47 protein-coding genes (2 of these 47 running past the window's edge) are annotated in these 57,036 nt (G+C 73.3%); 31 read left to right on the forward strand and 16 right to left on the reverse strand.

Annotation, left to right across the window (positions count from 1 at the left end):
• The 4 genes in view from AC6EH9_RS03305 to AC6EH9_RS03320 are tightly spaced (each overlapping or abutting the next) and all read right to left on the reverse strand, a layout consistent with a single transcriptional unit that may run on beyond the window.
• Window positions 1–1,413, reverse strand: partial view of a dihydroorotase gene (locus AC6EH9_RS03305; protein WP_498420513.1) — the 5' portion only. It extends 63 nt beyond the left edge of the window; the window shows 1,413 of its 1,476 coding nt (coding positions 1–1,413); the start codon lies at window positions 1,411–1,413; the stop codon falls past the left edge of the window.
• Window positions 1,410–2,840, reverse strand: coding sequence for an MmgE/PrpD family protein (locus tag AC6EH9_RS03310; RefSeq protein WP_498420515.1), 1,431 nt, complete (start codon window positions 2,838–2,840; stop codon window positions 1,410–1,412). The genes AC6EH9_RS03305 and AC6EH9_RS03310 overlap by 4 nt, the downstream gene beginning before the upstream one ends.
• Entirely contained in the window at window positions 2,837–3,658 is an 822-nt protein-coding gene (locus tag AC6EH9_RS03315) for a cyclase family protein (RefSeq protein WP_498420518.1), read from the reverse strand. The genes AC6EH9_RS03310 and AC6EH9_RS03315 overlap by 4 nt, the downstream gene beginning before the upstream one ends.
• Window positions 3,655–4,890: a CaiB/BaiF CoA transferase family protein gene (locus AC6EH9_RS03320; RefSeq protein ID WP_498420520.1), complete on the reverse strand. Its 1,236-nt coding sequence runs from the start codon at window positions 4,888–4,890 to the stop codon at window positions 3,655–3,657. Before AC6EH9_RS03320 ends, AC6EH9_RS03315 begins: the two co-directional genes overlap by 4 nt.
• A 25-nt stretch (window positions 4,891–4,915) precedes the next feature.
• Here AC6EH9_RS03320 and AC6EH9_RS03325 point away from each other — a divergent pair, with 25 nt between their 5' ends.
• Entirely contained in the window at window positions 4,916–6,412 is a 1,497-nt protein-coding gene (locus AC6EH9_RS03325; RefSeq protein ID WP_498420522.1) for an FAD-dependent oxidoreductase, read from the forward strand.
• On the opposite strand, the gene AC6EH9_RS03330 is transcribed toward AC6EH9_RS03325, so the two are convergent.
• Genes AC6EH9_RS03330 through AC6EH9_RS03340 form a run of 3 tightly spaced genes read right to left on the reverse strand, consistent with a single transcriptional unit; the run spans window position 6,340 to window position 9,933 of the window.
• Window positions 6,340–7,056 carry a hypothetical protein gene (locus AC6EH9_RS03330; protein ID WP_498420524.1) on the reverse strand — a complete coding sequence of 239 codons (717 nt, stop codon included), beginning with the start codon at window positions 7,054–7,056 and terminating at the stop codon, window positions 6,340–6,342. The genes AC6EH9_RS03325 and AC6EH9_RS03330 overlap by 73 nt on opposite strands.
• Complete coding sequence (locus AC6EH9_RS03335; protein WP_498420527.1) at window positions 7,056–8,342, reverse strand: DUF4437 domain-containing protein; 1,287 nt, start codon at window positions 8,340–8,342, stop codon at window positions 7,056–7,058. The genes AC6EH9_RS03330 and AC6EH9_RS03335 overlap by 1 nt, the downstream gene beginning before the upstream one ends.
• Before the next feature lie 43 nt (window positions 8,343–8,385).
• Entirely contained in the window at window positions 8,386–9,933 is a 1,548-nt protein-coding gene (locus AC6EH9_RS03340; protein WP_498420530.1) for a class I adenylate-forming enzyme family protein, read from the reverse strand.
• A gap of 306 nt (window positions 9,934–10,239) precedes the next feature.
• Here AC6EH9_RS03340 and AC6EH9_RS03345 point away from each other — a divergent pair, with 306 nt between their 5' ends.
• From AC6EH9_RS03345 to AC6EH9_RS03365, 5 genes are all read left to right on the forward strand, one after another.
• Window positions 10,240–13,917 carry a nitrate reductase subunit alpha gene (locus AC6EH9_RS03345; RefSeq protein ID WP_498420533.1) on the forward strand — a complete coding sequence of 1,226 codons (3,678 nt, stop codon included), beginning with the start codon at window positions 10,240–10,242 and terminating at the stop codon, window positions 13,915–13,917.
• Window positions 13,917–15,557, forward strand: coding sequence for a nitrate reductase subunit beta (gene narH, locus AC6EH9_RS03350; RefSeq protein WP_498420535.1), 1,641 nt, complete (start codon window positions 13,917–13,919; stop codon window positions 15,555–15,557). Before AC6EH9_RS03345 ends, narH begins: the two co-directional genes overlap by 1 nt.
• Window positions 15,554–16,267: a nitrate reductase molybdenum cofactor assembly chaperone gene (narJ, locus tag AC6EH9_RS03355; protein ID WP_498420536.1), complete on the forward strand. Its 714-nt coding sequence runs from the start codon at window positions 15,554–15,556 to the stop codon at window positions 16,265–16,267. Before narH ends, narJ begins: the two co-directional genes overlap by 4 nt.
• Entirely contained in the window at window positions 16,264–17,037 is a 774-nt protein-coding gene (narI, locus tag AC6EH9_RS03360; RefSeq protein WP_498420539.1) for a respiratory nitrate reductase subunit gamma, read from the forward strand. The genes narJ and narI overlap by 4 nt, the downstream gene beginning before the upstream one ends.
• A 117-nt stretch (window positions 17,038–17,154) precedes the next feature.
• A complete protein-coding gene (locus AC6EH9_RS03365; protein WP_498420541.1) occupies window positions 17,155–18,312 on the forward strand; it encodes a baeRF3 domain-containing protein in 1,158 nt (385 codons plus the stop codon).
• 393 nt (window positions 18,313–18,705) lie between these two features.
• Here the strand turns inward: AC6EH9_RS03365 and AC6EH9_RS03370 are convergent, their stop codons facing one another.
• Together AC6EH9_RS03370 and AC6EH9_RS03375 are read right to left on the reverse strand one after the other, a co-directional pair.
• Window positions 18,706–19,818: a TIGR04053 family radical SAM/SPASM domain-containing protein gene (locus AC6EH9_RS03370; protein ID WP_498420543.1), complete on the reverse strand. Its 1,113-nt coding sequence runs from the start codon at window positions 19,816–19,818 to the stop codon at window positions 18,706–18,708.
• Window positions 19,815–20,138 (reverse strand): DUF2249 domain-containing protein, encoded by a 324-nt coding sequence (locus AC6EH9_RS03375; protein WP_498420545.1) that lies wholly within the window; start codon window positions 20,136–20,138, stop codon window positions 19,815–19,817. Before AC6EH9_RS03375 ends, AC6EH9_RS03370 begins: the two co-directional genes overlap by 4 nt.
• A gap of 83 nt (window positions 20,139–20,221) precedes the next feature.
• Between AC6EH9_RS03375 and AC6EH9_RS03380 the strand changes: the two genes are divergently transcribed.
• From AC6EH9_RS03380 to AC6EH9_RS03415, 8 genes are all read left to right on the forward strand, one after another.
• Window positions 20,222–21,364: a DUF8744 domain-containing protein gene (locus AC6EH9_RS03380; protein ID WP_498420546.1), complete on the forward strand. Its 1,143-nt coding sequence runs from the start codon at window positions 20,222–20,224 to the stop codon at window positions 21,362–21,364.
• Complete coding sequence (locus AC6EH9_RS03385) at window positions 21,361–23,985, forward strand: multicopper oxidase domain-containing protein (protein WP_498420547.1); 2,625 nt, start codon at window positions 21,361–21,363, stop codon at window positions 23,983–23,985. The genes AC6EH9_RS03380 and AC6EH9_RS03385 overlap by 4 nt, the downstream gene beginning before the upstream one ends.
• Window positions 23,986–24,017: 32 nt before the next feature.
• Complete coding sequence (locus tag AC6EH9_RS03390) at window positions 24,018–25,088, forward strand: FUSC family protein (protein ID WP_498420549.1); 1,071 nt, start codon at window positions 24,018–24,020, stop codon at window positions 25,086–25,088.
• A 94-nt stretch (window positions 25,089–25,182) separates the two neighbouring features.
• Window positions 25,183–25,659 carry a VOC family protein gene (locus AC6EH9_RS03395; protein WP_498420550.1) on the forward strand — a complete coding sequence of 159 codons (477 nt, stop codon included), beginning with the start codon at window positions 25,183–25,185 and terminating at the stop codon, window positions 25,657–25,659.
• Window positions 25,660–25,761: 102 nt separating this feature from the next.
• Window positions 25,762–26,310, forward strand: a complete 549-nt coding sequence (locus tag AC6EH9_RS03400; RefSeq protein WP_498420551.1) for a Dps family protein — start codon at window positions 25,762–25,764, stop codon at window positions 26,308–26,310.
• 199 nt (window positions 26,311–26,509) lie between these two features.
• Complete coding sequence (locus tag AC6EH9_RS03405) at window positions 26,510–27,466, forward strand: sigma-70 family RNA polymerase sigma factor (protein WP_498420552.1); 957 nt, start codon at window positions 26,510–26,512, stop codon at window positions 27,464–27,466.
• 126 nt (window positions 27,467–27,592) lie between these two features.
• Entirely contained in the window at window positions 27,593–28,618 is a 1,026-nt protein-coding gene (locus AC6EH9_RS03410; RefSeq protein ID WP_498420553.1) for an iron-containing redox enzyme family protein, read from the forward strand.
• On the forward strand, window positions 28,615–28,815 hold the full coding sequence (locus AC6EH9_RS03415) for a CDGSH iron-sulfur domain-containing protein (RefSeq protein ID WP_498420554.1): 201 nt from the start codon (window positions 28,615–28,617) through the stop codon (window positions 28,813–28,815). The genes AC6EH9_RS03410 and AC6EH9_RS03415 overlap by 4 nt, the downstream gene beginning before the upstream one ends.
• Before the next feature lie 35 nt (window positions 28,816–28,850).
• Here AC6EH9_RS03415 and AC6EH9_RS03420 read toward each other — a convergent pair whose 3' ends face one another.
• Window positions 28,851–30,725, reverse strand: coding sequence for a SpoIIE family protein phosphatase (locus AC6EH9_RS03420; RefSeq protein ID WP_498420556.1), 1,875 nt, complete (start codon window positions 30,723–30,725; stop codon window positions 28,851–28,853).
• A gap of 247 nt (window positions 30,726–30,972) precedes the next feature.
• Here AC6EH9_RS03420 and AC6EH9_RS03425 point away from each other — a divergent pair, with 247 nt between their 5' ends.
• The 12 genes from AC6EH9_RS03425 (at window position 30,973) to AC6EH9_RS03480 (ending at window position 47,303) form a co-directional block, all read left to right on the forward strand.
• The gene (locus tag AC6EH9_RS03425) at window positions 30,973–31,425 is read left to right on the forward strand and encodes an SRPBCC family protein (protein WP_498420558.1); all 453 of its coding nucleotides are present in this window, start codon (window positions 30,973–30,975) and stop codon (window positions 31,423–31,425) included.
• A complete protein-coding gene (locus AC6EH9_RS03430; protein WP_498420559.1) occupies window positions 31,425–33,029 on the forward strand; it encodes a phytoene desaturase family protein in 1,605 nt (534 codons plus the stop codon). Before AC6EH9_RS03425 ends, AC6EH9_RS03430 begins: the two co-directional genes overlap by 1 nt.
• A gap of 125 nt (window positions 33,030–33,154) precedes the next feature.
• On the forward strand, window positions 33,155–34,342 hold the full coding sequence (locus tag AC6EH9_RS03435) for a zinc-dependent alcohol dehydrogenase (RefSeq protein ID WP_498420560.1): 1,188 nt from the start codon (window positions 33,155–33,157) through the stop codon (window positions 34,340–34,342).
• A gap of 174 nt (window positions 34,343–34,516) precedes the next feature.
• On the forward strand, window positions 34,517–35,062 hold the full coding sequence (locus AC6EH9_RS03440; protein WP_498420562.1) for a hypothetical protein: 546 nt from the start codon (window positions 34,517–34,519) through the stop codon (window positions 35,060–35,062).
• Between the two features lie 54 nt (window positions 35,063–35,116).
• Complete coding sequence (gene recC / locus AC6EH9_RS03445; protein ID WP_498420565.1) at window positions 35,117–38,512, forward strand: exodeoxyribonuclease V subunit gamma; 3,396 nt, start codon at window positions 35,117–35,119, stop codon at window positions 38,510–38,512.
• A gap of 24 nt (window positions 38,513–38,536) precedes the next feature.
• Window positions 38,537–38,866: a hypothetical protein gene (locus tag AC6EH9_RS03450; protein WP_498420567.1), complete on the forward strand. Its 330-nt coding sequence runs from the start codon at window positions 38,537–38,539 to the stop codon at window positions 38,864–38,866.
• Window positions 38,847–42,344: a UvrD-helicase domain-containing protein gene (locus AC6EH9_RS03455; RefSeq protein ID WP_498420569.1), complete on the forward strand. Its 3,498-nt coding sequence runs from the start codon at window positions 38,847–38,849 to the stop codon at window positions 42,342–42,344. The genes AC6EH9_RS03450 and AC6EH9_RS03455 overlap by 20 nt, the downstream gene beginning before the upstream one ends.
• Window positions 42,341–44,149, forward strand: a complete 1,809-nt coding sequence (gene recD / locus AC6EH9_RS03460; protein ID WP_498420570.1) for an exodeoxyribonuclease V subunit alpha — start codon at window positions 42,341–42,343, stop codon at window positions 44,147–44,149. The genes AC6EH9_RS03455 and recD overlap by 4 nt, the downstream gene beginning before the upstream one ends.
• 151 nt (window positions 44,150–44,300) lie before the next feature.
• Window positions 44,301–44,951, forward strand: coding sequence for an ACT domain-containing protein (locus AC6EH9_RS03465; protein WP_498420571.1), 651 nt, complete (start codon window positions 44,301–44,303; stop codon window positions 44,949–44,951).
• Between the two features lie 16 nt (window positions 44,952–44,967).
• Window positions 44,968–45,615, forward strand: a complete 648-nt coding sequence (locus AC6EH9_RS03470) for a response regulator (RefSeq protein WP_498420572.1) — start codon at window positions 44,968–44,970, stop codon at window positions 45,613–45,615.
• A 76-nt stretch (window positions 45,616–45,691) separates the two neighbouring features.
• Window positions 45,692–46,369, forward strand: coding sequence for a hypothetical protein (locus AC6EH9_RS03475; RefSeq protein ID WP_498420574.1), 678 nt, complete (start codon window positions 45,692–45,694; stop codon window positions 46,367–46,369).
• A gap of 7 nt (window positions 46,370–46,376) precedes the next feature.
• Window positions 46,377–47,303: a universal stress protein gene (locus tag AC6EH9_RS03480; RefSeq protein WP_498420576.1), complete on the forward strand. Its 927-nt coding sequence runs from the start codon at window positions 46,377–46,379 to the stop codon at window positions 47,301–47,303.
• Here AC6EH9_RS03480 and AC6EH9_RS03485 read toward each other — a convergent pair.
• From AC6EH9_RS03485 to AC6EH9_RS03495, 3 genes are all read right to left on the reverse strand, one after another.
• Window positions 47,300–48,895 carry a GAF domain-containing sensor histidine kinase gene (locus AC6EH9_RS03485; protein WP_498420577.1) on the reverse strand — a complete coding sequence of 532 codons (1,596 nt, stop codon included), beginning with the start codon at window positions 48,893–48,895 and terminating at the stop codon, window positions 47,300–47,302. The two genes, AC6EH9_RS03480 and AC6EH9_RS03485, sit on opposite strands and share 4 nt — an antisense overlap.
• A gap of 41 nt (window positions 48,896–48,936) precedes the next feature.
• The gene (locus tag AC6EH9_RS03490; RefSeq protein WP_498420579.1) at window positions 48,937–49,377 is read right to left on the reverse strand and encodes a pyridoxamine 5'-phosphate oxidase family protein; all 441 of its coding nucleotides are present in this window, start codon (window positions 49,375–49,377) and stop codon (window positions 48,937–48,939) included.
• An 86-nt stretch (window positions 49,378–49,463) separates the two neighbouring features.
• Window positions 49,464–49,898, reverse strand: coding sequence for a nitroreductase family deazaflavin-dependent oxidoreductase (locus AC6EH9_RS03495; RefSeq protein ID WP_498420580.1), 435 nt, complete (start codon window positions 49,896–49,898; stop codon window positions 49,464–49,466).
• Window positions 49,899–49,952: 54 nt separating this feature from the next.
• Here AC6EH9_RS03495 and AC6EH9_RS03500 point away from each other — a divergent pair, with 54 nt between their 5' ends.
• The 3 genes from AC6EH9_RS03500 to AC6EH9_RS03510 are packed head-to-tail and all read left to right on the forward strand — an operon-like array spanning window position 49,953 to window position 51,939.
• Window positions 49,953–50,888 carry a 1,4-dihydroxy-2-naphthoyl-CoA synthase gene (locus AC6EH9_RS03500; protein WP_498420582.1) on the forward strand — a complete coding sequence of 312 codons (936 nt, stop codon included), beginning with the start codon at window positions 49,953–49,955 and terminating at the stop codon, window positions 50,886–50,888.
• A 12-nt stretch (window positions 50,889–50,900) separates the two neighbouring features.
• Window positions 50,901–51,203, forward strand: a complete 303-nt coding sequence (locus AC6EH9_RS03505; protein WP_498420584.1) for a DUF4333 domain-containing protein — start codon at window positions 50,901–50,903, stop codon at window positions 51,201–51,203.
• Window positions 51,204–51,249: 46 nt separating this feature from the next.
• The gene (locus AC6EH9_RS03510) at window positions 51,250–51,939 is read left to right on the forward strand and encodes an NAD-dependent deacylase (RefSeq protein ID WP_498420585.1); all 690 of its coding nucleotides are present in this window, start codon (window positions 51,250–51,252) and stop codon (window positions 51,937–51,939) included.
• A gap of 49 nt (window positions 51,940–51,988) precedes the next feature.
• Here the strand turns inward: AC6EH9_RS03510 and AC6EH9_RS03515 are convergent, their stop codons facing one another.
• Window positions 51,989–53,503 (reverse strand): ATPase, encoded by a 1,515-nt coding sequence (locus AC6EH9_RS03515; protein WP_498420587.1) that lies wholly within the window; start codon window positions 53,501–53,503, stop codon window positions 51,989–51,991.
• A gap of 89 nt (window positions 53,504–53,592) precedes the next feature.
• Between AC6EH9_RS03515 and AC6EH9_RS03520 the strand changes: the two genes are divergently transcribed.
• Complete coding sequence (locus AC6EH9_RS03520) at window positions 53,593–54,213, forward strand: CPBP family glutamic-type intramembrane protease (protein WP_498420589.1); 621 nt, start codon at window positions 53,593–53,595, stop codon at window positions 54,211–54,213.
• Here the strand turns inward: AC6EH9_RS03520 and AC6EH9_RS03525 are convergent.
• Window positions 54,186–55,163 carry an NAD(P)H-binding protein gene (locus tag AC6EH9_RS03525; protein WP_498420591.1) on the reverse strand — a complete coding sequence of 326 codons (978 nt, stop codon included), beginning with the start codon at window positions 55,161–55,163 and terminating at the stop codon, window positions 54,186–54,188. The genes AC6EH9_RS03520 and AC6EH9_RS03525 overlap by 28 nt on opposite strands.
• Window positions 55,164–55,290: 127 nt before the next feature.
• On the opposite strand from AC6EH9_RS03525, the gene AC6EH9_RS03530 reads away from it, so the two are divergent.
• Window positions 55,291–56,061, forward strand: coding sequence for a hypothetical protein (locus AC6EH9_RS03530; RefSeq protein WP_498420593.1), 771 nt, complete (start codon window positions 55,291–55,293; stop codon window positions 56,059–56,061).
• A gap of 76 nt (window positions 56,062–56,137) precedes the next feature.
• On the opposite strand, the gene AC6EH9_RS03535 is transcribed toward AC6EH9_RS03530, so the two are convergent.
• A protein-coding gene (locus tag AC6EH9_RS03535) for a zinc-dependent alcohol dehydrogenase (protein ID WP_498420594.1) crosses the window boundary here: on the reverse strand, window positions 56,138–57,036 show its 3' portion. The gene runs 274 nt beyond the window's last position; the window shows 899 of its 1,173 coding nt (coding positions 275–1,173); the start codon falls outside the window, past its right edge; it ends in the stop codon at window positions 56,138–56,140.

A 57,036-nucleotide genomic window follows, 5' to 3' on the forward strand; every position in this document is an offset into this window, starting at 1 on the left:
CACCTGGTGGCCGCGCACGAAGGTGTCGGTGACCTTGGCGGTGAGCTCGGCGCCCTCGAACGGGGTGTACTCCTGGGTCGACTCCGACTCCTCGGCGCGCACGGTCCAGGTGACGGTGGTGTCGACCAGCGCGATGTCGGCGTCCTTGCCGACGGCGAGGGCGCCCTTGGTGGCGCCGAGCCCGTAGCGGGTCGCGGGGTTGGTCGCGGTGAGCTCGGCGATCCTGCCCAGCGGCACGCCGCGCCTGGAGCCCTCCGAGACCATCCCGGCGAGCAGGTACTCCGCGCCGCCGAACCCGGACTTGGCCAGGAAGACGTCGTCGCGGGGCTCGCCGAACTTCAGCTCCTCGCGGCAGCAGGCGTGGTCGGAGACCACCCAGTCGATCTTGCCGTCGATCAGGTAGGCCCACAGCGCCTCGACGTCCTCGCGGGGGCGCAGCGGCGGGTTCACCTTGCCGCCCACCCCGTGCGCGGTGTCGCAGTCGGCGAGCAGGTGCCCCACGGTGACCTCGCGGCGGAAGTCGATGTGCGGGAACGCGTCGGCCATCAGCAGCGCGGCCTCGACGGCCTTGCGCGAGGTCAGGTGCAGCAGGTTGATCGTGGGCAGCTGGGTCTCGTGGGCCAGGTACGACGCGATCGTGACCGCCAGGCCCTCCGAGTGCGGCGGGCGGGAGGCGCTGTAGGCGGGCAGGCCGCTCAGCGTGCCGTCCTCCTCCACGAGCCGGGTGTAGGCCGTCATGATCTCGGCCGTCTCGCAGTGCAGGGACAGCGAGATCTGGTCGGCGATCTCGGGGAACTTCTCCCGCGCGGCCTGGATGCCGCGCATCACGAACTCGAAGTGCGCGTAGTCGTAGCGCTCGCCCTCGGGTGTCATCAGGAAGGAGCTCTGGTCGGTGCTGCGCCCGTGCAGCCCGTGCCCGCCGTAGAACATGAAGATCTTGAACGACGTCACGCCGTGCTCGCCGACCAGGTCGGGGATCTCCTCGATGTGCTCGCGGCTCATCGGCGCCAGGTGGTAGGCGTAGTCGACCATCGCCCGGCCCTCGGTCAGCGCGAGGACCTCGGGGAAGAAGTCGGCGTAGGCGCCGCCCTTGTTCAGGTAGTACTGCCCGGTGCGCATGTAGGTCAGCGCGGTGGTCACGCCTCCCTGGGCGCAGGCGCGGCTCTCGCTGGCCGCGTCCTCGGCGAGCGGGTTGTAGATGCCCCAGTGCTGGTGGGCGTCGACCACCCCGGGGAAGGCCACCTTGCCGCCGCCGTCCAGCACGCGGGCGGCCCGGTCCCCGGACGCCGCGGCGAGGCCGGCCTCGAGCCGGACGATCGTGCCGTCCTTGACGCCGATGTCGAGCGGCTGCGGGTCGGCCTGGCCGGGGACGACCACCGAGACGTTGGTGATGATCAGGTCGAGCTCGCTCATAGGTGCTCCTCGGGAGTGGAGAGGGTGGACAGCGGGGTCAGCAGGGCGGACAGGTCGCGCGCGGTGCGCAGGGCGAGGACGCCGCGGCGAACCGCGTCGGCCGCTTCCGGGGCGAGCCGCCCGGCGACGTTGTCGGTGAACTTGCGGGACAGCTCGTCGTCGCTCAGCGGGCGGGCCGGGCCGCCGCGGTTGGCGAACACCTCCTCGACGAGCACTTCGCCCGAGACGGTGCGCAGCGTGACCACGGCCGGGAACTGGTGCGGGTAGATCGCCGCGCACCGCTCGTCGGGGACCACGCTGACGCGCGCCATCACGGCCCGGCGGGCCGGATCCTGGGCGAGCGCGTCGGTGAAGTCGTCGAGGCCGAGGCCGAGGCCGCCGCCCCCGAACAGCCCCGCCGTCACCGCGTACGGCGCGCTGAACTGCGCCTGGTACCCGGTCTGGGGTGCGCGCTTGACCTCGATCGGCTCCCCGACGGTGCGGATCACCGCGGGGGCCACCCCGACGACGATCGACCCGACGTCCTGCGGCGCGACGCCCCGGGCCCGCAGCGCCAGACCGGCGTCGATCACCGCGTGCGTGAAGTGGTTGGCCGGGTAGGGCTTGAAGAAGATGCCCGGCACCGACCAGTCGCTGCCCAGGCCGTCGGTGACCGCGCCGGCGCGGTACTGCCCGTGCAGCCACGCCTCGAAGAAGCCGAAGCGGCCCTCGAGCACGGTCGGCGGCCCGGTGAACCCGCGGCGCACCAGCTGGGCCGCGGTGACCCCGGACTGCGCGGCCAGGCCGCAGTGCAGCCGCTTCACGGTGCCGCCGGTGCGGTTGGCCTCAATGATCCCCGAGGCCATCGACGCGGTCAGCCCGAGCGCGTCGAGCACGCCGGCGCGGTCGGCCCCGTAGACCAGCGAGGCAGCGACCGCGGCGCCCATCGCGCCGGTGATCGAGGTGGCGTGCTGGCCGTGCTCGAAGTAGACCGAGTTGCCGAGCTCCTCGTCGTACCCGGCCATCCCGAGACGGACGGCGACCTCGAGCCCGGCCGCGATCGCCCGGACGACCTGCTCGCCGGAGGCGCCGCAGTGCTCGGCCGCCGCCAGCGCGGCGGGGACGACCCCGGCGCTCGGGTGCAGCACCGAGGGGAGATGGGTGTCGTCGTAGTCCAGGGAGTGCGCGAGCACGCCGTTGGCGAGCGCCGCCTGGGCGGCCGTGACCCGCCCGCTCAGCCCGACGGCGGTCGCCTGGGGGTGCCCGCCCTGGTCGGTGACGTGGCCGAGGATCGCGGCGCTGGTCGGCAGCCGGTGCGCGGCGACGCAGAGGCCGAGGACGTCCAGGACGCGCTGCTGCACGCTGGCCGACACGGCGTCGGGGACTCCCTGGGTGGCCGCGGTCACCGCGAAGTCGGCAACCCGCTCGCCCAGCGTCTGCGCGCTCACCGGGACACCACCGCGAGCGGCCGGGCCGGCGAGCCGGTCGCGCCGACGAGCGGCAGCGGGGAGAGCACGAAGAGGAACTCGTGGACGCCCTCGCGGGCGAGCTCCTCGAGATCCATCGTCTCGATGATGTAGATGCCGTGCTCGACCAGCAGCACGCGGTGCGCGGGCAGCAGGCCGTGCCCGGCGCCCGGCGCGAGCCGCTCGAAGGCGATGGTGTCCGCGCCGGCGGCGTGCACGCCCTGGCCGGCCAGCCAGGTCGCCCCGGCCTCGCCGACACCGGGGACGCCCGAGCGCTGCCCCATGAAGAGCTCGTGGTCCCCGGTGTCGAAGTGCTGGCCCCAGCCGCTGCGCACCAGGACCACGTCCCCGGCGCCGATCCGGCTGGCCTGCGCGGCGACGGTGGCCTCGAGGTCGGCCACGGTGATCTCCCGCCCCGCCTCGAGCCGGCCGACGCCCAGGGCGCCGGGCACGTCGAGCAGCACGCCGCGGCGCACCATCGGCTCGATCGTCTGGGCGCCGAGCCCGACGTAGCGCCCGCCCTGCAGGGCATCCCGGGCGTCCAGCCCGCCGTGCAGCCGGCCGTCCTGGGAGACGTGCACCAGCGCGTCGACGTGAGTGCCGACGTGGGTGCCCATCGAGATCATGTCGTTGGCCGCCGAGCCGCCGTCGGCGCGCACCATGTCGCCGTGCCGGCGCGGGTGCGCGTGCCAGTACGCCGGGTGGTTGGGCGACTGCGGCATCCCGACGGTGAGCGGGCGGCCGAGGTCGATCAGCCGCAGCCCGGCCGCGGCCAGGTCGAGGAGCTGGGAGGTGGTCATCGGATCGTCTCCTGGTCGCGTAGGCGGGTGAGCTCCTCGGCGCTGAGGCCCAGCTCGGTGAGGACGGCGTCGGTGTCCTCGCCGAGCGCGCGTCCGGGGAAGCGGATCTGGCCGGGGGTGCGCGACATCCGCCACATCACGTTGTGCTGCAGCACCGGGCCCAGCGCCGGGTCGTCGACCTCGGTGAGCATCCGGGTGGCGCGCACGTGCTCGTCCTCGACGACGTCGCGGGCGCTGTAGACGGGGGCGACGGCGGCGCCCGCCTCGGTGAACGCGGTGACCACCTCGTCGCGGGTGCGGGCGGCGATCCAGTCGCCGACGTAGCCGTCGAGGAGGTCGGCGTGCAGGGCGCGGGTGTGGCCGGAGGCGAACCAGGCCTCCTCGATGACCTCGGGGTGCCCGACCAGGTGCATCACCAGCTCGGCGATGGCCTGGGCGCTGGTCGACACCGCGACCCAGTGGCCGTCGCTGGTGCGGTAGGCGTTGCGGGGGGCGTTGTTGGTGGAGCGGTTGCCGTGGCGGGTGCCGACCTCGCCGGTGAGCCCGTAGACCGAGGGCCCGGGGCCGACCGCGGCCATGATCGGCTCCAGCAGGCTCAGGTCGATCACCTGGCCGAGCCCGCCGTTGTTCGCGCGCTCGAGCAGCGCCATCGAGACCGCGGAGGAGGCCGCGATGCCGGCGATCGAGTCGGCCAGGCCGAACGCCGGCAGCGTCGGCGGCCCCTGGGCGTCGCCGGTCAGGTGCGCGAACCCGCTCATCGCCTCGGCGAGCGTGCCGAAGCCCGCCCGCCCGGCGTACGGGCCGCTCTGACCGAAGCCGGTCACCCGCAGCAGCACCAGGCCGGGGTTCGCCGCGTGGAGCTCCTCGGGCCCGACCCCCCAGCGCTCGAGCGTGCCGGGCCGGAAGTTCTCCACCACCACGTCGGCGCTCGCGGCCAGCCGCAGGAACAGTGCGGCGCCCTCGGGCCGGGAGAGGCTGAGCCCGATCGCCCGTTTGTTGCGCGAGATCTCCGACCACCAGATCGGGCTGCCGTCCAGCGAGGGCCCGTGCCCGCGCATCCCGTCCCCGGCCACCGGATGCTCGATCTTGATCACCTCGGCGCCGAAGTCGCCGAGGATCTGGCAGGCCAACGGCCCGGCCAGGATCGTCGAGGCGTCGATGACCCGGATCCCGGCGAGCGGGCCGGTGGCCGGGCCGGGCGTGGGGGAGGGCGGTGCGGGCAGGCTGCTCATCCCAAAGATCATATATGATCTAGGGATGACGGTTGAACGGTATGACCTGGTGGTCGTCGGCGCCGGCCCGGCCGGACTGTCCTGCGCGACGCGCGCCGCCCGCGGTGGCGCCCGCGTGCTGCTGCTCGAGAAGGACCGGCGCATCGGGGGGACGCTGCACCTCAGCGGCGGGCACCTCTCCGCGGGCGGGACCAGCCTGCAGCGTGCGCGTGGCATCGACGACGACCCGGCCCGGCACCTGGCCGACATCGACCGGATCAGCCGCCGTACCGGGCGTCGCGACCTGATCCGCCTGGTGACCGAGCACGCGCCCGAGGTCGTCGAGTGGCTGGTCGCGCGCGGGATGCCCTTCGACCCCGAGACGCCGCGGCTGGTCTACGGCCACGAGCCCTACGAGATCGCGCGCACCGTCTACGGCGTCGAGGGCGGGCTCTCGGTGCTGCACGTGCTCGAGGCCGAGCTCGAGGCGGTCCGGGCGTCCTACGACCTGACGCTGTGGACCCAGGCCCCGGTCACCGGGCTGGTCACCGACGGCGCGGGGCGCGTCGGCGGCGTCGAGGTCTACCGGGACGGCGCCGAGCACGAGGTCACCGCCGAGGCGGTGGTCCTGGCCACCGGCGGGTACGGCGCCGACCCCGAGCTGTTCGCCGAGCGGCACGGCGTCGCCCTGGTCACCGTCGCCTCACGCACCTCCACCGGCGACGGCATCCACCTCGGCCGCGCCGTGGGGGCCGCCCTGCAGGGAGCGGGCACCTACCTGCCGACGTTCGGCGGGATGCCCGACCCGCAGACGCCGCATCGCGCCAACTGGGCGGAGCGGGTGCTGCTCACCACCGAGCGGGCGCCGCGCGAGATCTACGTGGACCGCGCCGGGCGCCGTTGGATCGCCGAGGACGAGCCGTCGATCGACGCCAAGGAGCGGGCGCTGACCGACCTGCCGGACCAGGTCTTCTGGACCGTCTTCGACGACGACGCCGTCGCCCGCTCCGGGGCCGGGCAGCCCCCGATCGTGGTGGGGTGGCAGCCCGACGACCTGCGTCGGCACGCGAACGCGCGCCCCGGCGTGCACGCCGCCGACACCCTCGAGGAGCTGGCCGCGCTCGCCGGCATCGACGCCGAGGGCCTGGTGGAGTCCGTCGCGGCGTACAACCGCGCGGTGGCCACCGGCGTCGACCCCGAGCACGGGCGCACCCACCTGCCCGCCCCGATCGCCGTCGCGCCGTTCTACGCGCTGCTCAACCAGGGCATCGCCGTGGTCACCTTCGACGGTCTCGACATCGACGACACCTTCGCCGTGCGCGACCAGGCCGGGGAGGTCATCCCCGGCCTGTTCGCGATCGGTGAGGTGATCGGCGCCGGCGCCACCTGCGGCAACAGCTTCTGCTCCGGGATGCTGCTCACCCCGGCGCTGGTCTTCGGGCGGCTGCTCGGTGACCGGTGGGGCCGGTCTCAGAAGGCCGACGAGCCGGGCTTGATGACGCCGAGCGCGGCGGCGAGCAGCACCAGCGCCCAGATCCCGTAGACCCACGGCTCGCACCGGCGGATCGAGGCGCTGATCGCCCGCTCCACCTCCGGGGTGGAGCCGGAGGTGACCAGCTGTCCGAACGCCGGGCCGAAGGGCAGCAGCCGGCGCCGGATCATCACGCCGCAGAAGATGCACAGCGCGTAGGCCACCACCTTCGCGCCCAGCCACTTGGGGTTCGTGTCGACACCGAACGGGTCGGTGGCGACCATCGCGTAGAGCCCGGCCGCGCCCAGCCCGGCGCTGAGCCCGTAGCGCACCAGCAGGTCGGCGCGCTGCGAGAACCGGGCGATCGGGGTGTCCCCGCCGCGGTAGTCGATCACCGAGACCGCGAGCCAGGCCAGGGTGGCGACCCACACCAGCGCCAGCAGCCAGCCCTGCACGAAGAACTCCTCGCCGAGCGGGCCCCAGGCCATCAGCGTGATGCCGCTGGGCAGGATCAGCACCAGCGAGACCCGCGGCGCGATGTCGACGCCGTGCATGATCTTCGTCGACACCGCGCGGGCCTCCGGCCCGAGGTCGGACTTGAGGATGTAGCGGCTCGCGTAGTAGACGCCGACGTCGCCGCCGAGCCAGTACGCGAACAGCGCGATGTGCAGGAGGACCGCGAAGCTGTGTCCGTTGAACCCGTGGACGGCCTCCATCACATCCCGTCGCCGTCCCAGCGGCCGCGCGAGCGGCTGCGGACCGGCAGGCTCGAGAGGATCGGCGCCGGGATCGGGTCGCCCTTCTTCCAGGGGCGGCCCTCGGCCCAGTTGTGGCTGGAGCGCTCGTCGGCGTGCTCGGTCTCGCGCCCGCTCCAGCCCCAGTCGAGTCCGGCGGCCTCGGGGGAGTGCGCGTCACCGTGCTCGTGGGCGTCACCGTGCTCGTGGGAGTGGTCGTGGTCGTGGTCGTGCGTGTGCTCGCCGCCGCCGTGCCCGCCCTGGAGGTTGAAGGCGTCGAGCGCCTTGGCGATCGCGATGTCGGCCTTGTTGGCGCCTGAGCCGTGGTGGGCGACCGGCGCGTCGTGCTGTCCCTGGTCGCGCTGGAACTGCCATGAGGCGGTGAGCTGGCGCATGTCCTCCTCGGTGCGCCACGGCTGGGCCATCTCGTGGGTGGAGTGCGCCCACCGGGCGGCGGGGTGCGGCGCCTCGTCGAGGCCGTCGGGGCCGTAGTTCACGCCCTCGCCGCCCCAGCGGACCCACTCGTTCTGGGTGTACCAGTTGGCCAGCTCCCCGTCGGAGCGCAGCAGCCAGGTGGCGCCGCCCTCCATCGTGGTGAAGTGGCCGTGCTTGACCCGCGCGGGGCGGAAGAAGTAGGTGCCGAGGTCGAGGGTGCCGAAGTTGTACTCCATGTGGCCCTGGGTCGTGTAGGCCTCCTCGTAGCAGGGGTGGTGGGCCAGGCGGTGGTCCGACCAGCCCTCCTGCGCGTGCACCAGGCGGGTGTAGAAGCCGCTGACCGGGTCGACGTGGAGGTACTTGATGAACAGGCCGGGCATCGGCCCCGGGTTCGGCACCGCGTCCCACTTCATCGCCTCGGAGTCGATGACGATGAGGTCCTCGCGGGCGTCGGCCCAGCGGGAGGCGCCGGCCAGCGAGTCGACCGGGTCGAAGCCCGCGTCGCCGTACTCGCGGTAGTGCAGGATCTTGGTGCCCTCGGCAGCCTTGAGGTAGTCGATCGGGACGCCCTTGGGGGCGTAGACGTAGCCGCCCTTGCCGATCCGCCGCCCGCCGTAGTCGATCTCGCCCTCGAGCACGTAGTACTCGGTGTTGGCGTGGTGGATGCCGGGACCGCGGCCCCAGTCGGTGTGGAAGTCGACGCGCAGCGACGACGAGCCGTCCTCCTCGTCGACCGAGAGCCGGCGCTCGCTCGCGCGGCCCTCGCCGCCGGGCAGCTCGGCGCCGTGCCAGACGTAGTCGTCTTCCTGGATGAGCTCGACATGGGGTCGCACAGGTGCTCCTCGTTTCGGGTGGTGGGGTGGGTCGGTGGTGTGCTCAGTCGCCCGCGACGAGGCTGTCGCGCAGCTCGCGCTTGAGGACCTTGCCGCCGGCGTTGCGGGGGAGCGCCGCCAGCGCGCTCCAGTGCCGGGGCGTCTTGTAGCCGGCGAGCCGCTCGCGGCAGTGCGCCACCAGCTCCTCGCGGCAGGCGTCGTCGAGGTCGCCGCGCAGCACGACGTAGGCCGCGACCTCCTCGCCCCAGGTGCTGTTCGGGACGCCGACGACCGCGACGTCGAGGACCGCGGGGTGCTCGCGCAGGACGTCCTCGACCTCGCGCGGGTAGACGTTCAGGCCGCCGGAGATGATCAGGTCCTTGAGGCGGTCGACGATGTGCACGTAGCCGTCCTCGTCGCGGACCACCACGTCGCCACAGGTGACGAAGCCGTCCGCGGTGGTGCAGGCGGCCGTCGCCTCGGGATCGTCGTGGTAGCCGTTCATCAGGAACGGCGAGCGGCTGAAGAGCTCGCCCGGCTCCCCGGGCCCGACCGGCTCGCCCTGGGCGTCGACGACCCGGAGCTCGGTGAGGAACCAGGCGTGGCCGACCGAGCCGGGCCGGGTGTGCTGGTCGACCGGGCGCAGGTTGGTGATGATGCCCGCCTCGGTCGAGCCGTAGAGCTCGTGGATGCCGCACTGGGGGAACTGCGCCATCACCCACTGCTTCAGCGTCCACGGCAGCGCGGCCGCGTTGAAGTAGAGCGTGTCGAGCGCGCTCAGGTCGTGGCGCGCGACCGCGCCCTCGCCCAGGCCCTGCAGCATCTGCGCGTGGGTCGGGACCAGGAACGTCGACTGCACGCGGTCCCGTTCGGCCAGGGCGAGGAACTCCTCGGGATCCCACGCGCGCAGCATCGACACCGTGCCCCCGGCGAAGACCGGCGCGTAGCCGAACGCGAAGCCGGCGCCGTGGTACATCGGCGCGACGGCGGCCGACCTGCGGCCCGGGCCGAGGCCCCACTCCAGCGCGCTCAGGTAGAAGGTCAGCGCCCGGCTGCGGTGCGAGATCAGCACGCCCTTGGGGCGGCCGGTGGTGCCGGAGGTGTAGGCGATGCAGAACGGGTCCAGCTCGCCGACCGCGACCAGCGGGTCGGCGGCGCGCGCGGTGGCCAGCGCGTCCTCGTACGACGGGCCCAGCCCGGTGCCGTCGAGGCAGAGGGCGACCAGCCCGGTCTCGGCGACGGCGTCGCCGACCACGTGCGCCAGCGCGTCGTCGAGGACCACCGCGCGGGCCCCGGAGTGCTCGAGGATGAAGCGCGCCTCGGGGGCGGTCAGCCGCGGGTTGAGCGGCACCATCACCAGCCCGGCCTTGGCGATCCCGGCCGCCAGCTCGGGGTACTCCAGGCGGTTGCCGAGCAGTACGGCGACGCGCTCGCCGGGCGCGAGCCCGCGGGCGAGCAGCGCCTGGGCGAGCCGGCTGGAGCGCTCGCCGAGGGCCGCGAAGCTCAGGGTGCGGTCGCCGTCGATCACGGCGGTGGCGTGCGGCGTGGCGCGAGCGAACTCGCGCACGCCGGCGGCGATCGACAGACCGGCGCCACCGGGTTGGATCGGCATGCCGGCTCCCTTCACGATCAGGTGTTTCCTACACAATATACGATATTGAATCGGTGTCGAGAGGGTCTGACCACGGCCGATCGGCCCAGGGTCCCCTTTTCCACGGGGTCCAAGGTCCCGTGCGGTGGGGCCCAATCGCAGGTCCCTACGCGGCGCCGAAAGGGGAAGGTTCTCTCGGCGGTCGTCTCCTTTCCTGGAGGACGCCGTGGCCCGGCGCCACGACCCGCCACCCTCACCCCCCGAGAAGGAGCCGTCCTCGTGCGCCATGGAGAACCCCGCCCCGCCGCGTCGGCCAGTACCGACCACGTGCCAGGGACGGGCCCGCTGCTGGCCGCCCGACGCTTCCTCACCCGCGACACGGTGGGCGACTCCGGGCGCACCCTGCACCACATCGAGGGCGTCGACGGCTCGGCGTGGGAGTCCTTCTACCGCGACCGCTGGAGCTACGACAAGGTCGTCCGCTCCACCCACGGGGTCAACTGCACCGGCTCCTGCTCGTGGAACGTCTTCGTCAAGGACGACCTGATCACCTGGGAGCACCAGGCCACCGACTACCCGACGACCGGACCCGACTCCCCGGACTACGAGCCCCGCGGCTGCCCGCGCGGCGCGTCGTTCTCCTGGTACGAGTACTCCCCGTCGCGGGTGCGTCACCCCTACGTGCGCGGCGCGCTCGCGCAGATGTACCGCGAGTCGCTGGCGCGCCTGGGCGACCCGGTGCTCGCCTGGGCCGACATCGTCGAGAACCCGATCAAGACCCACATCTACAAGAGCCAGCGCGGCCGCGGCGGCTTCGTCCGGATGGACTGGGACGAGGTGACCACGATGATCGCGGCCGCCCACGTGCACACCACGAAGAAGTACGGGCCGGACCGGGTCGTCGGCTTCTCCCCGATCCCGGCGATGTCGATGGCCTCGTTCGCCGCCGGCACCCGCTACCACGCGCTGATGGGCGGCACCCTGCTCAGCTTCTACGACTGGTACGCCGACCTGCCGATCGCGTCCCCGCAGGTGTGGGGCGACCAGACCGACGTCCCCGAGGCCGGCGACTGGTGGAACTCCACCTACCTGGTGATGTGGGGCTCCAACATCCCGGTGACCCGCACGCCCGACGCGCACTTCCTCGCCGAGGCCCGCTACCGCGGCACCAAGGTGGTCGCGGTCAGCCCCGACTACGCCGACAACGTGAAGTTCGCCGACGACTGGCTGGCCCCGCACCCCGGCACCGACGGCGCGCTGGCGATGGCGATGGGCCACGTCGTGCTCGCGGAGTTCTTCCGCGACCGCCAGGTCCCCTACTTCACCGACTACGTCCGCAAGTTCACCGACCTGCCGTTCCTGGTGACGCTGCGCGAGCGCGACGGCGCCTGGACCTCCGACCGGTTCCTGACCGCCGCCGACCTCGGCGACACCGAGGAGGGCGCGGCCCACAAGACCGTGCTCGTCGACGACCGCAACGGCGACCTGGTCGTGCCCAACGGCTCGCTGGGCTTCCGCTGGAACGACTCCGGCATGGGCAAGTGGAACCTCGACCTCGAGGACGTCGTGCCCGCGGTCGGCCTGGCCGGCCACGAGAGCGGCGCGGTCGAGGTCGACCTGGCCCGCTTCGACATCGGCGACACCGAGGGCGGCACCACGATGCGCCGCGGCGTACCGGTCCGTCAGGTCGGCGAGCACCTGGTCACCACCGTCTTCGACCTGCTGATGGCGCAGTACGGCGTCAAGCGCGGCGACCTGCCCGGCACCTGGCCCACCGGCTACGACGACGCCTCCGAGCCCAACACCCCGGCCTGGCAGGAGACGATCACCGGCGTCCCCGCCACCATGGCCGCCAAGATCGGCCGCGAGTTCGCCCGCAACGCCGAGCGCAGCAAGGGCCGCTCGCTGATCGCGATGGGCGCCGGCGCCAACCAGTGGTTCCACTCCGACATGACCTACCGCGCCTTCATCGCGCTGGTCACCCTGACCGGCTGCCAGGGCGTGAACGGCGGCGGCTGGGCGCACTACGTGGGTCAGGAGAAGGCCCGTCCGATCACCGGACAGCAGCACATGTCCTTCGCCTTCGACTGGCAGCGCCCGATGCGCCACCAGGCGAGCACCCCGTTCTGGTACCTGCACACCGACCAGTGGCGCTACGAGCGGGTCCCGGCCGACGAGCTGTCCTCGCCGCTGGGCACCGGTCGCCTGGACGGGATGTCCTTCGCCGACACCGTCGCCGCCGCGCAGCGGATGGGCTGGTCCCCGGGCCACCCGGCGTTCAACCGCAACCCGCTCGACCTCACCGACGAGGCGGCCGCCGCCGGCGTCCCGGTCGCGCAGCACATCGTCTCCGAGCTGCAGGCGGGAAGGCTCAAGGCCACCGCCGACGACCCCGACGACCCGGCCAACTTCCCGCGCTGCCTCACCCTGTGGCGGGCCAACCTGCTCGGCTCCTCGGGCAAGGGCAACGAGTACTTCATGCGCCACCTGCTCGGCGTCGACTCCCTGGCCAGCGCTGAGGAGTGCGGCGAGGGCGAGCGCCCGCGCGACCTCACCTGGCGTCCGGACGCGCCCACCGGCAAGCTCGACCTGCTCACCACGATCGACTTCCGGATGACCAACACCGGCCTGCACAGCGACGTGGTGCTGCCGGCCGCCACCTGGTACGAGAAGCACGACATCTCGACCACCGACATGCACCCGTTCGTGCACTCGTTCAGCCCCGCGGTGCCGCCGCCGGCCGACGCGCACACCGACTACGACGCGTTCCTGGCGATCGCCGACCGGTTCAGCGAGCTGGCCGTCACCCACCTCGGCGTGCGCCGCGACGTGCTCGCCGCGCCGCTGCAGCACGACACCGCCGACGAGCTGGCCACCCCGGGCGGCCGGGTCCGCGACTGGAAGGCCCGCCCGGGCCACCCGGCCGAGTGCGACCCGATCCCCGGCGTGACGATGCCCAAGCTGGTCGAGATCGAGCGCGACTACACGCTGATCGGTGCGAAGATGCGCGCGGTCGGGCCGCTGCTCGACAAGCTCGGCACCACCACCAAGGCGATCACCGTCGACGTCACCGCCGAGCTGGAGTACCTGCGCCGCGAGAACGGCGTGGTCGCCGACGGCCCCTTCGCGGGACGACCGTCGCTGGCCACCGCGGACCGGATGTGCGAGGCGATCCTGGCGCTGTCGGGCACCACCAACGGCCGGGTCGCCGAGGAGGGCTTCCGTCGTCTCGAGGAGCGCACCGGCCAGCCGTTCGTCGACCTGATCGAGGGCCACGAGCGCGACCAGATCTCCTACCCCGACACCCAGCGGGCGCCGCAGCCGGTCTTCACCAGCCCGGAGTGGTCGGGCTCGGAGAAGGGCGGGCGCCGCTACTCGCCGTTCACGCTGAACGTCGAGCGCTCCAAGCCGTGGCACACGCTGACCGGGCGCCAGCACTTCTTCGTCGAGCACGACTGGGTCGCCGAGCTCGGCGAGCACCTGCCGGCGTTCCGTCCGCCGCTGAACATGGCGCGCCACTTCGGGCCGCCCGGTGAGCTGGTCGACGGCGGGGTGACTGTGCGGTTCCTGACGCCGCACGCGAAGTGGTCGATCCACTCGATGTACCACGACAACGAGCTGATGCTGGCGCTCTCGCGCGGTGGCCCGGTGGTCTGGATGAGCGTCGAGGACGCCGCCAAGATCGGGGTCGCCGACAACGACTGGATCGAGGCGGTCAACCGCAACGGCGTCATCGTGGCCCGCGCCGTGGTCAGCCACCGGATGCCGGAGGGCACCAGCTTCCAGTACCACTCGCCCGAGCGCACGGTGAACGTGCCGAAGACCGAGGAGAGCGGTCGCCGCGGCGGCTACCACAACTCGATGACCCGGCTCCTGATCAAGCCGACCCACCTGGCCGGTGGTCACGCCCAGCTGACCTACGCCTTCAACTACTACGGCCCCATCGGGAGCCAGCGCGACGAGATCACGGTCATCCGCCGTCGCGCGCAGGAGGTGCAGTACTGATGAAGCTTCGCGCGCAGGTCGCCATGGTGATGAACCTGGACAAGTGCATCGGCTGCCACACGTGCTCGGTCACGTGCAAGCAGACGTGGACCAACCGGGAGGGCACCGAGTACGTCTGGTTCAACAACGTCGAGACCAAGCCCGGCATCGGCTACCCCAAGCACTACGAGGACCAGGACAAGTGGCACGGCGGCTGGATGCTGGACCGCAAGGGCCGGCTCACGCTGCGCTCGGGCACCCGCACCAAGCGGCTCAGCCGGATCTTCGCCAACCCCGACCTCCCCGCCCTGGAGGACTACTACGAGCCCGCGACGTTCGACAAGGACGTGCTGGTCAACGCGCCGGCCGGGCTCAAGGACACCCCGGTCAAGCAGCCGCGCTCGGCGCTCACCGGCAAGCCGATGTCGCTGGAGTGGGGCGCCAACTGGGAGGACAGCCTCGGCGGTGCGCACGAGCGCGCCGACCAGGACCCCAACATCGTGAAGATGGACCCCGCGGTGGTGGCGGAGAAGGTCAAGTTCGAGTTCGAGAAGACCTTCATGTTCCACCTGCCGCGGATCTGCGAGCACTGCCTCAACCCCGCCTGCGTCTCGGCCTGCCCCTCGGGCGCGATGTACAAGCGCGAGGAGGACGGCATCGTCCTGGTGGACCAGGACAAGTGCCGTGGCTGGCGGATGTGCGTCTCGTCGTGCCCCTACAAGAAGGTCTACGTCAACCACGCCACCGGCAAGGCGGAGAAGTGCACGTTCTGCTTCCCGCGCATCGAGGCCGGCCAGCCGACGATCTGCTCGGAGACCTGCGTGGGTCGGCTGCGCTACCTGGGCATCGTGTTCTACGACGAGGACGCGGTGCTCGCCGCGGCCTCGGTCGAGGACGAGCACGACCTGCTCGACGCCCAGCGCGACGTGTTCCTCGACCCGCACGACCCGGCCGTCCAGCAGGCCGCGCGTGAGGAGGGCATGCCGCAGGAGTGGCTCGACGCGGCGATGGCCTCGCCGGTGTGGAAGCTGATCAGCGAGTACCGCATCGCGCTGCCGCTGCACCCGGAGTACCGCACGCTGCCGATGGTCTGGTACGTCCCGCCGCTCTCGCCGGTGCTCGACGCGGTGGGTCAGGCCGGGCGCGACGACACCGACGCCGACGACGTCTTCCACACCATCCGCGACCTGCGGATCCCGGTGGAGTACCTCGCCGAGCTGTTCACCGCCGGTGACGCCGACGCGGTCGCCGGCGTGCTGATGAAGCTCGCCGCGATGCGCTCCTACATGCGGGTGCGCACCCTCGACGGCACCGTCGCCGAGGAGCTCCTCGAGGGCATCGGGATGACCGCGGACCAGGTGGAGGCGATGTACCGCCTGCTCGCCATCGCCAAGTACGACGAGCGCTACGTGATCCCGGTGGCCTACAGCAAGGACGCCGCCGCGCTCGAGGCGCAGGCGGCCGCCCAGAACGACTGCTCGCTGGACTGCGAAGGTGGGCCGGGTATGGGCGGCGAAGGTGCCGCCGTCGGCGCGTCGGTGGAGAGCTTCCACCTCGTCGAGTCCGACGACGACGTCCGGATCGGCGGCAAGGGTCTCTCCTTCCGCCGCAAGGACGGCCGTCCCGGGCTGTCGATCGAGCCGGCCGGAGGCCTGGCGTGAGGGGCGTCTCGAGCGTCGAGCCGGCCGACCGCGTCCGGGTCTTCGAGCTGGCCGCGCTGCTGTTGACCTACCCCGACGACGAGCTGCTCGCGGCCCGCGACGGGCTGGCCGCGGCCGCCGCCGCGATCGAGCACGACGAGGCGCGCGAGGGTCTCCAGGCCTTCCTCGCCTGGCTGAGCGAGACCGAGCTCGGCGCCGTCCAGCGCCACTACGTCGCGACGTTCGACCTGCAGCGCAAGTCGGGGCTCTACCTGACCTACTACCTGCACGGCGACACCCGCAAGCGCGGCGTCGCGCTGCTCACCCTCAAGCAGCGCTACCGGGCACGCGGGCTGAAGCTGGCCGACGGCGAGCTGCCGGACCTGCTCCCGGTGGTGCTGGAGTTCGCGGCGATGGTCGGCCCCGGTGACGGGGAGGCCCCGCTGCGCCAGCACCGACGCGGGCTGGAGCTGCTGCGCGCGGCGCTGGACTCCACCGGCTCGCCGTACCTGCACGTGCTGGACACCATCACCCTCTCCCTGCCGCCGCTGACCGCCGCCGACATCGAGGCGATCGCCGCGCTCGCGGTCGACGGCCCACCGGTGGAGTCGGTGGGCCTGGACCCCTACGGCTCCGACCTGAACGGACCGGACCTGAACGGTCCGGACGAGCTCGCCCGGATCGGCGTCGCCCCCTATCCCACCTGCCCCTCGTCGGAGGTCTCGGCATGAACCACTTCCTCTGGGTCGTCGTGCCCTACCTGTGCCTCACCGTCTTCCTGGTCGGCCACGTGTGGCGCTGGCGCCACGACCAGTTCGGCTGGACCACGCACACCAGCCAGCTCCTCGAGGGCCGGATCCTGCGCCTCGGCTCGCCGCTGTTCCACCTCGGCGCCCTCGGCGTGATCGCCGGGCACGTGATGGGCCTGCTGGTGCCCGCCTCGTGGACCGAGGCGCTCGGCATCTCCGAGCACGCCTACCACGTGGTCGCGGTCGGTGGCGGCACCGTCACCGGCATCATGCTGGTGATCGGCCTGATCCTGCTGCTCGCCCGCCGGGTGCTGCACGGGCGGGTGCGGATGACGACCACGATGTCAGACCGGGTGCTCTACGCCGCCCTGGTGCTGATGATCGGGCTCGGGATGATCTCGGTGCTCAGCCAGTACGTCGGGCACGGCTACGACTACCGCGAGAGCATCTCGGTGTGGTTCCGCGGGGTCTTCTGGTTCCGTCCCGAGTCCGCGCTGATGGTCGAGGCCCCGCTGGCCTACCAGCTGCACGCCCTGGGCGGGTTCCTGTTCATGGCGATGTGGCCCTTCACCCGGCTGGTCCACGTCTGGTCCGCGCCGCTGGCCTACCTGTGGCGTCCCTACGTGGTCTACCGCGGCCGCAGCGGCGCGGTGCCGACCGCGTCGATGTCGCCCTCGCTGACCCGGGACGCGGCGCTGCCGCCGCTGGACCCCGCCGCGCTCGAGGCGCTGCGCCGGGAGTCGGTGAACTGACGTTCCCTTCACTGCGGGGGGGGTGTGCCCGGTGGGGCCGGCCAGGCATGATCGAGAGCCGGCCCCTTCGTCGCTGCGGCGCCTGGCTCGCAGCCTCCCGGAGTTGAAGGAGAGCGCATGTTCACCACGTCCGACCTGACCCGACTGGCCGCCGTCGAGACCCCGTTCGCGGTGTCGCTCTTCCTGCCGACCCACGTCGCCGGGGCCGATGCCCGCCAGGACCAGATCCGCCTGAAGAACCTCGTGGGCCGGGCCCGCGAAGGACTGGTGGAGGCGGGCCTGCCCGCCGGTGAGGCGGACGCGACGCTGAGGCCGGCGCTCGCCCTGCTCGACGACGAGTTCTTCTGGCAGCACCGCGACGCCGGGCTCGCCCTCTTCCTCGATCGCGAGGAGATGCGCTCCTACCGGGTACCCCTCGAGCTGGAGGAGGGGGTCACCGTCGGACCGGGCTTCCACGCCAAGCCGCTGCTGCCGCTGCTGGCCGCCGACGGCGGCTTCCGGGTGCTCGCGCTGGCGGCGCGCCACGTCACCCTCTACACCGCCTCCCGGTTCGCCCTGGTCGAGAACCGGGCGGCACAGATGCCGCACGGCATCCAGGACGACGCGGCCGAGTCCGACTACCAGAACCCGGTCCAGGCCTCGCCCGCCGCGCGCGGTGTCGGCACCGGCGGGAGCATCGCCAACTCCCAGGTGTACGGCGACAGCCCGCCGGAATGGCGCAAGGGCCAGCTCGTCGACTTCGCCCACAAGGTGGCCGCGGTGATGGACGCGGTGACCGCGCACCGCAAGCTGCCCGTCGTACTCGTGGCGGATGCGGAGCTCGGCGGCCACTTCCGCAAGGCCAGCGGTCTGGGGGCGCTGCTCGAGGCCGTCATCGACACCCACCCCGACTCGCTGGACCGCGCCCGCCTGCACGAGGTCGCCTACGAGGCGGCTCGCCCCCGGCTCGACGCCACCCGGCGCGACGCGGTCGCGCGCTTCGCTGCGCTCAAGGGCAAGCACGATCCCAAGGTCGCCTGGGGCCTGGAGCACCTGGTGAAGTCCGCGCACCGCGGCCAGGTCGAGACGCTGATGCTCCGGATGGACCCGACCGTGTGGGGCACCTTCGACGCCGAGGCCGGCACGATCACGATCAGCGAGACCCCCGACCCCAGCTGCCAGGACCTCGTCGAGCGCGCCGCCGCGATGACGCTCGCCCACGGCGGCGCCGTACACGTCCTCGCCGAGGAGGACCTTCCCGAGATCGAGTACGCCGCCGCGATCCTCCGGTTCTGAGGGGGCGACGCGCACTCGCTGCGCGCGCCTCGCAGCCGCCGCCCAGGCCCGGTCGTGTGCCTGAGCACGCGCTGCGGCGCGTCGTCGGACACACGACGCGGGCGCGGGCCAGCGAGGAGCGGCGTACGGCGTACTGGGCACACGGAACCCGCGCTTCCCACGTGTTCCTTCGTGTGGGGCGTGCGGGTTTCACACGTTAACTCGTGAATCCCGGGGAGGGTGGGGCCAGTGGGGCGCGGCGCACTCGCTGTGCGCGCCTGGCCACACGAAACTGGCACTTCCCACGTGTTCCTTCGTGTGGGAGGTGCGGGTTTCACACGTTAACTCGTGAACGCCGGGGAGGGTGAGGCCAGTGGGACGTTGCCCCCAGCCCAGCCCAGCCCAGCCCAGCCCTCAGCCGGCCCAGGCGGCCGGCACGTACGCGCAGGCCGGGTCGGAGGCGAGCGGGTCCCCGGTGACGGCGTACGCGCGGCCGCGCTGGCCGCCGCAGACGTCGCGGAACTCGCACACGCCGCACTTGCCGGTGAGGGCCTCGGGGTCGCGCAGGGCCCGGAAGAGCTCGTGGTTGCGGTAGACGTCGACGACGTCGTCGGTGCGCACGTTGCCCACGGAGATCGGCAGGAAGCCCGAGGGCATGATCTCGCCGAGGTGGGAGATGAACAGGAAGCCGCGGCCGTCGTTGACTCCGTGCTTGGGTCGCGCGAGGCCGTCGCCGAACGCGAACCCGGCACCGGAGACGCCCTGGCCGCCGCGGGTGGCCGCGATCCGTCGGTACATCGGCGCGGCGGTCGCCTTGACGTCGAAGTCGCCGGCCAGGGACAGCTCGAAGAGCCAGTTGAGCACCCGCTCGTGCTCCTCGGGGGTGATCATCGACAGCTCCTGGCCCCGGCCCATCGGCACCAGGAAGAACACGCTCCACTGCACCGCCCCGACCTCGCGGACGAACTCCACCATCTGCGGCAGCAGGTGCAGGTTGTGGGTGGTCACGGTGGTGTTGATCTGGGCACTGAGCCCGATCTCGTGGGCGTTGTGGAGGATGTCCATCGTCCGCTGCCAGGAGCCCTTGACCTGGCGGAACTCGTCGTGCACCTCCGGCGTCGGCGCGTCCAGGCTCAACGCGATGCGCCGTACGCCGGCCTCCTGGGCCCGCTTGAGCCGGGCGGTCGTCGGCAGCGCCGTCGCGGTCGGGGTGAGCGAGCAGCGCAGCCCCGCCTCGGTGGAGTACTCGATCAGGTCGAAGAGGTCCTTGCGCATCATCGGGTCGCCGCCGGTGAAGACCATGATCGGCGAGCCGAACTCGGCGAGCCGGTCGATCAGGGCGTAGCCCTCCTCGGTGCTCAGCTCGTTCGGGTTGCGCCGATGCTGGGCGTCGGCGCGGCAGTGCACGCAGGAGAAGGCGCAGGCCCGGGTCACCTCCCAGGCGATCGTGAACGGCGCCTGGTCGAAGTCGACCTCGGCCATCCACCCGTTGCGCAGGCTGCGCTCGAGCTGGTGAGTGGCGCTCATCGCGGGAGGATGCGGACGAGCTGGATCTTCCAGGCCTCGGGACCGCGCTGCAGGTAGCTGGTCTCGAACGCCCCGGGCTCGCGCTCCTCGAGCTGCGCGAGCAGCGGGAGCGGGTCGTGCGGCGCCACCAGCACCATGCCCGCACCCGGGGCGAGGCCGCCGAGGGCGCCGAAGATCGTGGCGTGGCGGATCGCGTGCGGCACCAGGCGGGCGTCGAGCTCGGGCAACCCCGCCTCGCCGGCCCCGCAGCCGCAGCCGCCGCCGCCTCCTCCGCAGCCGCCGGTGGCCCGGACTTCGGTGATTCCCAGATCGTGCGTCATTGCGCGCTCCCTCGACAGGCCCGTGATGGGCGATTCCGGCCGATGTTCAGCGGCCGAGATTCGATTTTAGTACAGTTTGGTCCGTGGAAAATATTGGCCTCGTCGCGGCCCCTCCCGCACGCCGTACGGCGGTGCGCGGCGCGCTCGCCGCACCGGCTGCCGTGGCCCTGCTCGCCGGCATCGACGCGGGCCTGGTGCTGCTCGGGCTGCCGGCGCCGGTGCGCACCGACCGCCTCCCGGAGGTGCACGGCGTGCTGATGGTGCTGGGCTTCGTCGGCACCCTGATCGCGCTGGAGCGCGCGGTGGCGCTGCGCCGCCGGATCGGCCTGCTGGCGCCGGGCCTGCTGGGCGCCGGGGTCCTCACCACGCTGAGCCCGCTCCCGCTCACCGTCGGCCGCTCGCTGCTGGTCGCCGGAACCGCGGCCCTGGTGGCCCTCTACGTGCCACTGTGGCGACGCCAGCGCGACGACGCGGTCCTCGTCCAGGTCCTCGGCGCGGTGCTGGCGCTCGGTGCCGCGGTGCTGTGGCTGGGCGGGGTGCCGGTCGCGACGCTGCTGCCGTGGCTGGTCGGCTTCGTGGTGCTGACCATCGCCGGCGAGCGCCTCGAGCTGGCCCGGATCCAGATGGGCCCCTCCGCCGGACCGCTGCTGGTGCTCCAGGCCGGCGCGCTGTGCGCCGCGGTCACCGCCGCCCTGCTGTGGCCGCGCAGCACGGTGCTGCTCGGGGTCGTGCTGCTGGTCCTCGTCGCCTGGCTGGTGCGTCACGACATCGCCCGTCGTACCGTCACCGGTACCGGGCTGCCACGCTTCATGGCCGGCTGCATGCTGGCAGGCTATGCCTGGCTCGCGGTCGCCGGAGCGGTTTGGCTGGTTGCAGGACCAACGTCCCAAGGGGGGTCCTACGACGCCGTCGTGCACGCGGTCTTCCTCGGTTTCACCGTGTCGATGATCATGGCCCACGCCCCGGTGATCCTGCCCGCCGTGCTGGGCCGCCGGCTGCCCTACCACCCGCTGCTGTGGCTGCCCGCCGTCGTGCTGCACGCCTCCCTCGTGCTGCGGATCTGGGGCGGTGACGCGCGCGGCTGGCACCTCGCCTGGCAGAGCGGCGGAGCCCTGAACATCGCTGCGGTGCTGCTCTTCGCGGGGATCGCCGTCTGGTCCGCGACCCGCCCCACCGCGACCCGCCCCACCGCGCCCCGCCGCACCCCGGCCGCGAGCCGCTCGTGAGCGCCCCGACGCGGCGCCGCGGCTTCTCCGCGCTGCGCGACCTGCCGGCGCTGCTGTGGCTCTCGGTGCTGGTGGCCGCGACCCTGGTGCACCCGTGGCTGCCCGCGCCGCGCTGGCTGATGGTCCACCTGCTGCTGCTCGGGGCGGTCACCCACTCGATCGTGGTCTGGAGCAAGCATTTCGCCGACGCGGTGCTGCACACCCCCACCGACGAGCGCGAGCAGCGCCTGCGCACGGTCCTGCTGGCCACCCTCAACGCGGGTGTGGTCGGCGTGATCGCCGGCGTACTGTCCTCGTGGTGGCCGATGACGCTGCTCGGCGCGGTCGCGGTCGGTGCGGCGGTGGCGACGCACGGGCTGCTGCTGCTGCGCCAGCTGCGCCGAGCGCTGCCGGCCCGCTTCGCCGGCACCGTTCACTACTACCTGGCCGCCGCCGCCTTCCTGCCGATCGGCGGTGGACTCGGCACGGTCCTGGCCCGCGGCCTGGGGGAGCGCTGGCACGAGCGGGTGCTGCTCGCGCACGTCTCGATCAACCTGCTGGGCTGGGTCGGGATCACGGTGACGGGCACCCTGGTCACGCTGTGGCCCACGATGCTGCGCACCCGGCTCGGCGAGGGCAGCGAGGCCGCCTCGCGCCGGGCGCTGCCGCTGCTGATCTCGGCAGTGCTGGTGGCCGCCGGCGGGGCCCTGGCCGGCCAGCTGGACGTCGTCGCCGCCGGCCTGGCCGGGTACGTCGTGGCGCTGGGCGTGCTGGCCGTGCCGCTGGCGCGCGCCGCGCTCACCCGCCCGCCGGCCTCGCACCCGACCTGGTCGGTGCTGGCCGGCGTCACCTGGCTGGTGGGCTGCCTGGTGGCGCTCGTGCTCGCGCTGGTCACCGCGTCCGGCTGGGCGCAGGCCGGGGAGCGCTTCGACTGGCTGGTGCAGTTCCTGGCCGCCGGCTTCGCGGCGCAGGTGTTGCTGGGTGCGCTGGGCTACCTGGTGCCGATGGTGCTGGGCGGCGGGCCGGCGCCGGTGCGCGCCGCCAACGCGATCATGGACCGCGGCGGGGCGCTGCGGATCGCCGCGGCCAACGCCGGGCTGCTGGTGTGCGCGCTGCCGGTGCCGAGCCTGGTCCGGGTGCTCTCTTCGATCGTGGTGCTCGCGGCGCTGGCAAGCTCGGTTCCGCTGCTGGTGTTGGCCGTGCGTGCCTCGCACCGGCTGCGCCGGCTGGCCGACGCGGACCGGGCGGCCGGGATCGCGCCGGTCCGCGCGCCGGCCGAGGCCCGCCCCCGCGGTCAGGTCGCGGGCCTGGCGGCGACCGGGATCTGCGCCGTCGTGCTCGCCGTGGCCGTCGGGGTCTCGCTGGACCCGCTGGCCCTGGGCGGCGCCGGCGCCCGGGCGGACGCGACGGGCGACGCCACGCCCACCGGCGAGACCACCACCGTCCAGGTCACCGCCGAGGACATGCGCTTCAGCCCCGCCGTGGTCGACGTCCCGCTCGGAGACCGCCTGGTGATCGAGGTCGTCAACGCCGACGACGACGTCCACGACCTCGTCCTCGACTCGGGCGAGGCCAGCGGACGGCTCGCGGCCGGACAGAGCGCCGAGGTGGTGGTCGAGGTGGTCGGCCGCGACCTGGACGGCTGGTGCTCGCTCGTCGGGCACCGGCAGATGGGCATGGTGCTCGAGGTCCGGGTGGGGGGCGCTGCCCCGACGGGGGAGGGCAGCGCCCCCGCCGAGCACGGGCACACCCAGCAGAACGAGCAGGAGTCCGCGGCGCGCGACCCGATGGCCGCCCCCGCGGCGGGCTTCGAGGCCCGCGACGCCGTGCTGGCGCCGCTCGGCGACGCCCGCGTGCACCGCCGTACGCTCACCGTCACCGAGGTCGAGCGCGACGTGGCGCCGGGCGTCAGCCAGACGCTGTGGACCTATGACGGCGTCGCTCCGGGGCCGGTGCTGCACGGACGCGTCGGCGACGTCTTCGTGATCACGCTGGTCAACGACGGGAGCATCGGGCACTCCATCGACTTCCATGCCGGTGCCCTCGCCCCCGACCGCCCGATGCGCACGATCGCGCCCGGGGAGTCGCTGACCTACCGGTTCACCGCGTCCCGGGCGGGGATCTGGATGTACCACTGCTCGACGATGCCGATGTCGGCGCACATCGCCAACGGGATGCACGGCGCAGTGGTGATCGAGCCCCGCCGGCTGCCCGCGGTCGACCGCAGCTACCTGCTGGTGCAGTCCGAGCACTACTACGGCGCGCAGGGCGGTCCGGTCGACGCCGACGCGCTCGCCACGGAGCAGCCGGACGCGGTGGTCTTCAACGGCTACGCCGACCAGTACGACCACGACCCGCTGCCGGCTCGGGTGGGCGGGCGGGTCCGGGTCTGGGTGCTCGATGCCGGCCCCAACCGGGCGACGTCGTTCCACGTCGTCGGCGGCCAGTTCGACACCGTGTGGGCCGAGGGCGCCTACCTGCTGCCGCGCACGCCCGGGGTCGGGGCGCAGAGTCTCGGGCTGCAGGCCGCCCAAGGCGGCTTCGTCGAGCTGACCTTCCCCGAGGCCGGGCACTACCCCTTCGTGTCACACGTGATGCTCGACGCCGAGCGGGGCGCGCACGGGCTCTTCGCCGTCCGGTGAGGGGTTGAGGCGAGCCGGTTACCGTGGGGAGGATGCTCAGCCACCCGATCACCGCCCTCGTGCAGCACCCGCGCGTGCACGTCGCGCTCAAGGCCGCGGTAGCCGCCGCGCTGGCCTGGCTCGCCATGCTGCCGCTGGGCGGCGTGGCCGACGAGTACCCCTACTACGCGCCGCTCGGCGCGGTGATCTGCGTGTCGACCACCGTCGCCAGCACGCTGCGCACGGCGCTGCAGGCGGGAGTCGCGATCCTGCTCGGGGCGGGCCTGGCGATGATGGCGCGCGCGGTCGACGTGCCCGCGGTGATCGCCCTGGGGTTCGTGGTGGCGATCGGCACGCTGATCGGCGGGTGGAGACGGATCTCGGCGATGGCGAGCTACGTGCCGGTGGCCGGCCTGTTCGTGCTGATCCTCGGCGGCAGCGATCCCTGGCACTACGTGTTCGGTTACCTGGGGCTGACCGTGTTCGGCGGAGTGATCGGCGTCGTCATCAACGCCGCTTTCCCCTCGCTCCCGCTCTCCTCGACCCGGCACACCCAGGACTCCCTGCGACGGACGCTGGCCGACCAGCTCGACGACCTCGCCGAGGGCCTCGAGCAGGAGCGACTGCTCAGCCCTGAGGAGTGGAGGGGGCGGCAGTGGGCGATCTCGCCACGCGCCCAGCAGATGCAGCAGATGGTGCAGGAGGCCACCGAGTCGCGTCGCGCGAACTGGCGTGCGCGCCGCTGGGCCGAGGAGGCGGACCGGATCTATGAGCAGGCCCGCGCCCTGGAGCAGCTCGCGTTCCTGGTCGAGGACATCACGGTCCTGGTGACCCGCGTCGAGCACTCCGACCGCGACGAGGTGGCGCTGGGCGCGTCGCTGCGCCCGCCCGCCGCGCATGCGCTGCGCCGTACGGCGGTGGCGCTGCGCTCGATCGACGGTCCCGAGATGGAGCCGGCGGCGCGCGGCGAGGCCGAGGACGCGATCCGTCAGCTCGCCGAGGCCGTCATCGCCGCACGCGCCGGGACCGACGACGAGCTCTTCGCGGCGGGCACGGTGGTCACCGCCCTGCGCCGGGCCCTGGATGCGCTCACCCCCGACGCGCAGCAGCTGATGGGGAGCTGACGGCCCCCGCCGCCGGGCCAGCACCGCGGCGATGAGTCGGCTGCGGGCGGCCGGTCTGTCCTGTCGATCCTCACCGACGACAAGGAGCTACGCCATGGTCCGCCTCACGCCCTCCCTCTGGTTCGAGAACGACCTCGAGGAGGCGATCGACTTCTACACCCGGGTGTTCCCCGACAGCGTGGTCGGCGCCGTCCAGCGTCTCGAGCCCGAGGCGCCCGGAGAGCAGGGCAGCATGCTGGCCGCCGAGCTCACCCTCGCCGGCACGAGCTTCGTCTGCCTCAACGGCCGCTCCGGGTCCGCGTTCACCGAGGCGGTCTCGTTCTCCGTCGGGTGCGCCGACCAGAGCGAGATCGATCACTACTGGCAGGCGCTCACCGCCGACGGCGGGCAGGAGTCGATGTGCGGTTGGCTCAAGGACCGGTTCGGCCTGAGCTGGCAGGTGGTGCCTGCCGACCTCCCCGCTCTGCTGAGCGGGCCCGAGGCCGTGCAGGCGATGCTGCGGATGGGCAAGATCGTGATCGCCGAGCTCCAGGCGGCCGGGGACGCGCAGCCCGCCGTGCCGAGCAGCTGAGCGGTGACCGGCCGGGCGCCGGGGCTGCCGGCGCGGCGTTTGTCGCCGGTGGGGCCGGGTACCCAGCAAGTGTCCTGTTCATCGAAAGCCAGGAGTGATCACGTGAGCGTCAAGTACACCGTGCCCGGACTGACCGCCAAGGACAGCAACAAGGCGATCGCGGTCCTGCAGGGACGGCTCAGTGCCTACAACGACCTGCACCTGACGCTGAAGCACATCCACTGGAACGTCGTCGGCCCGCACTTCATCGCCGTCCACGAGATGATCGACCCGCAGGTGGAGCTGGTGCGCGGCTACGCCGACGAGGTCGCCGAGCGGATCGCGACGATGGGTGGCTCCCCGCGGGGCACCGTCGGCGCGGTCGTGGCCGACCGGACCTGGGACGACTACTCGCTGGGGCGCGACACCGTGCTCGCCCACCTCGGCGCGCTGGACCAGGTCTACAACGGCCTGATCGAGGAGAGCCGCAAGGCGATCGAGATCGTCGGCGAGCTCGACCCGGTCACCGAGGACGTGCTGATCGGCCACACCGCCGAGCTGGAGAAGTTCCAGTGGTTCGTGCGCGCCCACCTGGAGAGCGTCTCGGGCAAGCTCTCGACCGCGGGGGCGGAGACCGAGAAGGCGGCCGCGGACAAGAGCCGCACCGACTGAGGGACTGGGTCGGTCGGGGCGCGGGGGATCCCGACCGGCCGGCACCCTGGTCCAGACCAGATTTCTGGTTTACCGTCGAACCACCTGGGAATGGTGATGTCGGTCGGCTCGGGCGACGACGTTCGTCCCGGGTCCGTGACACCCCACCTGCTGAAGACACCGGCGGGCATGGCGCAAGTTCCCCCACCAGGACGACCGCATGCAGCACACCCTGACCACAGCTCTTCCCCTCGACCTCGACGAGGGGGATCTCGCCGGGACCGCCCTCGCCACGCAGGACGATCAGGGCGCCGCCGACGCCGAGGAGCAGCCGCTGCGCGCGGAGGACCTCGACGAGGCGCTCGCCGTGGCCGACCGCCTCGGCGATGACCGGCTCTCGCGGGCACGCCGCCAACAGCTGACGGCGCTGCTCCTGCAGCGTGCCGCCGAGGCCGACGACGAACGGGTCCGCGATGAGGCTCTCGGGCGGGTCGTGGTCCTCAACATGGTGGTCGCTCGCTCGATGGCCTCGCGGCACCGGGACAAGGGCATCCCCCTCGAGGACCTCGAGCAGGTTGCCTATGTCGCGCTGATCCGGGCGACGCGCCAGTTCGATGCCTCGCGGGACCACAACTTCCTCTCCTACGCGGTGCCGACGATCCGCGGGGAGCTGCGCAAGTACTTCCGCGACCTCGGCTGGACCGTGCGGCCGCCTCGGCGGGTGCAGGAGATCCAGTCCCGGGTGGTCGCCGCCCGTGCCACCCTCGCCCAGGGCGGGGGTCCGGCGCCCACCGTCGCCGAGATCGCCCTCAGCCTCGACGAGGACGAGAAGTCCGTGGCCGAGGCCCTGGCCGCGGAGGGCTGCTTCTTCCCGACGTCGCTGGACCGCCCGGTCGGCGCGGACTCCTCGATGACGGTCGGGGACGGGCTGGTGCACGACGACGAGGGCGAGCGCGAGGCCGCCGAGGCGCGCGTCGTGCTGCGCCCCGTCGTACGCCGGCTGCGTCCGCGCGATCGCCGGATCCTGCAGCTGCGCTACTTCGAGGGTCGCACCCAGCAGGAGATCGCCGACGAGATCGGGGTGACCCAGATGCAGGTCTCGCGCCTGCTCACCCGGATCCTGCGCGACCTCGGGACCTGGCTCGGCGAAGACCAGGGCAAGCCCGCGGCGCGCTGAGCTGCCAACTCCGAGTGGGGCAGCGGGTGACGCGGCCCACCTGCGCCACCCTGCCGTGTCAGCATGACCGCCCACCGGGACGGGTATAGGGATCCACGTGTCACACCCCGGAAGGACAGACGAACGATGAAGCCCCCCACCCCGCGCGGTCCCCTGAGCGAGCGCGTGCTGCTCGCCCTCCAGGACGGCCCGGCAGGCGTCGACCTGGACGGCGACGAGCTGCACGCCGGTTGGCGGTCGGCTGCGGCCGCCGGCAGTCTGGTCGCCGACGAGGACGCCCAGCTCACGCTGTGGGTGCTCTACGAGATGCACTACCGCGGCTTCGACGGGGTGGACCCGGCTCTGGAGTGGGACCCGGAGCTGATCCGGCTGCGGCTGCGGCTGGAGGAGGCCTTCGAGGCCGAGCTCCGCGCGCGCACCGGCGCCGAGGTGCAGGCCGCGCTGGACGACGACCGGCCCTCGGCCGATCAGCTCTTCGGGCTGATCGAGGCCATGGACGGGGGCAGCCTGGCGTCCTACCTGCAGCGCGAGGCCGACCTGTCCCAGGTGCGCGAGTTCCTGAGGCTGCGCAGCATCTACCACCTCAAGGAGTCCGATCCCCAGGCCTTCCAGATGGCGCGCCTGGACGGCGCCGCCAAGGTGGCGCTGGCCGAGCTGCAGTACGACGAGTTCGGAGGCGGGCGCCCGGAACGGCTGCACGCCCGGCTCTACGCCGACGCCCTGCGCGCGGCCGACCTGGACGACGGCTACGGCGCCTACATCGACGAGGTCAGCGCACTGACCCTCGCGGTCAACAACGTGATGTCCCTGTTCGGGCTCCACCGCCGGCTGCGGGGCGCCTCGATGGGCCACCTCGCGGCCTTCGAGGCGACCAGCTCGGTGCCCTGCCGCCGGATCGCGGCGGGGATCGAGCGGGTCGGTCTGCCGGCGCCCGTGTCGGCCTACTTCCACGAGCACGTGGAGGCCGACGCCGTGCACGAGCAGGTCGCCGTACGCGACATCTGCGGCAGCCTGGTGGCCGCCGAGCCCGAGCTCGCGCGCGACGTGCTCTTCGGGGCGGCCGCCTGCCTGGCCCTGGACGCGCTGGCCGGTCAGGAGCTCGTCGACCGCTGGCAGCCCCAGGCGAGCGAGTCGCTGGACGCGGCGTCGTGACCGGCGAGCGCAGCGTCCAGGTCCGCACCACCAGCCCCGGTGGTCCGCTGCTGGTCCGCGGCGCGGACACGATCCGCGACGAGCAGGGCGTCGAGCACCCGGTCACCCGCCCGGTGGTCGCGGTGTGCGCCTGCGACCGCTCGCAGCGCAAGCCGTGGTGCGACGGCACGCACAAGTTCGTCCGCGCCCAGCGCTGAGCGCGCGGACCCGGTGACCCGATCCTGGGCCGCGCTCAGGTCTCCCGGGTCCGGTAGGGGAGTGCGACCAGCTCCAGGACGTGCTGGGCGGGAGAGCCGGCCGCCGCGATCAGGTTGACCTGGACCCCGTGCTCGGTGGCGCGCCGGACGGCCTCGAACAGCTCGCGGACGGCGACGCCGGCCAGCATCGTGGCGCCGCTGAGGTCCACCGTGAACGACGACGTGCCCGCCCGGCCGGCGTGCAGGAGCGCGAAGCGCAGCCGCTCGTTGGCCTCGCGGTCCAGCGGGCCCTGGACCCGGACCCGTCCGGGCAGGCGCTGGATCTCGGTCTCGGGGACACCCTCGCGTCCGGCCTGGCGGTGCGGAGCCTCGGAGGTCTCCAGCAGCGTCACCTGACGCATCGGACGGTGCTCGATGCGCACGGTGGTGCCCTGCTCGGAGCGCTTCACGGTGAGTTGGTCGACGAGGCCGGCGGCCAGCATCAGGCCGAGGCCCTCGGCGCCGGGATCCGGCTCACGCCAGCGCCCCTGGTCCTCGACGGTGACGGTGAGTAGCCCGTCGTCGCCGAGCGAGGCGTGCACGGAGAGCGCGCCGTTGGCGCCGTCGTCGTAGGCGTGCTGGGCGGCATTGCTGACCGCCTCGTGACAGGCCTGCAGGATCGCCGACCGGTCCAGGCGGCGTACGCCCAGCCAGTCCAGCCAGTCGCCGAGCTGGTGGCGCACCGTGCTCAGCTCGGCCGGGTCGGCGGGGAGCTTGATCTCCAGCGCCTCGGCCGGCGCGGTGCGCTGGGCGAGCAGCAGGGTCGCATCGTCGTCGAGGCCCGACTGGGCGACCATCCGGGCGAGCACCTGGGAGCCGACCTCGCTCAGGGCGCCACGCCGGGGCAGTGAGGCGTGGGCGACGCCGGCGATCCGGGCCAGCTCCACGGTGCTCTCGGAGGTCGGTCGTCCGGGCCGCTCGATCAGGCCGTCGGAGTAGAGCGCGAGCAGCATCCCCGGCTCGAGCCGGTCGAAGGTCGGGGTGTAGGCGCACCGGGTGCCGAGCGGGCCGTGGCGCGAGGGGGCGAGGTAGCGGAAGTCGCCGTGCGCCCCGACCAGCAACGGTGGTGGGTGACCGGCCGAGCAGTACTCCAGCTCGCCGGTGCGCGAGTCGATGACGACCACGCACACGGTGGTGCCCGGGGCGTCCGGCTGGCCCAGCGCGAAGCGGTCCAGGCTGGACATCGTCTCTGCCGTCGAGGCGCCGCTCTCCAGGCGCTCATGGGCGACCGCCTGGAGCCGGGCCATCACCGCCGAGGCCTCCGCGCCGTGACCGATCACGTCGCCGACGACGAGCGCGAAGCGCCCGTCGGGCAGCAGCACGGTGTCGAACCAGTCGCCGCCGGCGTCGCTGCCGGGCGAGGCGAACAGGTAGCCGGCGGCGATCGAGAGCCGCGGCAGCACCGGGACCCCGGAGGGCAGCAGCGCGTCCTGCATCTCGGTCACCAGGTCCACCGGCTCGACGGCGGCCGCGGCCATCGCGCCCTCCCGGGCGGCGGCCATCAGGTCCTCCCCGAAGGCCGCCACGCCGATCACCGCGCCGGAGGCGTCGCGCCACGGGTGCAGGGTGAGGTCGAGCTCGACCTCGCGAGTCCCCGCCGGCTCCGGCACGGTGACGCTCCAACCGCGTCCCCGGGCCGGCTGGCCGGTGCGCAGGACCTGGTCGAACAGGTCCCAGCGGCCCAGTCCGGCCAGCGCGTCGCGGGCCGGGCGGCCCACGGCGTCGTGGGCGGCGAGCATGGTGCGGGCGGCGGCGTTGATGGCGGCCACCTCGAGGGCTCCCGTGCGCAGCAGGAAGACCGGCTGAGGGTGGTGCTCGAACGCCCAGGATGTCGCCGTGGGATCCCCTGAGATGCTTGCGTCCTGCTCCACGTGGTGCAGCTCCCCTCGTCAGACTTGTGCCGGGTGTCCGTACCTTCCAGCGGCGGTGCTGGTCCGAGATGGCTGAGGACCTCGAGGGCGGGGTCGACGCGCGTTGCTCGTGGCACGGGTCGCAGTCGCCGTCCCAGCCCGGACAAGGCAGTACCCAGCCCTCCTGATTCGACTCATCCTGCCCGGTGCGCACGGAGACTCGCGCGGCGGGCCGGTTGAGGGGACCCCCGGTGGGTACCCCTCCCTCATGAGTACGACGCGACGAGTGATGCGGTGCACTCCCGAGCACGTGTGGGCGGTGCTGACGGACGGCTGGGTGTACGGGCAGTGGGTGGTGGGCGCCTGCCGCATCCGGGACGTGGACGAGAACTGGCCCGAGCTCGGCAGCCGGATCCACCACTCGGTGGGTTTGTGGCCGCTGCTCCTCGACGACTACACCGAGGTGCTCGAGGTGCACCCGGGTCGCCGCCTGGACCTGAGGGCGCGCGCCTGGCCCGCGGGGGTGGCGGTGGTCAGCCTGCGGATCGAGGACCACCAGGAGGGCTGCCTGGTGACGATGCTCGAGCGTGCCACCGAGGGCCTCGGCGCGATCACCCCGGCGCCGGTGCAGGACGTGCTGCTCCATCCCCGCAACCGGGAGTCGCTGCAGCGCATCGCCTACCTGGCGGAGGGCCGTGAAGCGGGGATGAAGACCAGCTGATGCCCGCCTACGACGCGATCGTGGTCGGCGCCGGGCCGAACGGGCTGACGGCCGCCAACCTGCTCGTCGACGCCGGGTGGCACGTGCTCCTGCTCGAGGCCTCCGCCGGCGTGGGCGGCGCCGTGCACAGCAGCCGGGACCTCGATCCCCGCTTCGTCACCGACACCGCCAGCGCCTTCTACCCGCTGGGAGCCGCGAGCCCGGTCATCTCCGGGCTGGGTCTCGAGGAGCACGGACTGCGCTGGCGGCACGCGCCGGCACCGCTGGGCCACGCCTTCAGCGACGGCGGGTGGGCGCTGCTGCACCGCTCGGCCGAGGACACCGCGGCCGGGCTCGAGGAGGACCATCGCGGGGACGGCCAGGCCTGGCTCGACATGTACGCGACGTTCGCGCGGATCGCCGACGACGTGGTCGGGACGCTGCTGGGCCCGTTCCCGCCGGTGCGGGCGGCGCTCCCGCTGGCCGCGAAGCTGCCCCGGGTCGGCGGCCTGGACCTGGTGCGCACGCTGCTGAGCCCGGCGGTCGAGCTGGTGCGGGAGAGCTTCGGCGGCCGTTCGGCCCGGATGCTGATCGCCGGCAACGCGCTGCACGCCGACATCCCGCTGGTGGGGGCGGGCTCGGGTGGCTTCGGCTGGTTGATGACCATGCTCGCCCAGCATGTCGGGTTCCCGGTGCCCGAGGGCGGCGCCGGCCAGCTGACCGCGGCGATGGCGCGGCGCTTCGAGGCCCGGGGAGGCGAGCTGCGCTGCGCGAGTCGCGTGGAGCGGGTGCTCGTCCACGAGGGACGCGCCACTGGCGTCCGGGTGGCCGGCGGCGAGGAGTACCACGCCACCCGGGCGGTGCTCGCCGACGTCGCCGCGACCTCGCTGTACGGCGCGCTGGTGCCGTGGGCCGACCTCCCCGAGCGGCTGCGCCGCCGGATGGGCCGCTTCACCTGGGACCCGGGCACGGTCAAGATCGACTGGGCGCTGGACCGACCGGTGCCCTGGGGGGTGGCCCCGTCGGTGGCGCCGGGCACGGTGCACGTCGGCGACTCCCTGGAGGAGATGGTCCGCTACGAGGCCGGGCTGCGCAACGGGGCTCAGGCCGGTCAGCTCTCGGATCGCCCGTTCCTGCTCACCGGACAGATGACCACCAGCGACGCGACCCGGTCGCCGGCCGGCACGGAGTCCTTCTGGGCCTACACCCACCTCCCGCACGGAGCCGACGACCTGGTGGTGCGCCGTACCGTCGACGCGATGGAACGCCGCCTCGAGGAGCTGGCGCCGGGCTTCGCCGACGCGACCCTCGTGCGCCGGGTGCTGGGGCCACGCGAGCTCGAGGCACACGACGCCAACCTGGTCGGCGGCTCGGTCAACGGCGGCACCGCCCAGCTCCAGCAGCAGCTGGTCTTCCGCCCCGTGCCCGGCACCGGGCGGCCCACCACGCCGATCGCGGGCCTCTACCTCGCCTCGGCCGCCGCCCACCCCGGCGGCGGCGTCCACGGCGCCTGCGGGGCGAACGCCGCCCGGGCCGCCCTCGGCTCGGCCCCCCGACGCGCCGTACGCCGGCTGCGCTCGCGCCCCACCCCGCCCCCGCCGCCCGCGGCCCCCATCCCGCTGTAACGCGGGGTTATGCCCACTACCGCAGCGTCACGACGCTGTGGTGGCGGGCATAACCCCGCGTTACATGGAGCCTGGGCGGGTACCGCAGGTGGCGCACCCCCCATTCGACAGCCGAGGAGTTCGCAGTGAAGGCAGTGACCTGGCAAGGCGTCCACGACATCCGCGTGATCGAGGTCCCCGACCCGCGCATCGAGGAGCCCACCGACGCGATCATCAAGGTGACCTCGACCGGCCTGTGCGGCTCAGACCTGCACCTCTACGAGACGCTGGCCCCGTTCATGGAGCCCGGCGACGTGGTCGGCCACGAGCCGATGGGCATCGTGGCCGAGGTCGGCTCCTCGATCACGAACCTGCGCGTGGGCGACCGGGTGGTGATCCCGTTCAACGTCTGCTGCGGCACCTGCTGGATGTGCGAGCGCAACCTGATGAGCCAGTGCGAGACCACCCAGAACCACGAGCACGGCACCGGCGCGAGCTTCTACGGCTACAGCAAGCTCTACGGCCAGGTGCCCGGCGGGCAGGCCGAGTACCTGCGCGTCCCGTACGCGGACTTCGCCGCGATGAAGGTGCCCGAGGGCCCCGCCGACGACCGCTTCCTGTTCCTCTCCGACGTGCTGCCGACCGCCTGGCAGGGCCTGAAGTACGCCGACGTGCCCGACGGCGGCACGCTGCTGGTGCTGGGCGCCGGGCCGATCGGGGACATGGCCGCCCGGATGGGTGCCAGGGCCGGGCACCGGGTGATCTCGGTGGACCGCATCCCCGAGCGACTGGCACGTCTGGAGCGCTTCGGGGTGGAGACCCTCGACTTCGACGAGGCCCACAAGGTGGGCGGCGTCGGCTCGGTGGTGCGCGAGCTGACCGGCGGCCGCGGGCCCGACTCGGTCATCGACGCGGTCGGCATGGAGGCGCACGGCTCGCCGATCGCGTCCGCGGTGCAGAAGATCACCGGGATGCTGCCCGACGCGATCTCCGAGCGGCTGATGAAGACCGCCGGCGTCGACCGGATGACCGCGCTGCACACCGCCTTCGACGCCGTCCGGCGCGGCGGCACCGTGTCCATCTCCGGCGTCTACGGCGGCGCGATGGACCCGATCCCGATGATGCAGCTCTTCGACAAGCAGGTGCAGATCCGGATGGGGCAGGCCAACGTCCGCGCCTGGACCGACGAGCTGATGCCGCTGCTCACCGACGACGACCCGCTGGGCGTCGACGCCTTCGCCACCCACCACCTGCCGCTCGATGAGGCCCCGTCGGCCTACGCGCACTTCCAGAAGAAGGAGGAGGGCATGGTGAAGGTGGTGTTCCAGCCCTGACAAGGGTTTCGCGGGAATTTCTCGCTCTACAGCGCATGTGATCCCCCAGAACGGGTACTGAGGGGTCCAGATGCCAACCGCCCCCGGGGCTCCCTCACGCAGCGGAGAACCACCGGGGGCGGTTTCTGTCTGGACGGGCAAGGTCGATCTCGAGGGTCGGACGAAGGAGAAGACATGAGGCCCCACGCTCGAGGCACCCGACTGCGTGCCGCGCTCACCGCGCTGGCGACGGTCCCCGCCACGCTGGTGGTCCTGACTGTCGGTGGTCCCGCCGCAGGGGCCGCGACCGCCACGCTCACGGACCCGGCCGGCGACCCGGGCGCCGACATCACCCGGGTCCGCGTCAACCACGCCACCGCCCTCAACGTCACCGTCGCCCACGCCCGCCGGCTCTCCCTCGAGGACCGCTACACCTTCTGGATCCACACCCGCCGCGACTCCGGGGCGCCGAGCCACCGGGTCACCGTGATCCCCAACTCCGGGGGCATCCGCCTCGACCGCGTCCAGGGGTACGCCGGGCGGGGGCGTCAGGTCGCCTGCCCGCGGCTCAGTGCCCGGGCCGACGTCTACGCCGACACCGACGTCGCCATCCGCGTGCCCCGCGCCTGCCTGGGCGAGCCGCGCACCGTGGCGGTGACCGTGCGGATGCGCCGGGCCGGCGTCGGCCAGGACTGGGCGCCGGGAGTCCGCACCCCCTCGCCGTGGGTCCGGCACGGCTGAGGCCGAGCCGAGGGTAGGGCGGCGGGTGTCGGCGGCGCGTGCGATGCTGCCGCGGTGACTCTGCGGATCCACCGCGCACCGCGCACCGACCAGCTCGCCGACGCGCTCGGCGACCTGCTGGCACGGCCGCTGTCGGATCCGTTCGCCGAGGAAGTCGTGGTCGTCCCGGCGCGCGGCGTCGAGCGCTGGCTCACCCAGCGGCTCTCGCACCGGCTCGGGGCCGGACCCGGCGGCGGTGACGGCGTCTGCGCGGGGGTCCGCTTCCTCACCCCGCACTCGCTGGTGGCGCTGCTGCTCGGGGTGGACCGCGACGACCCCTGGGACCCCGAGCGGCTGGTCTGGCCGGTGCTCGAGGCCATCGACGCGAGCCTCGGCGAGCCATGGTGCTCCACGCTGGCGGCCCACCTCGGCCACGGCCTGGACGGGGAGGAGGCCGCCCTGCGCCGCAACCGGCGGTGGTCGGTGGCCCGCCGCCTGGCCGGCCTCTTCGCGTCGTACGCCGTGCAGCGCCCGGGTCTGGTCGCCGCCTGGCGTGCCGGGGACGACACCGACGCGGCCGGCGGCCGCCTCGACCACGACCTCGCCTGGCAGCCCGAGCTCCTGCGCCGGGTCCTCGAGCGGGTCGACGCCGACCCGCCCGACGTGCGCCACGCCCGCACCCTGGACCGGCTCCGCGCCGGCGGCGACGGACTGGACCTGCCGCCTCGGCTCTCGCTCTTCGGGCACACCCGGCTCCCGGCCACCGAGGTCGAGCTGCTCGACGCCCTGGGTGCCCTGCGCGACGTGCACCTCTGGCTGCCGCAGGCCTCGACCACCCTGTGGGAGGAGCTGGCGCCGGTCCTCGCCGGCGCGCCGGGGTCCGTGCCGCGCCACGACGACGACACCGTCGAGGCCGTGCGGCACCCGCTGCTGGCCTCGCTGGGCCGCGACGCCCGCGAGCTGCAGCGTGCCCTGGCCGCGACCGGCGCGAGCGACGAGCCGGTGGCGCGCCGCGCCACCGAGCCGGCGACGCTGCTGGGCTGGCTGCAGGGGGACCTGCGCGCCAACCGGCTTCCCGACGCGCGCACCCGCGCCGGCCGGGTGGTGGCCCCCGAGGACCGCTCGGTGCAGGTGCACGCCTGCCACGGCTCCGCGCGCCAGATCGACGTGCTGCGCGAGGTGCTGGTCGGGCTGCTCGCCGACGACCCGACGCTGGAGCCGCGCGACATCCTGGTGATGTGCCCCGACATCGAGACCTACGCGCCGCTGGTGCAGGCCGGGTTCGGGCTCGGCGACGTGGTGGCCGGCAGTGCGGGCCACCCCGCTCACCGGCTGCGGGTGCGGCTGGCCGACCGCGCCCTGACCAGCACGAACCCGCTGCTCTCGGTCGCCGGACGGCTCGTCGAGCTCGCCGGCGGCCGGGTCACCGCCACCGAGGTCCTCGACCTGGCGGCGGCCGAGCCGGTGCGGCGCCGGTTCGGCTTCGACGACGACGAGCTGGCCCGGCTGGGCCGCTGGGTCGAGCAGGCCGGGGTCCGCTGGGGCCTCGACGCGACCCACCGTGGCGCCTTCCGGCTCGCCCGGTTCGGGCAGAACACCTGGCGCGCCGGGCTGGACCGGGTGCTGCTCGGCGTCGCCATGGCCGAGGACGAGCACCGCTGGCTCGCGAGCGCGCTGCCGGTCGACGACGTGGCCAGCAACGACATCGACCTGGCCGGCCGGTTCGCGGAGATGATCGACCGGCTCGACGCCGCGCTGCGCCGGCTGCTGGCCTCCGGACCGGTCACCGAGTGGATGACCGCGCTCGGCGAGGCCGTGGCGGGGCTCACCGACGTGCCGCCCGACGACCGCTGGCAGGTCACCCAACTCGAGCGCGAGCTCGCGCGCACCGCCGAAGCCGCCCGGGCGCACGGCGGCGGCGCAGACGGCTCCGGTGCCACCCTGGGCCTGGCCGATGTGCGCGCCCTGCTCGAGCGGCGGCTGGCGGGGCGCCCCACCCGGGCGAACTTCCGCACCGGCACCCTCACCGTCTGCACGATGGTGCCGATGCGCTCGGTGCCGCACCGGGTGGTCTGCCTGGTCGGGCTCGACGACGGGGTCTTCCCGCGCACCGGCGCCGTCGACGGCGACGACGTGCTGGGGCGCCGGCCCCTGACCGGGGAGCGCGACGCCCGCAGCGAGGACCGCCAGCTCCTCCTCGACGCGGTGATGGCCGCCACCGACCGGCTCGTGGTCACCTACACCGGGGCCAACGAGCACAGCGGGGCGCGCCGGCCGCCCGCCGTACCGCTCGGGGAGCTCGTCGACGCCGTCCACGCCACGGCCGTCTCCGGCACCGGAACGCCGCTCGACGTGGTGGTCCGCCACCCCCTGCAGCCCTTCGACCCGCGCAACCTGGTGCCCGGGGCGCTCGGCACCCCCGAGCCGTTCAGCTTCGACCGCGCCGCCTGCGCGGGGGCCGAGGCGTCGCGACGACCGCGCATCGAGGTCGGCCCGCTGCTGAGCGAGCCGCTGCCCGCCCGCGCGCCCGGCGACGTCGCACTGGCCGACCTGCAGCGCTTCCTGGCCCACCCGGTGCGCGCGTTCCTGCGCAGCCGCCTGGAGATCACCGCGCCGCTGGAGGCCGAGGAGGTCCACGACGCCATCCCGATCGCGCTGGACGGCCTGGAGCGCTGGGCGGTGGGCGACCGGCTGCTCGCCGACATCCTGGCCGGCATGGATCCCCGCTCCAGCATGCAGGCCGAGCAGCTGCGCGGACTGCTCCCGCCGGGCCAGCTGGGCGCACGCACGCTCGGCGAGGTGGGCACCGAGGTCCGCAAGCTCGTCGAGCAGACCGAGCACCTGCGTGCCGGCACGCCGCGCACCCTCGACGTCGACGTCGACCTCGGCGACGGGCGCCGGCTGACCGGCACCGTCGGCTCGGTGATCGGCAACCGGCGGGTGGTCGTCAGCTACTCCTCGCTGCGCGCCAAGCAGCGCCTCGCCTCGTGGGTCGACCTGCTCGCGCTCAGCGCCGGGCACCCCGACGAGAGCTGGACCGGACACGCCGTGGGCCGCGGCCGGGCCGGGCCGTCGCGGGCGCTGTCCGGGCCGCTCGACGAGCGGGCGCTGACCTGGCTGCGCGAGCTCGTCGACGTCTACGACCGCGGGATGCGCGAGCCGCTGCCGCTGCCGCTGCGCACCGCGGCGGCGTACGCCGAGGGGGTGCGGCGCCAGCGGATGGGCGACGACGCCGACCCGGTCGCGCTTGCCGCCCGGGAGTGGGACAGCAGCGACCGCAGCCCGGTCCCCGGCGAGCAGGACGACCCGCCGCACGTCCAGGTGTGGGGGGAGCGGGCGCCGCTGCGCTGCCTGCTCGACCCGCCCGGTGCCGAGGAGCGCTGGAACGACGAGCCCAGCCGGCTGGGCCAGTACGCCTGGCGCATCTGGGGACCGCTGATGGAGGGCGGCGAACGGGTGGGACCGCTGTGAGCGGGCGGACCCTAGGCTGTCGTCATGGCAGCGGGGGAGACGCAGGACGGGTTGACGGCCGACACGCGCTACGAGGTGACTCTCGAGGCCCACGTGCGCCAGGGACTGCGCCGGGTGACCACGCTGGGCTGGCTGGCGCTCAGCAGCTTGACCGGAGGATTCCTCGGCCTGCCCAGCATCGGGGAGCTCGTCGTGCGGCGCCGCACGGACCGCGCCGAGGTGCTGCGGATGGACGCCGAGTCCGAGGAGAGCGCGGCCCAACTGCTCGAGCACGTGCGCGAGCAGCTGCGCACGCTGAGCCCCGCGGAGTTCGTCGAGCGCTGGGGGATCACCGATGAGCCCGGAGTCGCCTAGCTCGGAGCCGCCCAGCCCGGAGCCGCCCAGCCCCGCCGGCCCCGGCACGTTCTCGATCACCGACCCCCTGCCGCGCGTCGGCACCACGCTGCTGGAGGCCAGCGCCGGCACCGGCAAGACCTGGACCATCGGCGCCCTGGTCGCCCGGTTCGTCGCCGAGGGCGCGGCCCGGCTCGAGGAGATGCTGGTGGTGACCTTCGGGCGCGCCGCCAGCCAGGAGCTGCGCGAGCGGGTCCGCGACCAGCTCGTCGAGCTCGAGCAGGCGCTGTCCGCGCGGCTGCACCCCGAGCTCGGGGCGCCCGCGCAGACCCGTCCGAGCGCGGTCGTGGAGCTGCTGCTCGACGCCGAGGCCGACGAGCTGGACAGCCGGCTGCGCCGGGTGCGCGAGGCGCTGGCCTCCTTCGACGCCGCCACCATCGCCACCACCCACCAGTTCTGCCAGCTGGTCCTGCGCAGCCTCGGCGTCGCCGGCGACACCGACGCCGGCGCCCGGCTGGTCGAGGACCTCGACGAGCTGCTGGTCGAGGTGGTCGACGACCTCTACCTGCGCGGGTTCGCCGACGACGACTCGCCCGCGTTCACCCGCGCCGAGGGACTGGCGCTGGCCCGCGCGGCGGTCGCCGACCCGCAGGCCGAGCTGGCCCCGGCCGCCGAGGCGCCCGACACCGTGGCCGGGCGGCGGGTGGCCTTCGTGCGCGCCGTGCGCGCGGAGATGGAGCGCCGCAAGCGCCGCCTGGGCGTGCTCAGCTACGACGACCTGCTCTCCCAGCTCGCCGTCGCGCTGCACGAGCAGGACGCGCCGGCGCGCGAGCGGATGCGGCAGCGCTGGAAGGTGGTGCTGGTCGACGAGTTCCAGGACACCGACCCGGTGCAGTGGCAGGTCCTGGACCGGGCCTTCACCGGGCACGCCGCGATGGTGCTGATCGGCGACCCCAAGCAGGCGATCTACGCCTTCCGCGGCGGCGACGTGGTGACCTACCTGGCCGCGGCCGCTTCGGCGTCGACCCGCAAGACGCTGGCCACCAACTGGCGCTCGGACCAGCCGCTGGTCGACTCCCTGCAGGTCGTGCTGCGCGGCGCGGCGCTGGGCGACGAGGACATCGTGGTGCGCCCGGTGGACGCCGAGAACGCCGGCTCGCGGCTCACCGGCGCGCCGGTCGCCGCCCCGTTCCGGCTGCGCGTCGTACATCGCGAGCAGCTGGGCCGCCGGGGACGCAGCGCGCTGCGGATGCCCGAGGTCCGCGAGCTGATCGGCCGCGACGTCGCCCACGACATCAAGCGACTGCTGACCTCCGGGGCGAGGTTCGAGGGCAGGGCGCTGTGCCCGCGCGACGTGGCGGTGCTGGCCCACACCGGCCGCAACCTGGCCGTGGTGCGCGAGGCCCTCGCGGCGGTGGGCGTGCCGGCCGTGGTCGCCGGCGGCGGCAGCGTCTTCACCACCCCCGCGGCGACCGAGTGGCTGCGCCTGCTCGAGGCGATGGAGCAGCCGCACCGCGCGGTGCGGGTCCGCAGCGCGGCGCTCACCTCGTTCGTGGGTCACCGCGCCGTCGAGCTCGACGCCGAGGGGGACGCCCTGACCGACCGGGTGGCCTCCACCATGCGCGAGTGGGCGGTGCTGCTGGGCCTGCGCGGGGTCGCCGCGGTGCTGGAGACGGCGGTCGCCGAGGGGCTGACCGCCCGGGTGCTGAGCCGCGTCGACGGCGAGCGCCACCTCACCGACCTGCGCCACGTCGGCCAGGCGCTGCACGAGGCCGCGCTGGCGCAGCGGATGGGGCTGGTCGCACTGCTGACCTGGCTGCGCGAGCAGATGGCCGAGGACCGTGTCCTGGTCGCCTCCGAGCGGACCCGGCGTCTCGACAGCGACGCCGAGGCCGTCCAGCTGGTCACGATCCACGGCAGCAAGGGACTGCAGTACCCGGTCGTCTACCTGCCCTTCGTCGGCGACCGCTGGGTCAGCGAGCCGGCGGTCCCGCTCTTCCACCTGCCGAGCACCGACGGCGGCTCCGCCCGGCGCGCCATCGACGTGGGCGGGCCCACCGGTCGCGGCTGGCGCGAGGCGCTGGCCCGGCACCGCGACGAGGACGCCGGAGAGTCGCTGCGGCTGCTGTACGTCGCGCTGACGCGCGCGCAGTCGCAGGTGGTGGCCTGGTGGGCGCCGGCCACGAACGCCAAGGCCTCGGCGCTGCACCGGCTCCTGCTCGGTCGCGGCCCCGGGGTGGCCGAGGTCCCCGAGGCGCACGACCTTCCCGACGACGACACCGCGGCGACCTGGTTCGCGGCCTGGGAGCGCAACGGCGGGCCGGTCTTCGAGACCGCGGAGCCGGCACCGCTGCCCGCCGCCGAGCTCACCGCCGACACCAGCCCGCTGGCCGCGCGCACCTTCGGGCGCGAGGTCGACGTCCGCTGGCGACGCACCTCCTACTCCGCCCTGTCCGCGGCCGCTGCGGCAGCCGCCGAGGGGCGGACGGAGGCCCCCTTGGCCGGCGTGGGCAGCGAGCCCGAGGAGACGCCCCGCCAGGACGACGAGCCCGCCTCGCCGCGCGAGGTACCGGCCGCCGAGCCGCAGGCCGCCGACCCGCCCGGTGCCGAGGGCCTGGACCTGGTCTCGCCGATGGCGGCGCTGCCGGTCGGGGCGACGTTCGGCTCACTGGTGCACGCGGTCCTCGAGCACGCCGATCCCGACGCCGCGGACCTGCGTGCCGAGCTGCTCGGCCACGTCGAGGAGCAGCTGGTCCGTTGGCCGGTCGACGTCGACCGCGAGGCGCTGGCCGATGCGCTGGTCGCGGTCTGCGAGAGCCCGCTGGGACCGCTCGCCGGTGACGCGACGCTGCGCTCGGTGCCCCTGCGCGACCGACTGCGCGAGATGGAGTTCGAGCTGCCGCTCGCCGGCGGGGACCTGCCCGGCTCCGAGCGCGCGGCCCGGGTCCGGCTCGGTGACATCGCGCCGCTGCTGCGTCGCCACCTCGCCGCCGACGACCCGCTGCTGCCGTACGCCGACGCGCTCGCCGACGAGGCGCTCGGGGGCCAGGACCTGCGCGGGTACCTGACCGGCTCCGTGGACGTCGTGCTGCGCCTGGGCGCGGGTGAGGACCTGCGGTTCCTCGTGGTCGACTACAAGACCAACTGGCTCGGCCCGCCGATCGGCGACGCGAGCGCGCCGGCGCTGAGCGCCGGCGACTACGCCCCGGACCGCCTGGCCGCGGCGATGGGGCACTCCGACTACCCCCTCCAGGCCCTGCTCTACGCGGTGGTCCTGCACCGCTACCTGCGCTGGCGCCTGGCCGACTACGAGCCCGCGCAGCACCTCGGCGGGGTGCTCTACCTGTACCTGCGCGGGATGTGCGGTCCGAAGACCCCGAAGGTCGGCGAGCACCCCTGTGGGGTGTTCTCCTGGCGCCCGCCGCTGGCCCTCGTCGAGGAGCTCTCCGACCTGCTCGACGGCCGCCTCGGCGGGTCAGCCACGGGAGGCCACCGATGACCGAGCTGTTCGAGCCGGTCGACGCCCACGACCGCCGGCTCGCGTTGGGCACCCCCGACGGGCTCCTGGCGCGCTTCAACCATGCCGGGGTGCTGACCGCCGCCGACGTCCACGTCGCCCGACGGCTCTGCCTGCTCGCCGGGGAGGCCGACGAGCGCGTCCAGCTGGCGCTGGCGCTGGCCACCCGCGCGGTGCGGCACGGCTCGGTGTGCGTGCGTCTGGACCTCGTCACCGACCTGGTCCCGGTACTGCCCGAGGGGCTCACCTGGCCCGACCCGCAGGAGTGGGACGCCGCGATCGAGCGCAGCCCGCTGGTGGCCACCGGGGTGCTGCGCCACGAGTTCGGCCTGCTCTACCTCGACCGCTACCACCAGCAGGAGTCCACGCTCGCCGCCGACCTCGCCGCGCGCCTGGTGCAGCCGCCGCCCGCGGTCGACGAGCCGGTGCTGACCCAGGGCCTGGCGAGGATCTTCCCGCACGAGAGCGACACCGAGCAGCGCGCCGCCTCCCAGCAGGCGGCCAGACGGTGGACGACGGTCCTCACCGGCGGCCCGGGCACCGGCAAGACGACCACCGTGGCTAGGCTCCTGGCGCTGCTCGCCGAGCAGGCCGAGACCGGGGCCGGGTCGGGCGGGCACGGCAGCCGCCGGATGCGGGTGGCGCTGACCGCGCCCACCGGCAAGGCCGCGGCCCGCCTGCAGGAGGCCGTGGCGTACGCCGCCGCAGGGCTGCCGGCGGCGGACCGTGAGCGGCTGCGCGCCAGCGCCTCCGCGGACGGCACGCTGCGGGCCACCACCATGCACCGGCTGCTGGGCACCCTGCCCGACAACGGCACCCGCTTCCGCCACCACCGCGGCAACCGGCTGCCGCACGACGTGGTCGTGGTCGACGAGGCCTCCATGGTGTCGCTGACCCTGATGGCCCGGCTGGTCGAGGCGGTGCGGCCCGACGCGCGGCTGGTGGTGGTGGGCGACCCCGACCAGCTCGCGTCGGTGGAGGCCGGCGCGGTCCTCGCCGACCTGGTCGGCGGGCTGCGCCGCCGCGGCGCCGGGAGCGTGACCGCGCTGACCACCGCGCACCGCTTCGGCAGCGACATCGGCCGGCTCGCCTCGGCGCTGCGCTCGGGCGACGCCGACCTCGTCCTGGAGGTGCTGCGGGCCGGGGGCGAGGGCGTCGAGTTCCTGGAGACCGCCGAGCCGGCCGAGCCGCTGCACCGGGTGCTGCTGGGGCCGGCGCTGGCGCTGCGGGCCGCCGCCGAGGCCGGGGACGCGCCGGCCGCGCTGGCCGCGCTCGCCGGGCACCGGTTCCTGTGCGCGCACCGGCACGGCCCCTCCGGGGTGCAGACCTGGAACCGGCGCGTCGAGCAGTGGATCAGCGAGGCGACCGGTGACCCGCTGCGCGCCCCGATGTACCTCGGTCGGCCGCTGCTGGTCACCGCCAACGACCACGCGCTCGACGTCTACAACGGCGACACCGGCGTCGTCCTGCGGGGCGCGGACGGCACCCCCCGGGTCCTGGTCTCCGCGCCGGCCGGGGCCCTCGACCTGGCGCCCACCCGGCTCGGTGACGTCGAGACCATGCACGCGATGACGATCCACAAGAGCCAGGGCAGCCAGGCCCGCGAGGTGACGGTGCTGCTGCCCGACGCCGACTCGCGGCTGCTGACCCGCGAGCTGCTCTACACGGCCGTGACCCGGGCCGAGCAGAAGGTGCGCGTGGTCGGCACCGAGGCCGACGTGCGTGCCGCGGTCGGGCGCCAGGTGCAGCGGGCCAGCGGGCTGGCCCAGCGGCTCGCATCGTCCTGAGTCCACGCGCTCGGTCAAAGCCCGTCTCCGGGCCCCGGGATTTGGCATAGTGGGCCGTGGGGTCGAGCAGGCGGCGGTTCCCGTGGACCGAAACCTGCGGGCAACACGCGCCCGCTAGTGTCGGCCCTCCTCGACCAAGGAGCCTATGCCCATGCCCTTCCTGTTGCGGGTGGAGCTCCCCGACGTCCCCGGCTCGCTGGGCCGCGTCGCCTCGGCGATCGGCGAGGCCGGAGGCGACATCGACGCCATCGAGATCGTCGAGCACCGCCACGACGAGGGCACCGCCGTCGACGACGTGCTGCTCGAGATCGCCCAGGGCACGATGCCCGACTCGATCGTGTCCGCCTGCAACGCCCTCGACGGCGTCCAGGTGCTCTGGATCAGCCGCTACGCGGCCGGGAGCAACCTCTTCCTCGACCTCGAGGCGGTCGAGGAGCTCACCGCGCACCCCGACCAGGCGCTGGACCGGGTCGTCGACCTGCTGCCGGTGACCTTCCGCGCCGACTGGGGGGCACGGGTGCGTCGCCAGGCCGGCGCGGACGGGACCGAGCGCGGCACGATCGTGCACGCCACCGGGGCGGCTCCCGAGGACCTGGGCTGGATCAGCGTCGAGCGGGCCGCTCGGCTGGAGTCGATCGACGACGTCACCGAGCTCGTCGCGGTGCCGGTGACCGGTGGGGAGATCGTCGTCGTGGGTCGTCGGGGCGGACCGGAGTTCCTCGACTCCGAGCTCGCGCGCCTCGACCACCTGGTCGCGCTCGCGCTCTCGATCAGCCGCGCCTCGGACACCGCCGGCGCCTAAGGGCACAATGTCCCGCATGAGTGAGCCCACCCCCAAGATCCGTGTCTTCCTTCTCGACGACCACGAAGTGGTGCGCCGGGGCCTGCGTGACCTGCTGGAGGACTCCGGCGACATCGAGGTGGTGGGGGAGTCGGGCCTCGCCGTGGAGGCCACCAGCCGGATCCCCGCGCTGCGCCCGGACGTCGCGATCCTCGACGGCCGGCTGCCCGACGGCAGCGGGATCGACGTGTGTCGCGACATCCGGTCGGTGGACCCCACCATCCGCGCGCTGATCCTGACGTCGTACGACGACGACGACGCGCTTTTCGCCGCGATCGTGGCCGGCGCCTCCGGCTACGTCCTCAAGCAGGTCGGCGGCAACGCCCTGGTCGACAGCATCCGTCGGGTCGCCGCCGGGCAGTCGCTGATCGACCCCAGCCTGATGGCGCGCGTGCTCGACCGCGTCCGCAACGGGGCGCCCGAGGCCAGCGAGCTCGCGGGGCTGACCGCCCGCGAGCGGGAGATCCTCGCCCTGATCGCCGAGGGGATGACCAACCGCCAGATCGGCGAGCGCCTCTTCCTGGCCGAGAAGACCGTCAAGAACTACGTCTCCAGCCTGCTCACCAAGCTGGGACTGGAGAGGCGCACCCAGGCGGCCGTGCTCGCGGCCAAGCTCCTGCGCTGATCCGGGCGGGGGGTCCTTGGGCCGCCCGGGCACCAGGACCTTCGGCCCGTGGGGACGCGACCCTTAGCCCTGCGGCGTGATCCGCGTCTCGTTGATGGTGGTGGTGAAGACACTCAACGAGGAGTTGATCCGGATGTCCGCCATCCACAGTCAGAAGGGGACCGCGACGACCACCGAGGCCGAAGCCGCCCACCGCTCCACCCACACCGAGCTCGAGCCCGGTACGCCGATCGCCCGACGCGTCCTGGCGACGCTGCGGATCATGTTCGGCCTGACGTTCCTGTGGGCCTTCGTCGACAAGGTGTTCGCGCTCGGCTTCCACACCGGCTACAGCACCGACCCGGCCACCGGGGCCGAGACCCTCGACCGCTTCGGTGACGCCGCCTGGATCAACGGCGCAAGCCCCACCGAGGGCTTCCTCAAGTTCGGTGCCGACGGCCCGTTCAAGGAGTTCTACAACAGCATCGCCGGCGCCGCCTGGGCGGACTGGCTGTTCATGCTCGGCCTAGCCGGCATCGGCCTGGCCCTCACCCTCGGGATCGGCATGCGCTTCGCGGCCGCGGCCGGGGCCCTGCTCTACGTGATGATGTGGAGCGTCGTCCTGCCCCCCGAGAACCACCCCTTCCTCGACGAGCACCTGCTCAGTGCCGTCACACTGGTGGTGCTGGCCCTGTTCCACGCGGACCGGACCTGGGGACTCGGCCGCATCTGGGGCGAGCTGCCCGTCGTGAAGAACACCTCCATCCTGAAGTGAGGCACCGATGAGCGCGACACCGAACACCCCTGAGGACTCGACAGAGCTGCCCGCGGTGGTGGTCGGGGTCGACGGCTCGATCCGCAACAAGGCGGCGGTGGTCTGGGCGCGAGCCGAGGCCGCCGCCACCGGCCGTCCGCTGGACCTGCTCGCCGTGCTCGACACGACCGGCTTCCCGGTGCCCTGGTACGGCGCGATCCCCGACGACGAGCCGGCCTGGAGCGTGCTCGACGACATCGCCCAGGAGGTGAGTCGCGAGCTGCCGGGCACCACGGCGCGTCGCGACGTCGTCACCGGTCCCGCCGCCCACGTGCTGCTGGAGAGCGCGAAGGGCCAGGAGCTCCTGGTCGTCGGCAAGCGCGGCAAGGGCACCTTCGCCCGCGCCCTGGTCGGCTCGACCTCGATCGCGGTGGCGGGGCGCTCGAGCGTCCCGGTGGTGGTGGTCCCCGACGAGTGGGAGCCCGACCAGCACACCGGCGGGGCCGTGGTGGTGGGCGTCGCCCCCGACGACCTGCACCCCGACACCATCGAACGCGCCATCAGCGAGGCGCGGCGCCGTGGCGTCGAGCTCGTCGTGGTGCACGGCTGGGAGGTTCCCTCGGTGCTCGCCTGGGACGCGGACCTGGTCCGCGAGACCTACCAGCGGGCGCAGGCCGACCACACCGAGGCGCTCGAGGCCGTGGTCGCGCCGTACCGGGCGGCTCACGAGGACGTCGCCGTCCGCGCCGTGAGCAGGCGCGCGCACCCCGCGAACGCGCTGCTCGACGTCGCCGAGGAGTGCCACGCCCAGCTGCTGGTGCTGGGACGCCACGACGTCAGCCGACTGGGCGGGTTCCCGCTCGGAGCGGTCCCGCGAGCCGTCCTGCACTACGCGCACATGCCGGTGATGGTGGTCCCGGGTGAGCAGCCGAGATCGGCCGGCACCCCCGACTAGTACGTCTTCAGCGGGACCCGCCAGGTGAGGACCGTGCCGTGCGGGATCCGGGTGCCTAGGCCGAGCGACCCGCCCAGCGCCTGGGCGCGGTTGCGCGCGTTGCGCAGCCCGCTCTCCACCCGCTCCTGCGCCACGCCCACCCCGTCGTCGCTGACGATCAGGGCGACCTCGCCGGGCTTGGCCTCGATCTCGATGGTTGCCGAGGTGGCGCCGGAGTGGCGGGCGATGTTGGAGATCGCCTCGCGCAGCACCGCGAGCAGGTGATCGCCGACCTGCTCGGGGACCGCGGAGTCCACCGGCCCCGCGGTCCGCAGCGCCGGGCGGAAGCGCAGCACCGTCTCGTACTCCTCGAGCAGCCCGAGCACCTCGGTGCGCAGGGTGCGGCGGTTGCTGTTCTGGAGCTCGAAGATCGTGGTGCGGATGTCGCGGATCGTCGCGTCGAGGTCGGTCACCGCCCGCTCCAGGCGCTCGCGGACCTGGGGGGTGGAGGCCTTGGGGATCACGCCCTGCAACTGCAGGCCGGTGGCGAAGAGTCGTTGGATCACCAGGTCGTGGAGGTCGCGGGCGATCCGGTCACGGTCCGAGACGATCGCGAGCTCCTCGCGCTGCGCCATCGCCTGGATCCGGTCGAGGGCCAGCGCGGCATGGGCGGCGAAGGTGCCGAGCAGGTCGGTCTGCTTGGGGGCGAGGTCGTCGACCGGGCCGGGCAGCACCGCGACCAGCACGGCGTCTCCGGAGAGGTGGCCGTGCAGCGGTACGACGAGAGCCCGCTCGCCGCCGGGGAGGAGGACCTCCTCGGGCCCCGAGCGCTTCTCCACCCCCAGCAGCCGGTCGGTGAGCGACTCGACGATCTCGGGGAGCCGGTCGATGTTGCGCCCGTCCGCGGCGACGATCTGCCAGCCCAGGGAGTCGTTGCGGCGCACGATGCCGACGGCGGTGGCGCGGGCCACCGATCGGGTCTGGACGGCGATCTGCTGCATCGCGCTCTCGAGGTCGACCGGCGGCTGCAGGGCGTCGTCGAGGCGTGCGGCAGCCTCCAGCCAGGTGCGCTGCAGCTCGCTGAGGGCGTAGGCGCGGGCGTTCTCGATGACGAAGCCGGCCGCGCTGGCGAGCACCTGGATCAGCTGCTCGTCGGAGTCGCTGAACTCTGCGCCCCCCGCCTTCTCGGTGAGGTAGAGGTTGCCGAAGACGACGCCGCGGATGCGCACCGGGACGCCGAGGAACGAGCTCATCGGCGGGTGGTTGGCCGGGAAGCCGAACGAGTCGGGATGGGTCTGCAGCGTCTGCAGCCGGATCGGCACCGGGTGGTGGATCAGCAGGCCCAGGATGCCCCGCCCGTGCGGCAGGTCGCCGATCTGGGCGTGGGTGTCGTCGTCGACGCCGTGGGTGATGAACTCCGACAGGTCGCCGTCGCTGCCGACCACGCCGAGAGCGCCGTACCGCGCCCCGGTCAGGGTGCACGCCGACTGCACGATTCGGCGCAGCACGTTGTGCATGTCGAGGTCCGTGCTGATCGCGATGACCGCATCGAGGAGTGCCTGGGCGCCGGGCGGCAGGTCACTGCCCATACCCTCATGCTCCTGCTGCGTCATGGGCCCATCCTGTCAGGAGGCCTCACACGGTGGGACGCGGGTTACACCACCCGGCGCACGGCCATGTTCTGCACGGCCGACCAGCCGCCTCCCAGCCGACGCCCGGTGAGGACGTCCCACTGCAGGCGCACGTACATCGGACGCGCCCCGTCGGCCCACGGCCGCGGGTCCCAGGTCGAGGTGATGCCGGACAGCTCCTCCGGCGAGTCGACCAACCTGCCGCGGCCGGTCGCGACCACGCTCCAGCCGTGCTGGTTCTCGTAGTCGAGCTGGTCGACCTCGAAGGCCAGCAGGTTGTTCCAGGCGTAGGTGCCCACGACGCTGTACGGGGCCGTGCGGAAGACGATGGAGTCGTCGATCACCGCGTAGTTGACGGGGACGATGTGCGGGCCCGCAGGTGTGCTCATCGCGACCCGGCCCACGACGCTGCCGGTGAGCAGCTCGTGGCACTCCTGGTAGGAGAGTTCGGTGGTCTGTGTCATCTCGGGGATCACCTCCTTATGTCCTCTCATCGTCGTCCGGGGCCCCGTACAGCCGGATGAGTCATTGGTCCTGACTGGCAGGGTCCTCAGCCGCGCTCCAGGACGAAGACCGGGATCTGCCGGTCGGTCTTCTTCTGATACTCCGCGTACGCCGGCCACACGGCGACGGCGCGGTCCCACCACAGCCGGCGCTCCTCGCCCTCGACGCGGCGGGCGACGTACTCGTGCGGCTCCGGGCCGTCCTGGAGCAGCACGTGCGGGTCGGCGACGAAGTTGTGGAACCACGCCGGGTGCTCGGGCGCGCCGCCCTGGGAGGCGACCGCGGCATAGACGCCGTCGTGCTCCACGCGCATCACCGGGTTCTTGCGCAGGGCGCCCGACTTCGCGCCCCGGGAGGTGATCACGACGATCGGCACCCCCTCGACGGTGTTGGCGCGGGCGCCGCCGGAGGCCTCGTACTCGGCGACCTGGTCGCGGACCCACTTGCTCGGGCTGGGCTGGTACTCGGGGTTGTCGGTCATGGGTCGAGAACACCACGTGACGGCGCTGTGTTCCAGTGTCGGTAGCCTGCCCGCATGAGCGCCATCGACGGGGTGTCGGAGATCTTCGACGCCGAGGCCTGGGACACCGTGCCCGGCTTCGAGGACCTGACCGACCTGACCTACCACCGGGCCAAGGCCCACGGCACCGTCCGGGTGGCCTTCGACCGGCCGGACGTGCTCAACGCGTTCCGCCCGCACACGGTCGACGAGCTGCTGCGCGTCCTCGAGCACGCGCGCACCTCCAGCGACGTCGGCTGCGTGCTGCTGACCGGCAACGGGCCCGGCGAGCGGCACGGCAAGTGGGCGTTCTGCACCGGCGGCGACCAGCGCATCCGCGGCCGCTCGGGCTACCAGTACGAGGTGGGCACCGAGGGCGGGGTCAACGACGCGCGCACCCCGGCCGACCAGGCCCGGCTGGGGCGACTGCACATCCTCGAGGTGCAGCGCCTGATCCGGTTCATGCCCAAGGTGGTCATCTGCGTCGTCAACGGCTGGGCGGCCGGCGGCGGGCACAGCCTGCACGTGGTCTGCGACCTGACCCTGGCCAGCGCGGAGCATGCGCGCTTCAAGCAGACCGACGCCGACGTGGGCTCCTTCGACGGCGGCTTCGGCTCGGCGTACCTGGCCCGGCAGGTGGGCCAGAAGTTCGCCCGCGAGATCTTCTTCCTCGGCGACGAGTACTCCGCCGAGGACATGCACCAGATGGGCGCGGTCAACAAGGTGGTGCCGCACGCCGAGCTGGAGAAGGTGGCGCTGGAGTGGGGCGCGAAGATCAACGGCAAGTCGCCCACCGCCCAGCGGATGCTGAAGTACTCCTTCAACCTCATCGACGACGGGCTCGTCGGCCAGCAGCTCTTCGCGGGCGAGACCACCCGCTTGGCCTACATGACCGACGAGGCCGTCGAGGGACGCGACCAGTTCCTGGAGAAGCGCGACCCCGACTGGTCGCCGTTCCCTTGGTACTACTGAGACGATGGGGCCATGTCGCCCCACACCCGCGCCGGCCGCGTCCTGGTCGTCCCGCTGGTGCTCCTCGCGGTGGCCGGGTGCGCGGAGAGCGCCGTCACGCAGCGCGACCTCGAGGGGCAGATCGACGAGCTCTTCACCGAGGAGACCGGGCAGGAGGCCGAGAAGGTGACCTGCGAGGACAACCTCAAGGCCGAGGAGGGCGCCACCCAACGCTGCACGATCACGACCGCGGCCGGCTCGATCGACGTCGACGCCGAGGTCACCTCCGTCAAGGGCGAGACGGTGAGCTTCGACATCACCGAGGTCGCGCAGTAGCGCTGCCGCGCGTCACCGCCCGCAGCAGGGGTCCTATCCTCGAGGGGTGAGGATCGTGGTGCTGACCGGCGCGGGCATCTCCGCCGAGAGCGGCGTGCCCACCTTCCGCGACGGCGACGGGCTCTGGGCCGGCCACCGGGTGGAGGACGTCGCGACGCCGGAGGCCTTCGCGCACCAGCCCGAGGTCGTCAACGGCTTCTACGACGCCAGGCGCCAGGCGCTGCAGGTGGTGGAGCCGAACCTCGCCCACCGGGCGCTGGCGCGCCTCGAGCAGCACCTCGACGGGGACCTGCTGGTGGTGACCCAGAACGTCGACGACCTGCACGAGCGCGCCGGGAGCCGCCGGGTCGTGCACATGCACGGCGAGCTGCACTCGGCGCGGTGCCTGGCCTGCGACGGACGGCACCGGTGGGCCGAGGACCTCGCCCACCGCCCGCCGTGCCCGGACTGCGGGCTCTCCGAGCTGCGTCCCGACATCGTGTGGTTCGGCGAGATCCCCTACGACCTCGACCTGATCGAGGAGGCGCTCTCGGACGCCGAGCTGTTCGTCTCGATCGGGACCTCCGGCGCGGTCTACCCGGCAGCCGGCTTCGTCCGGGTCGCGCGCGAGTACGGCGCTCGGACCCTCGAGCTGAACCTCGAGCCGAGCGAGGGCACCCACCTCTTCGACGAGGCCCGTCACGGCCCCGCCGGGTTGTTGGTGCCGGCCTGGGTGGACGAGGTGCTGGCGGGCTGATCCCCGCCGGCACCTCGCCACCCGTGGCGGTGCCTGTGCTTGCGGCGGCTCAGACGCCGCGGGCGACGGCTGCGGCCGCAGCCAGCCAGGCGCGCTGGGTCTCGGCGCGCAGGGCCCCGAAGTGGATCACGCCCGACTTCAGCGCGGGGTCGAACGGGATCCGCACGACCTCGCGCACCAGCGGCGCGAAGTCACGGGCGATCCGGTCCATGTTGGGGTCTCGCCCCGGGGTGCGCTGGGAGACGATCAGCACGGCGTTCTGCGCCAGCCGACGGCAGTGGTCGTCGCGGCTCGCCAGCGCCTCGAGCATCAGCGCTCCGGCCTCGGGGGTGTCCTCCACGTTGGTGCACGGGACGACCAGGGTGTCGGCGTGCTTCATCATCGTGCGCCAGTTGGGCGCCCGCTCGCTGTTGCCCGAGTCCATCACCACCAGCCGGTAGTAGCGCGAGGCCACCCGGTAGATGTCGTCGACGTCCTGGGCGGAGACCACGTGGTCTCCGGCCACCGACTGGTCCGACCAGAGCACGTCGTACTTGTCGTCGGGCTGGTGGTGGGTGAAGTAGCTCATCTCCGCCGACTGGGCCGTCGTGGAGAGCAGGTCGTCGACCCGGGGCAGCAGGTCCAGGACGGTCGCCTCGTGGTTGGCGCGCTGGGTGCGCCAGGCCAGCGACCCGCGCGTCTCGTTGTTGTCCCAGGCCAGCACGCCCGCGCCGCCGTAGCGGGCGAAGACGGCGGAGAGCATCACGGTGGTGGGCGTCTTGTTGGCCGACCCCTTGCCGTTGGCCACCGCGATCACCCGCGGGCCGGGCCAGTGCTGGGAGACCGCGGCGACGTCGTCGCGGAAGGCCTGCTCCTTGGGGCCCGGCTCGAGTCGCATGCCCACCCGGTTCAGGGCGCCGCGCCAGCCCTGGGCCGCCGGCTGGACGGCCGGTCCGGCGGTGATGAACGACGGTCGGGTGGAGCGGTGCACGCTCCCCACGGACCCCGCTGCCGGCAGCTCGGCGCGCCGCTGGCCGGGCTCCTGGACGGCCTGTGGGACGGCCTGCGGGGCTGCGTGCTGCGCGGGCTGGACGGGCTGCGGGTTCGGCGGGGGCGCGGGCTGCGGGGCGGCCTGCGGGGCAGGCTGTGATGCGGGCTGGGGCACCGGCTCGGGTGCCCGCTCGGGTGCCGCGGGCCGCTCGGTCGGCGGCGTCGGGGCGGGGTCTCCCAGCGGGTCGGTGAGCGGGTCGCCGAGCGGGTCGGGCACCGGCTCCGGCGGGGTCTGGCTCAGCCGGGGAACGGGCCAGTTCGTGTCCGGGGTCCGCTCGTCGTAGTACCAGCCGTCGGGGGTCACCACCAGGGAGGTGGGCAGACCGTCGGGGCCGGTGGTGCGCACGCGGAACGGCTGGGCGGAGTCGGGGCTTCCGGCCAGGTCCCACAGGAAGTTGAGCGCCTTGTCCCGGGCGTCGGCCAGCCCGGGGGTGTTGGCGAAGACGTGCTGGGCGCCGCGCGCCTGCACCTCGACGCTTCCGTCGGCCCGGAAGGCCGCGGAGACGTGCTCGTTCTCGGTGTTCAACTCGGTCATCTGCGCTCCTTGTTCAGCGACGGCTCATGACCGTCCGCGGAGGTTCTTCCCTCGGGGCACCGATGTATGCGTGCCCCTAAACTCGCGGCATGCTCAGCCGGCAGCGGGTGACCACGGTCGTCTTCATCTCGATGGGAGCGGCTCTGCTGGCGTTCTCCCTGCGGCTCGAGCCCGGGGACTGGTGGTTCTACCCGTCCACGCTGGCCCTCGCGGTGCTCTGGACGGTGGGCTCGTTCGCCGCCGGTCCGGTGCATCTGGGCAGGATGGGCAACGAGCCCTCCGGGCGCCGGCCGGTGGTGCTGCCGCTGCTGACCGGGCTCGGCCTGGTCGTGCTGTTCGTGCTGGGCGCGCTCGTGGTGCGCGAGGTCGACTTCCTCAGCGACGCGGTCGGCGACGTCGTCGAGCACGCCGAGCAGGGCTCGCTGACGGTGCTGCTGGTGATCACGCTGCTCAGCGGCCTGGCCGAGGAGCTGTTCTTCCGCGGTGCGGTCTACGACGCGGTGCCCCGGCACCGGGTGCTGGTGACCACCGTCGTCTACTCGGTGGTCACGCTGCTGACCGGCAATGTCATGCTCGCCTTCGCGGCGGTGCTGCTCGGCGCCGTGGCCGGCTGGCAGCGGGAGCGGACCGGAGGGGTGCTGGCGCCGATGATCACCCACGTGACGTGGTCGGTCAGCATGCTCTACGCGCTGCCGCTGCTCTTCCCCTGATCCTCCCCGCCGCGGGTGGCCGCCTCCTGGGCGACGTCGCGCCCGGTGGCCTCGGCGCGGCGGTCGGCGAGGGCGCGTCGTACCGCCTCGGCGTAGGACTGGGTGGGCCCGGGCACGACGTCGCGGATCGAGGGGTCGTGCACGATCACCTCGGTGTCCATCGAGTCGATCAGGTTGCGCCCGGTGGTGACGTCGACGTCGGTGACCAGCGCCAGCCAGTACGACGAGAGCCGGGGGGTGAGCACCGGGACCGGCACGATCGGCACCGAGGTGCCCCGCTCGGCGCGGGCGGCCACGCGGAGCATCTCGAGGTACGACATCTGCTCGTCGCCGCCGATCTCGAAGACCCGGTCCAGGGCGTCGGGGTTGTCGAGCACGCCGATCAGGTAGCGCACCACGTCGTCGAGGGCGATCGGCTGGGTGCGGGTCCGGGCCCAGCGCGGCACGACCATCGCGGGCAGGTTCTTCACCAGCTGGCGGGTTATCTCCCAGGAGATGCCGCCGTGACCGACGATGATCGCCGCCCGCAGCACGGTCACCGGGACGCCGGCCTCGCCGAGCAGCTGCTCGACCACGCGCCGCGAGCGCAGGTGGGCGGAGAGGGCCTGGTCCTCGTCGCCGAGGCCGCCGAGGTAGACGATCTGGCGCACGCCGTGCGCGCTCGCCGCCTCGCCGAAGGCCCGCGCGGCGGCGGCGTCGCGCTCCTCGAAGTCGGGGGAGTCCAGCGAGTGCACCAGGTAGAAGGCGAGGTCGGCGTCGGCAAGCGCCTCCGCCAGCGTGGCGGGGTCGTCGACGTCGCCGTACACGGCGGTGCCGGCCCCGGCGTAGGCCTCCGGGCGGCGCGTCATCGCGCGGACGTCGTAGCCCTGCGCGGTCAGGGCGGGGGCCAGGCGGCGCCCGATGAACCCGGACGCTCCCGTGAGCAGGACGCGCTTCGCTGAGTCGGCCATGGCCTACCTGTTGCCCAACGGGGGTCACCTCATGTGCACGACGGCGACGGCGATGGCGCGGCCGGCACCCTGGACGGCCCTGCGGGCACCTGTGATCTCATGAGTGGACCGACCCAGGAGGAATGACGTGACGTACAACAGGCGCACCAGGCTCGCCGCAGCCGTGGCTGGAGCCGTGATGCTGACCGCGACCGCGGGTTGCGGTGGCGACGACGACGGCGGCAAGGGCACGTCGGGCGAGTCCTCGGCCGACGGCTTCGCCGACAAGTCGGTCGACGAGATCCAGAAGGCCGCGCTGAAGGACATGGGCGCGCTCGAGTCGGTACGGATGGCCGGCGACATCACCAACGACGGTGGCGAGATGTCGCTGGACCTCCAGCTCAACACCGACGGGGACTGCTCGGGCACGATCGCGATGGACGGTGCCGAGGCCGAGATCATCGGCGTCGGGACGGACTCCTACCTGAAGGGGACCAAGGAGTTCTGGTCGCTGAGCATGGGCGGGGGCAACGACGAGCAGGCCGCCGCCATCGTCCAGATGATCGGCGACAAGTGGGCGAAGGTCCCCGACGGCGGGTTCACCGAGGTCTGTGATCTCGACGCGTTCCTGGACAACCTCGAGGACGGCGAGGAGTCCGACTCCGCCGACGACAAGGGCGAGGTCGTCGGCGAGACCGACGTCGACGGCACCCCCGCGGTGGAGATCAAGTCCGAGGAGGACGGCGAGACCACCACCGTCTGGGTCGGCAGCGAGGAGAACAAGCACTACATCCTCAAGATGGAGGTGACCGGCGGCGACGAGCCGGGCGAGTTCACCTTCTCGGAGTTCGACGAGCCCATCGACGTCGAGGCCCCCGCGGACGACCAGGTCGTCGACCTGGCCAACATGGGCGGCTGAGGACCCCGCCAGCTCTCACGACCGACGCGAGCGGCTCAGCCCCGACGGGCTGAGCCGCTCGCGTGCTTTCGCTGGCTCAGGGGTGCAGCACGATCTTGGTGCAGTCGTCGCGCTTGTGCTTGAACATGTCGTAGGCCCTCGGCGCCTCGGCGAGCGGCATGTGGTGGCTGATGATGTACGTCGGGTCGATCCGGCCCTCGCGGATGTGGCCGAGCAGCGGCTCCAGGTAGCGGTGCACGTGGCACTGGCCGGTCTTCAAGGTGAGCGAGCGGTTCATGACCGAGCCGATCGGGAACTTGTCCATGAAGCCGCCGTAGACGCCCATCACCGAGACGGTCCCGCCGTTGGCGCAGGCCAGGATCGCCTCGCGCAGCGCCTGCGGGCGCTCGGTCTGGGTCTTGGTGAGCTGCTTGGCCTTGTCGTAGACGTGCACGGCGGTGAGGTCGGTGTGGGCCTCCATGCCGACCGCCTCGATGCAGTGGTCGGGGCCGCGGCCGCCGGTCAGCTCGCGCAGCTCCTCCAGGACGGAGGTCTCCTCGTAGTTCAGCGGGTGGGCCCCGGTCCGCTCCGCGGCGAGGCGCAGCCGCTCGGGGATCCGGTCGATGGTGATCACCTTCGACGCCCCGAGCAGGTAGGCGCTCATGGTCGCGAACTGGCCGACCGGGCCGGCGCCCCACACCGCCACCACGTCGCCGGGTTGGATGCCGCACAGCTCGGCGCCCATGTAGCCGGTGGGCAGGATGTCGCTGAGGAACAGGACCTGCTCGTCGGTCAGGTCGTCGTCGATCCGGATCGGGCCGACGTCGGCGAACGGCACCCGCACGTACTCGGCCTGGCCGCCCGCGTAGCCGCCGAGCATGTGGGAGTAGCCGAAGATCCCCGAGGGGGAGTGGCCGAGCATCTTCTCGGCCATCCCGGCGTTGGGGTTGGAGTTCTCGCAGATCGAGGTCATCCCGCGCCGGCACGGGGCACAGG

It is taken from the genome of Nocardioides sp. Z21_20 (assembly GCF_059766585.1).

Excerpts from the sequence above, each read along its gene's own strand:
- AC6EH9_RS03315 (WP_498420518.1), bottom strand. The coding sequence starts at position 3,658 with ATGACCACCTCCCAGCTCCTCGACCTGGCCGCGGCCGGGCTGCGGCTG.
- AC6EH9_RS03320 (WP_498420520.1), bottom strand. The coding sequence starts at position 4,890 with ATGAGCAGCCTGCCCGCACCGCCCTCCCCCACGCCCGGCCCGGCCACC.
- AC6EH9_RS03325 (WP_498420522.1), top strand. The coding sequence starts at position 4,916 with ATGACGGTTGAACGGTATGACCTGGTGGTCGTCGGCGCCGGCCCGGCC.
- AC6EH9_RS03330 (WP_498420524.1), bottom strand. The coding sequence starts at position 7,056 with ATGGAGGCCGTCCACGGGTTCAACGGACACAGCTTCGCGGTCCTCCTG.
- AC6EH9_RS03340 (WP_498420530.1), bottom strand. The coding sequence starts at position 9,933 with ATGCCGATCCAACCCGGTGGCGCCGGTCTGTCGATCGCCGCCGGCGTG.
- narH (WP_498420535.1), top strand. The coding sequence starts at position 13,917 with ATGAAGCTTCGCGCGCAGGTCGCCATGGTGATGAACCTGGACAAGTGC.
- narI (WP_498420539.1), top strand. The coding sequence starts at position 16,264 with ATGAACCACTTCCTCTGGGTCGTCGTGCCCTACCTGTGCCTCACCGTC.
- AC6EH9_RS03365 (WP_498420541.1), top strand. The coding sequence starts at position 17,155 with ATGTTCACCACGTCCGACCTGACCCGACTGGCCGCCGTCGAGACCCCG.
- AC6EH9_RS03370 (WP_498420543.1), bottom strand. The coding sequence starts at position 19,818 with ATGAGCGCCACTCACCAGCTCGAGCGCAGCCTGCGCAACGGGTGGATG.
- AC6EH9_RS03375 (WP_498420545.1), bottom strand. The coding sequence starts at position 20,138 with ATGACGCACGATCTGGGAATCACCGAAGTCCGGGCCACCGGCGGCTGC.
- AC6EH9_RS03390 (WP_498420549.1), top strand. The coding sequence starts at position 24,018 with ATGCTCAGCCACCCGATCACCGCCCTCGTGCAGCACCCGCGCGTGCAC.
- AC6EH9_RS03395 (WP_498420550.1), top strand. The coding sequence starts at position 25,183 with ATGGTCCGCCTCACGCCCTCCCTCTGGTTCGAGAACGACCTCGAGGAG.
- AC6EH9_RS03405 (WP_498420552.1), top strand. The coding sequence starts at position 26,510 with ATGCAGCACACCCTGACCACAGCTCTTCCCCTCGACCTCGACGAGGGG.
- AC6EH9_RS03410 (WP_498420553.1), top strand. The coding sequence starts at position 27,593 with ATGAAGCCCCCCACCCCGCGCGGTCCCCTGAGCGAGCGCGTGCTGCTC.
- AC6EH9_RS03425 (WP_498420558.1), top strand. The coding sequence starts at position 30,973 with ATGAGTACGACGCGACGAGTGATGCGGTGCACTCCCGAGCACGTGTGG.
- AC6EH9_RS03430 (WP_498420559.1), top strand. The coding sequence starts at position 31,425 with ATGCCCGCCTACGACGCGATCGTGGTCGGCGCCGGGCCGAACGGGCTG.
- AC6EH9_RS03440 (WP_498420562.1), top strand. The coding sequence starts at position 34,517 with ATGAGGCCCCACGCTCGAGGCACCCGACTGCGTGCCGCGCTCACCGCG.
- AC6EH9_RS03450 (WP_498420567.1), top strand. The coding sequence starts at position 38,537 with ATGGCAGCGGGGGAGACGCAGGACGGGTTGACGGCCGACACGCGCTAC.
- AC6EH9_RS03455 (WP_498420569.1), top strand. The coding sequence starts at position 38,847 with ATGAGCCCGGAGTCGCCTAGCTCGGAGCCGCCCAGCCCGGAGCCGCCC.
- recD (WP_498420570.1), top strand. The coding sequence starts at position 42,341 with ATGACCGAGCTGTTCGAGCCGGTCGACGCCCACGACCGCCGGCTCGCG.
- AC6EH9_RS03465 (WP_498420571.1), top strand. The coding sequence starts at position 44,301 with ATGCCCTTCCTGTTGCGGGTGGAGCTCCCCGACGTCCCCGGCTCGCTG.
- AC6EH9_RS03470 (WP_498420572.1), top strand. The coding sequence starts at position 44,968 with ATGAGTGAGCCCACCCCCAAGATCCGTGTCTTCCTTCTCGACGACCAC.
- AC6EH9_RS03480 (WP_498420576.1), top strand. The coding sequence starts at position 46,377 with ATGAGCGCGACACCGAACACCCCTGAGGACTCGACAGAGCTGCCCGCG.
- AC6EH9_RS03485 (WP_498420577.1), bottom strand. The coding sequence starts at position 48,895 with ATGACGCAGCAGGAGCATGAGGGTATGGGCAGTGACCTGCCGCCCGGC.
- AC6EH9_RS03490 (WP_498420579.1), bottom strand. The coding sequence starts at position 49,377 with ATGACACAGACCACCGAACTCTCCTACCAGGAGTGCCACGAGCTGCTC.
- AC6EH9_RS03495 (WP_498420580.1), bottom strand. The coding sequence starts at position 49,898 with ATGACCGACAACCCCGAGTACCAGCCCAGCCCGAGCAAGTGGGTCCGC.
- AC6EH9_RS03500 (WP_498420582.1), top strand. The coding sequence starts at position 49,953 with ATGAGCGCCATCGACGGGGTGTCGGAGATCTTCGACGCCGAGGCCTGG.
- AC6EH9_RS03505 (WP_498420584.1), top strand. The coding sequence starts at position 50,901 with ATGTCGCCCCACACCCGCGCCGGCCGCGTCCTGGTCGTCCCGCTGGTG.
- AC6EH9_RS03515 (WP_498420587.1), bottom strand. The coding sequence starts at position 53,503 with ATGACCGAGTTGAACACCGAGAACGAGCACGTCTCCGCGGCCTTCCGG.
- AC6EH9_RS03520 (WP_498420589.1), top strand. The coding sequence starts at position 53,593 with ATGCTCAGCCGGCAGCGGGTGACCACGGTCGTCTTCATCTCGATGGGA.
- AC6EH9_RS03525 (WP_498420591.1), bottom strand. The coding sequence starts at position 55,163 with ATGGCCGACTCAGCGAAGCGCGTCCTGCTCACGGGAGCGTCCGGGTTC.